The sequence below is a fragment of the Methanomassiliicoccus sp. genome (genome assembly GCA_012719175.1).
Lineage (GTDB): Archaea > Thermoplasmatota > Thermoplasmata > Methanomassiliicoccales > Methanomassiliicoccaceae > UBA6.
Genome location: JAAYAX010000003.1, coordinates 1 through 47676 on the forward strand (window position 1 = coordinate 1; position 47676 = coordinate 47676).

The window sequence follows — 47676 nt, forward strand, 5'->3', positions numbered from 1 at the left end:
AAGGAGATGAGGTAGCTGGATAGCAAGGTCCAGCTCCCACTGGCAGACGTGGGCTCGGACTGCGCCGGCAATCCTCCGGCGTAAGGGAACCCGGTGGGATCGATGACCAGCCAGTAACCGCTGCTGTCCTGGAGGTAGGCCATCCTGAACACGGACGTCTCCAGCCCATAGTAGCTAGCCAGTGACGCCCTTACCTTCTGCAGGTCCGCGTAGGTGGAGGCCACGTAGACGGTTGGAAAGGCATGCTCCTCGATCAGGTTGACCCGGGCATTGCCACCCAGGGCCCCTATGATGCTGCACAGCAGGATGGCATGGTCCTCGCAATCCCCCTCCTTGGACGACAACGTCTCCTGGGCGGTCTTCCAGTAGTCCTCCGAGCCCTCGTTCACATACTTTATGTTCTCCCTCATCCAGGTGAAGGCCTCGGCGATCTGCAGAACGCTGTAGTTGCCGGGATAGGTAGCCTTGATGGCAGCCAAGGGAGAGGACACGACCGAGTAGTCCACACGCTCGTTGATGCGGTTGTAGTACTGCTCGACGTTGAGCCGAACCTCCTGTTCGCGGGGGGTCGCCAGGCTGGTGATGGTAACAGAGTTGGAGTTACTGGGGAGGGCCCCCGCATCGTACCATTGGGTGCCGGCGATGTTGGAAACGGCCGCCTTGAGGATTATCTGATACTCGGCACTTCCCGTCGCGGGCGCACCGAAGATGAGCAAACCCAGCTCCGCCTTCTCCCCAGGTTCGATGGTCGTATTGCAGTTGCGGTAGTAGGAGCTGCTACCCCCGCTCACCCATTTGAGCCCGAACGAGTACACGAACAGCTTACCGTGGTTGTTGTTCTCCACCCACAAATCCAGCGCACCGCCATATCCGGCGTAGATGTCCTCTGTGATGTTCCAGTAGAGGTTGGTCTCCTCCACAGCCATGGGCACAGAGGTCGTCCCGCTGGGCAGGGAGTTGTTAACCGCCGATAACGTGGATGTCCATGGGACCGCCAGGTCCTGAGAGCTGTAACCCAAGGTATCCTCGTTCTTCATGACCGCTAGATAGTAGTAACCGGCGGATACCAGCAGCAGCACTGCCACGATCGCTATCGCAGCAATGACCCACGCCCGACGCATGTTTATTCATATGCCAAGAGTATAAAGAGCCTTCCGGGATGATTATCAGGCGGTCCTGGCCTGTGGAGGGGTGTGTCTGATCCAGGGAAGAGCGGACGAGCAGGTGCGGAGCGCAAATGTCCATGGAAGTATCGTCGGAAACGAGATCGCAGACAGGTCGTACCAACGGCAAACTTTCTTTTTCTTCATTATATAGAAAATGAAAATATTTTTTCTTTAATCGCTTTTTCGTCGAGCTGTCGTTCGAGCGGAAATAATCAATTTCAACGCGATAAGGACTATTCCTCATTAATTTCATCAACACTTGTACATCTATTCTATTTAATAATAGATAAAATATTTTTCTATGCATACTTGCGTCCGATGATATCGCGCTTTTCATCGGTTTTGTTGAATTAAAAGTGGGACCCCGACATGTATCTAAAGCGCCATACTTCCATTGCCGATGTACGTCGGCAGAGGTAAGAAATTATGGAAGCTGAAAAGAAGAAAACCAACACTGAATCCATGACATATTCCAGATATGGATCGCCAACCGCTGACCAATCCGGCGGTTCAGGCTCGCAGAGCAAGAGCGGATCCTCGAAGAAGAGCGCAGGAACGTATCGGTACAGCAGCATAGAGGACAGATAACTATCCGAGAGGTCTGCCTGTCATCATCGGTCAAGGGCTCAGGGATCGAGGATAAACCGTAAAGGGGTGGCGACCGTTCCTATCGCCGGGTGCCGCCCTATTTTTCATCCTTGGTCCTTGACCCATGGTGGGAGGTCGGCCGACGGAACGCGGGCATCGCACGTTCGTACAGCACGGGCATGCGTTATTTCAAGGGAGCGTGGGCAGATGAAAAGGGCTTTAATCTATTACAATAGGGGTTTGGAAAAATACGTTGCCAGATATGCCGATGATGTCTTACTTGATGTCAAGGCACGCGCAGTAGGACGGTGCTTGACCGCCAAGGGGCGTCTGGCGCACAAGGGGTGCGAGAATGTATCGGCGGGAAGGCCATTGACATTATCTTCGTGCTGAGAAGGGGGATACATGACATAACTGGGTCCGACCTTAACATCGGCTCGGTCCTGTACCTGAGCTTAGAAGCGGGGGTGAGAGTCTATGTTAAAAACCTCTTTTCACTTTTTCTCGCTCCCCCGACAGGCTTCCCTCAACTATGAGGGTCGACCCATTCCATTTTCCTTATGGTAGTTTGATGAGGATATAACCATTCTTCACATAGGTCGGGCCTCCGATCAGATAACTCATAGGAAGAGGATCAGGGGCTGGGGTCGTTAAGAAGGTAACCTTTATTGGGGGGAGCGCCTTACACCGCTAACACGGGTCTGTGGGGTAGCTTGGTCCATCCTTGGGGCTTTGGGAGCCTTAGACCCCGATTCAAATTCGGGCAGACCCACCATCATCCATATCCAGATGTCTGATTTTTTTACCGTCCTGTAACATTTTCCAATCATTCAACGGATAGAACACATGCGTTAGGTTCTCCGATACCGTCCACAACCGCCGCGCTAGCTCTTCATTTTGTGAGTGCTCATTTGACTCGACCTTTTTGGGGTAGCCTCGCATTTCGCGAGCACCGCTCGGACCAAAATATTCGCCTCCTTGGACGTTGGGTTCCGTGGCAGCGTAAAGCGTCGGCAACGCGCCCATGTCCGATTTTTGCGAGATAATGCGATCCAATAGTTTCACGAACGCATTGCTGTGCCTTGTCAAATTGGTCCTTGTCGACCCCGGGTGTGCCGCCACCGCCAGCGTGCTCTGCCCGGTTGCGATGAGCCGACGCTGGAGCTCATAGGTGAACAGCAGATTCGCTAGCTTGCTCTGCCCGTAAGCGCGATATGGCGAGTAGTCTCTTTCCGAGTTCAGATCGTCGAAATCGATATTACCCATTCGATGCGCACCACTGCTTACGGTCACAATGCGAGCGCCGGGTGTTCCGTTTAGCTTATCCAGCAATATGCCGGTCAGAGCAAAATGGCCAAGGTGATTGGTACCGAACTGTTGTTCGAAGCCCTGTTTTGTTTTCCCTTGGGGAGTAAACATTATACCAGCATTGTTGATGAGCAGGTCTAATCGATCGTATCTTTCACGAAATAAAGCTTCAAACTCTCTCACGGAATCGAGATCGCTCAGGTCCAACGGCATCACTTCGACCTTGCCAGATGGGTTGAATGCCCTGATCTCATCGGCGGCGGTATTGGCTTTCTGCATGTTGCGGCATGCTATGATAACCGTCGCACCTTTTTGCGCAAGAACCCGTGCCGTGTGCCATCCGATGCCGCTGTTTCCCCCTGTAACAATTGCCACCCGACCCGATTGATCGGGTACATCGTTCTCTGTCCAATGATGTGTCATCCGATTAACTCCATAATTTTTTATTATTATAATGAATTATTTTCTCCAGAGCATTTCAAGCCCTACGTCTATAAGTTCATCTTCCGATAGGTTCGTAGCCCCAGAGTTTATGAGTTCGATTATTCCCTTAACGATCTGGGTGGTCATCATCTCATAGAATTCGTCGGGCAGGTCCCGAATGAGCCCCTTCTTCTTGGCTTCATCAAATGCCTCCAATAACCAGGCCTCTTCTTCCTCGTTCTGCCTGTTCGCCACGTCGCTGATGTCTGGCGATTGGCAGAACTGGTCTAGGAAAAGCGCTTTCTCGGGGTTCGCCACGCACCACTTAATGTACCTCTTCATCCAGTCATTTATTCTCTTCGCTGGAGAAAGGGAACGATCATCGTTGGTGGGTATCGTTTCCTTCATCTCCTTACTGATTGAGAGATACAACTGATCGATCAAAGTATTCTTATCTGGGAAGTAATGGAATAGAGTCCCTGTAGAGACGTTTGCCTCTCTACTGATCTGGGCAGTCGGGGTGGCGTGGAAGCCCTGGGTGATGAAGCAGTGCAGAGCGGCATCTAGGATCTGCTCCCGCTTGCCTTTGACGGCGGTTTTTTCCTGATATGAACCTAATCCATGTATGTTCTTATTCATCTCACCTGCTCCCAAATGTGTCGCTTTCGCTTCAACTTTGCAATGGCCGACTAATAAATATATTAGACTGACTGGTCGATAGGCATATTCATTATTAAAAATTTTACTCCAACGAAGGTATCTTCAAACAGTTAGGCGAATAAGAAAATAGGAAGGGTTTGGCTAGACTGCAACCAATCTTCACCTTGGCCGTTATTTAATTTTTGATTAAACATCTGGATAGGTCCTAGTCGAAACCGGGCAGACTCAGCATCCTCTTCAACCAAATATTACTAAAAACCGTTCATGACTCCCTCGGAGAGAGACGATTTCCGAGGAAAAAAATTGATCTCTCGTGCTATTCGAGCCCATGTGGATGGCATTAATACTCTGCGCCATGTTGGACATCTACCACCACCTTGCCATTCACGTGTCCTTCCGATAGGTCCGTAAGGGCCTCCGGGACCTCATCGAGAGAGACGCGTCTGTCAATGATTGGCTTAATTTTTCCCTTTTCAACCAACTCAAGCAGGAACTTCAGGTCCCCCTCGTTGTCTACATTCATCGGGTTAATGCCCATCTTCTTCTTGCTGGCAATGGAGACCAGTGGTCCCAGGAGCATCGCCTGGACAATGGCATATCTTGAGCCTCCCACCAGCACGAAAATTCCATCGGGTGCCATGACACGCCGATACTCGAAGATGGACCTGCGCGAGACCGTGTCCAGGATGAGGTCGAAGCGCTCCCCACTCCTTGTGCAATCCTCCTGGGAAAAATCTATAACGTGATCGGCACCGATGGCGCGGAGCATATCGAGCTTCCTCGCGCTGTCCACTCCAGTAACTTCCGCCCCGTAGTATTTCGCAATCTGCACGGCGAATGTGCCCATACCTCCGCCCGCGCCGTTGACCAGAACCTTCTGCCCCTCTTTGAGAGGTCGCTTTCCGCGTAAGCCCTGAAGGGCGATCCTGGCCGCCTGGGGGAGGGTGGCGGCAGCTTCGAACGAGACGCTTTCCGGTTTCTTCATCAGTGCGTGTTCAGGTATGGCCACATACTCTGCGAAAGCGCCGAAGCCGCATGTGAACAGATCTCCGAAAACCGGGTCGCCTATCCTAAATTGCCGGATTTTTTTTCCGATCTCCACGACCCGCCCTGCGACATCCGATCCCAATATCATGTGACGTGGTTTCAATGGACCTCTGATCCTGGCCGAGAACGCACCGCCCAGTATCTCAACATCGGCCGCGTTGAGCGATGAAGCATGGACCTTTACCAGTACTTGGTCATCCCGGGCGACCGGCCTCTCTACCTCTTCCAGTCGGAGGAGATCCGGCGGGCCATAAGTGTCGCATACTAGGGCTTTCATGGTGGAATGGAGTCTCAGGCACCATCATCACCAACCATTGTAATAACCACATTGCCCCTCTTGTGTCCTCCATCGACATACCTATGGGCCTCTACCACACCTTGTAACGGATATGTCCTATCGATGATCGGTCGTATCTTCCCTGCTGTCACAAGTTCTTTCAGAAAGTTGAGGTCCTCATTCGATTCTTTTGTGAGGGCCCAAGTCGATAGGAAGATACCGTCCCTCCCCAGGGATCTCTTACACCTCAACTTCTGAAGCTTACGAACGGTGTCGAAGATGATATCATAGGACTCATTGTTCTTTGTGAAATCTTCTTCGGTATAATCTATCACCTCATCAGCACCGATGGACCTCACGAGATCGAGGTTCTTACCGCTGCACACCCCCACCACATGAGCACCGAAGTACTCTGCAAGCTGCACGGCATAAGTGCCCACAGAACCGGAAGCACCATAGATAAGCACCTTATCCCCCTCCTTGACGTTCCCCGACCGGAGTATCTGGAGGGCGGTCGTCCCCCCGATGGGGATGGCGGCCGCCTCTTTGAAGGATATGTTGGATGGTTTCTTGGCCACCATATTCTTTCCCCCCACCTCGGGGATGCAGACATACTCAGCATTGGCACCGAACTTCAACCCGGTGGTCGTTCCGAAGACATGGTCTCCCTCTCTGAACGATGTGATGCCCTTGCCCACATCCTCAACGATTCCCGCAAGCTCATGACCAGGGATCTTCTTCATCTTCTGGCCCATCAGAACCGTCAACGGGCCCATTACTATTCTGGGCATCCTCCTTGATATAGCGTCCCCGAAGGTCACCGTCGAGGCTTTAACTCTGATGAGCATCTCGTTATCACGGGGGGATGGTTTATCCACCTCTTTCAACTCCAGAACCTCTGGCGATCCACTTCCAGTAACCACGATGGCTTTCATGAAATCCCCCTCCTTTCAGATCCGATTGTCGAAACCATCTCAGTTCGCTGCCGTTGTGGAAGCAGGGGCATGGGGCCACTTCCACGCAACCCATACGATGAGGGACAGAAGGACAATCTCCAGTGCCGAACCGAACACATAGTAGGCATGGACCTCCCCTAGGGCCGTTCCCACGGCGAGCATGATATGGAGAGAACCCAGACCAATGTTCGCATACCTATTCGCTCTCCCCGGTAGTACCATAGACAGGAAGACCATCAAGGTCGGAACCGTCATCAGCATCAAGCTCAGTAACATCCAAGACTCATTGATCTCGAAAACCCACACCTTTCCCACTAGGATATCCCCGATCAAGCCCGGTTGATAAAATCCTATTATGTCCACGTAAATGTACATGAACATAACCGTCGCCCACATGAACGCCAACTTGACCTGCGTAGGAATCTTAAGCTCCTCAAGGGCCGGTGCGGATCCCATGGCATAGCCCCTTTTATTCTTCTTCTCAAATAATCCAGTTCGAATCGTTTGATCATGTTCCACTTTTCTCACCCGGCGATCTTCGCCAAATATAGAATAGTACAAAATATACAAGCAAATTGAGCCATACATGTATTATAGTTTAAATAATGGAGAATGCATTTTTCGAGATGGTCACATGAGAACGGTCACCTTGGAGATCGAGCCATTCGATCATATTAAAGAGGAAATGGCCGAAATTTTTACCATTGTCTGTTCCTACGAGATACTAGAGACATTGAAGACGGACTATCAGGAAGGAATTTGCATCGAGATCATGGAGTTCACCTTGAAAGAGGGCGTATCTATCCATGAACTCAGGACCGTAGGCAACATAGAGGTCCTGAGCGTTCTGAAGTCCATCGGGAACAAGCACACCTGCCTCATCAGATACACGGAGCCTGAAGAGACCAAGGGTCAGTTCCAGGAATCCGAACTAGGCCTGGTCCACACGATACCAATGATCATTTCACCTGAGAAACTTATCATCAGCATGATGGGGGACCAAGAGAACCTATCGGATTTTGTCGAAATGAGCAAGAAAATCGGTACGATTCGGAAGATGAGCTTCCGGAAGGCCATCTATCATAAGGCCGATGTCCTGAATGTTCTTACTGATAAACAGAGGGATGTGATGGTGGCAGCATTTCAAAGCGGCTATTACGAGTATCCCAAGAAGATCAGCAGCATAGCGCTGAGCCAGAAGGTCAATATCAGCAAACCCACTCTCCTGCAGCACATGAGGAAGGCCGAGGGGCGGATTCTCCATGAGATCATGGCCGGGTACCAATGACCCTTGAAAATGCTAGAACGGCCTGGGTTTTCGGTTGCCCGTCTCGACCCGTGGCGGGTGCTGCAGACCCACTACATTTTTATCTACCTTGTCTGTAACAATCCAATAGCCTAATCATTTCATACTGAATTGAATATTTTCTTAATAACGATCACTTAATGCCCTTGATAAGCTCCTGCCTATGAAGAAAGGGTGAGAACGAAAGAGACCTCATCCAATTCAATTGCTCACCCTCCGAACAGACGAGGTGAGGCATAAGACGTCGTAAGTGGATATCCCCTATATTCAAAAGACCGACGATCGAGGAGCGTGGTAAGATTGAGCGAACCTACTACACCGCATGAACTAGATATCCGGAGCAGGCCATTCTACAAGCTGCTCCTGGTGTCGGGATTAGTGGGGGTGACGGGCGCTCTCCTTACCTTTGTTTTCTTCCTGGTGCTCAAATTCGGAACGTCAGTGGTCTGGGAACTCGTGCCGCAAGCCTTCGGCCTGAACGAGGGGGTCGATTCGCCTTTGTTCATTCTTTCCACCTGCATTCTGGGTGGTCTTCTTGTCGGGCTCATCACCCATATCACCAAGGTTAAGCCACAGCTGCTGGCCGAGGAGATGGAGGAGATCACCGACAATGGAAGGATAAACCCCCGCAGTGGCCTGGTGGGGATGGTTCGCGGACTGGTCGGCCTAATGTTCGGGGGCTCCATCGGACCGGAGGGACCGCTCACAGGTGGGAGCGGCGCTCTGGGCACTTGGTTGGCGGAAAGACTGAGGCTGCCAAGGCCGGTAGTAGCCGTCTCGACCCTCTCGGGAATGAGCGGGATGTTCGGATCCTTCCTGGCATCTCCGTTCGGATTCGCCATGTTCGCGATAGAGGGGGGATTGGAGAAGGGGAAGCTCTCGTGGAAGCTTCTCTTGCCGAGCATCGTCGCGGCTTCGGTGGGATACGCAGTCTTCTTCGGTCTTACGGGCTATACGTTCGGGGGTAACTATCAGTTTCCTGGATACGATGTTTGGAACATCATAGATCTGGGGTACGCTGTCGTTCTGGGTTTGGCCGGGGGCGTACTTGGCCTGCTGTTCATATTCATCTTCAGGAACACAAGGGAACTCACCAGTAGGTGGCGGGCGCATCCCATCGGGCTCGCGGTCCTCGGTGGCCTCATATTGGGAGTGGTGGGGATGGCCTTCCCCCTCGTCCTATTCTCCGGTGATGCCGAGCTGCAGGTCCTGCTGGACGATGCGGCGGAGCTGGGTCTAATCTCTCTGCTCGTGATCGCCCTGATGAAGGTGTTGGTGACCGCGATGTGCCTCTCCCTAGGTTGGTCCGGCGGCTATATCTTTCCCTCCTTCTTCATGGGCGCGGCCCTGGGTCTGGCCATCCATCAGGCGCTGCCCTTCATCCCAGAGATAGTGTGTTTGGTATGCGTCATGGCGGGGGTATCGGTGGCCCTTATGAAGTCCCCCATCGCCCTGGCCTTGATCGTCCAGACCCTCTTCGATGTCAGATTGGCCCCGGTGATCGCCATCTCCATCCTGGCAGCCTTCCTGCTGACCTATCGGCATGATCTAGTTTCCGTTGGAAGGGGTGATAGGGCGGAAACGGACACGGCCCTGCCGTAGGCTGCAAGAAAGGGTTTTAATTGCCATCTGTATACCATTTTATCATAGTTGAATTATGACCGAACCTATCTTCCCAAGGGTCAGAGAATTCTACACTAAGTACCTTCCACATGGCGATCGGCTAGGGGAGATCTTCTATGCGGTCTGGATGGTCGTGGTATCGTTGGCCATCCTGGGAGGGACGGGGTTCGAGGAAGGCGCCATCACATATGTGATATTGATAGCCTTCATGGTCAACATCACATGGGGCCTCATCGACGGCATCACCGTCATGTATGGTGGCATCATCGAGCGAAGAAAAATGGATGGGTTGATCCATGACCTCCAGACGACGAACGATGAGAGCTCGAGGAAGGCCGGAGCTAACGCCCTAGAGAAAGGCATAACCAGCATCCTGGACCCATCGGACCGGGAGAGGGTCCTGGACTTGATCGTAGCCTCAGGCAGAGGGAGGGACCCGCAGAAGATACGATATTATGCAGAAAGGGAAGACTGGTACTATGCGCTGGGGATACTGATCATCGATCTCTTATTGGTCGTCCCCCTCATGGCCCCTTTCCTGATGATTCGGGACCCTGAGACTGCGCTCTGGGCATCCAGGTTAATTGCCACTACGATATTTGCCATCCTGGGGGCCGCCTATGCCAAAGAGCTAAATCGCAACCGCTGGATTGCTGGCCTGTTCTTGGGCACACTAGGTCTGAGCCTCTCCATCCTGGCGTTCATGGCGGGATGGTGAACGGTCCTTCCGCTCTAACCTCATTTTACCCTGGTTAAGCACCGATGTTCCTATGACCTATCATGTCGAGGGGAGCATCATGTTGCCGTCCATATCGCGGGGCATTCCCACGTACCTCAGCACTTCTTCATCCAGTAGCATGTCGATCTTGGGTATCACCAAGTAGACGGGCGAGTAACCGAAGATATTGGTCTCGACAACATCGTAGATGGCCAAGGGATAGTAGGCGTATAGCAGCGCCTCATAGGCCGTACCATCGATCTGGTTGAGGTTCCTGGTCCTCGCATCCTCTATCAACGCGTCCAGTGGTGCTAAGCACTCGGACTTCAGCTCTTTTACCTCCTGCTCGATCAGGGCCAGAGCCATCATGCGGCTTCTTCTGCTCTGAGAGGACCTCATGATGAAGAACTGCGAGACCAGGATCACCAAGGACACTATGATGGGTATGCCGCCATTGGAACTGAAGAACGCTATTATGGAGTCCAGCGTCCTGCCCGGAAGGAGGATGGCCCCGATACCGATCAAAGATATGGCCACCACAATAACACTTGATATGGCCAGCGCCCAGATATAGGAAGGCTTCCCCTTGGAATGGGCCGTCAGGATCCTGTACTTGAAGGACCTGGCGATCTTGGTGAAGCCCTGCGACTGCGGGCTCACGATGGTCACTAGGACAAAGTACGCCATTATGATCAAGATCTGGATGATCAGGCCGATGGTGAGCTCCATCGGATATACGTCCTGAAGGATCCCATAATAGATGGTGAACGCCATTCCCGTCCCGAACAGGAGGAAGAAGCTGAATGCCAGGGGCACTATCCCCACCAGGAACATGGTGGCCCCGACCTCGAGGGCGAACTTTCTTTTCTTCTTCAGCAGGTATCGAAGAGGGCCTTTGATGTCCTTCTTTGATTGTTTGCTCCTTTTCTCCACCTTCTTCTCCCCCGGATGCCTGGATATGGGTATGAAGAAGATGAAGAAGTTGAACGAGTACAGGATGAAGGTGTCGATGATCCACAGGGGCGGGATCGAGGAATAGATGAACATGATGATGATGGATAGAACGAGTAGCAACCCAGAGACGACCATGGATATGTTGTCCCATTTCCTGGGAGTTTCCAGCACCTGATGCAATTTCAGACCGTGGTCTATCTCATGCTGGATCTGGGACCTAAGTATCATCGCATCATTTAGGTCGACAGTGGTCAAGCCCTTTCATCTCCGTGGTCGGCGATGTATAACGGTTCTGGACGATCGGTTCTTTTCTGCTTCCCGTCAGCGAATTCATGGGAAAATCAATCAACAAGCCACGATCGGCCAGGTTCATGCTATCATATAGAATAAACCTCATGTTATATTAGATTGTAGCACATATCCAACCTACAGCATGCCTTCACTCGAAGAGCTTGTACAGGACCTCTATCATGGCAGGAAGGAGATAGATGTCCCCAAATCCTCAATAACTGAACCTATCACGAACTGGAAGATATCGAAGTATAATATTCCCCACAAGGGGAGCAAGGGGGCGATGCGGCTGGGAAAGCTCCACGCCCATGATATGGGAGATCATTACTCGGTACATCTGGATAAGGTGGATCCGGACACCAGTCCCTTTGGACACCTGGCCGTGGATGCCCCTTTTCTGTTCTTCATCTTCACCGGCTTTGTCACCATATGGCAGATGTTGGAGCAAAGCGTTGCCGAAGAGAGCGGCTATTCCCGTGTGAGCAGGTTGTCTTTGGGATTCAGGATATTATCTGGCCTTTTCCTGGTCATCCTGGGAATTATCCTTACGATAAACCCGAACTTCTTGGCGCTGGGGACCTTCCTCCTACTGAGCTTAGCAGCGATAGGTTTCGGAGCGTTCACCCTGATGGAGGGTCTGTTCAAGGGCCAGGACGGCGTGGATAAGGTAAAGGTCGCTCTGGGTGCGGTTCTGATCATCGTTGGGGCAGTTGGCTTGGCGTTCCATTTGATGATAGCCTTGGTATTGGTGCTGTTTCTGGCCTTCTGGAACTTATTCACGGGCATCTACATGCTGAGGCACAGGAAGGATGGGTCAAGCCCCTTCAAGGGACACATCTCCATAATAATGGGGCTAACCTCCCTGGCCCTAGGCATACTTCTTCTCTATCACCCCTGGTTCGCGATAGAAATAATTTTCTCCTTGGTAGGGGTCCTGATCGCATTCTTCGGAGTGATCAGGATCATCGGTGCGTTCACCATCGATCGATGAGATCGGTTCGAACGGTCTGACACCCTCCCAAGGAGGCCTGCCGGCACATCGACGATTGACACGTCCACGGTGTCCTATGATGTCTCGTGGGGAAACAGCGGCCCCTTTATCTCATATCCTCCAATGGCTATCAATATCCCTATCACCAGCACCATCCAACCCACTAGGATCGTCACAATGGCCAGTGTAACCCCCGGCCAGGCCAATGTCATCAGTCCCAGGGCGATAGCGAGGAAGCCGACCAGAACTCCCATTCCTTTGCCAACCTTCACTTTTTCTCCATAGAGGGAGGTGCTCCTCTCCTCCGAGGCTGTCAACACGGCCACGATCTCCATTATCCCCCATATGAAGGCCCAAGCGGCCACAAGGTAGGTCGCCATGAGCAAGGTCATGCCCGGGAGGATGAGAGCCAGGATACCGATGATGATGCTGAAGATGCCTTGAACGAGAAATAGACCCTTCAACAAGCCGGTCTCCGCACCGGTAACCCCGAACGCGATCTCGAATATGCCCGCAATTATCAGGAACATTCCGAATATCGTCACGAACAATAACAGTGATAATCCTGGATAAACGATGATCACCAAACCTAAAATCGCCAGTACCAGGCCTCCCAGTACTCTCCATATCCATTTTGTCTCTCCTGTTTCCATGAAATCCCTAAAACTATCTGTTGTGAGAATCGTAATATATAACAACTACCAACAATTGTATTGCTCTTCGAAAAAAGTGAGAAAGCTTCTAAAAGGATAGCATCACATGGTTTGCTCCTGTCGTGGTGCGGGGGCGGAGAACTCAATCAATATCATCAAGTCATGGTCGACGTCAGAGAGCGAGCGTTCGTACTCTTCATAGAGATCCATGGCCGGATCCGCCCCCAATTCTTTTTGTGGTGCCAAGGAAGGTCCAGGCCTGATGATGACATTATCATGAAGGACCTCCTCCCACCTCACTGAGGGGAGGACAGAATCGGACCTGGTCGTTCGAAATGATCAAGAAAGTGCCCTTATTAGGCCGAGGACGTTGAACGACCGTTATCAGGATGAGCCTCAAGGTCCACGAACGATCGAACAACCTATCTGTGACCAAGAGCCTGAAGAGAGTCGTAATAGGTCCAATATCAAAGATGATAGCCGCCGCGTTCCCGACCTTAGCCACTAGAGAAGATCTACTGCCTTCGCCCCTTTCTCTCCCCGAAGTACGTTCCCAATGACCTATGAAGGACGCGCTTCGGGATCTCCTCGATGCCTCCACACGGCAGCTTGCCAAGAGAGAACGGCCCGAACCTCACGCGAATCAACTGTTTCACCTGCAAGCCCAGATAGGCCATGATGTTGCGCACCTCGCGGTTCTTGCCTTCGTGGATCGTCACAGAAAGCCAGATGCTTCCTCCCTCCTCCTTGCCCCTCTCGAACACGATCTTGATCGGCTCATATCGCACACCAGAGATGGTCACCCCGTTGGCTACCGAGGCCAGCCTTTTTGGGTCGAGCTGTCCTTTCACGTGCACTCGGTATTGCCTCGGCCAGGCGTTCTGTGGCAGCTCCAGGTGCCTTGCCAGCCCTCCGTCGTTGGTCAGGAGGAGCAGCCCTTCGGTGTTGAAGTCCAATCGCCCCACGCTCACGACGCGCGGCATGCCGGCAGGCAGGTCCTCGAACACCGTCCGACGTCCCCGGGGGTCCCTCGCGGTGGTGATGGTACCTGTAGGCTTATGGTAACGCCATACGCGGGTCTCCTCGGCCTCCCTCAGGGGCTTCCCGTCGACCGTGATGACGTTCCTGCCGGTGACGTTCAGCGCTGGGGATGTCAGGACCTTGCCGTCAACGGACACTCGTCCCTCAGCGATCAGCTTTTCAGCGTCCCGGCGCGAGCACACCCCGGCACGGGCCAGCACCTTGGCTATGCGCTCGCCTTCGTAGGACCGCTCGGTCTCCATCATCTCCGCCCCGCCACGTTTGCGCTCCCTGTACCTATAGTGTAAAGACAGCTATGAAAGCGGTCGTGCTTATCTTAGCGTTTCCCTGCCTTGCCCGGTAGAGCCTTCCTGCAAGCTCATCACCGGTCCAAAGAGCCACTAGGTTCTGAAGGCCGATATGAAACCACGGACCACGTCCTTAGCCGATTCCAACAATGGATGCTTGACCACCACCGGCTCGGTCATGCCCTCCAACCTCTCGATCCGGAAGTATAATGGAGGGTGGGTATCCCAGCGCAGCCAGCTGCTGAGCTTGGAGGCCTCCTCTACCCTCAGCCTCTGGGCCCCGATCTTGCGCAGAGAGCTGGCCATCACTTTGGGTTTGCCCAATTTCATTACCGACAACAGATCCGCCCGGGCCTCGAAGAACTTGGCCACGAAGAAGATGATGAAGGTGGAGACCAGGAGGTAGAGGAGGGGAGAGAGCAGGAAGAGGGGGAACAGCACTGTCAGCCGCAGGATGAACTCACCCGAGACCAGAGCGAAGAGCAGGAGAGGGTCGCGGCCCCGCAGGTGCCCCAGTTCGTGGCCGATGACGCTGAGCAGCTCCTCCTCGTCCAACGCGCTGAGGATGCCCGCGGTGAGAAGAAGAACACCGCGCTTGAAGCTGATTCCGCTGGCGGCGGCGTTGGGTGCAGGGTTGTTGGAAATGATTATCTTAGGCAGCGGTGCCTGGAACGGCTCCGCGGCCTTCTTCACCAGCTCCAGGACGTTCACGGTCTTGACCCTGATGCCGTCCTCAGAGCACAAGATGCCGAACCTCAGGAGGGTGCTGGAGATGGTAGAGCAGTTCGGCTCCTTGCCCTGGCCGAAGGAGGATTCGTACACCGCTTCCTTGAGTCCGGTCAAGTCCACTTTCTTCTTCCTTATGAGGTCCAACGACTCCCGGCCTATTCTTAGGTCCATGATGTAGACCTCAGGGCTGGCCTCGGTGATGGTCCACTTTCCCATGACGGTGAAGAGCTTGTCCGCGAACACTATCAGGAGAAGCTGTACCAGGAGGATGAGCAGAACGGCATACAGCCCGAACAGAAGGAAGAGAACGATGTTGAAAGCGAACAGGAGAATGTTCAAAAGTAGGAGCGTGCGCGAGAGCAGCCTCCCCAGGATGCCCTTCGTCATCGATGGCTTGGCCTCGGGGATTATCTCCTCCCCTTTGACCCATATCAGAGAGATGGTCGATTCCCGGAGCTCGCTCTCGAGGGTGCGGACCACGTTCGTAAGGTCCTCGCTCAGCCATCTGACGGCCTCATCGGTCGCCCTGTCGGGGCGGGTGGTCCTGACCTGAAGCCCTCCCTCCACCCACAACACCGCTTCCAGCTCCCAACTGTCCCCAGGGCCGGGTACGGTGAAGGCTACCGCAGGACTGTTCCCGACCTTACCACGGCGTACATGCCGGAACAGCTCCGGATGGAGCAGAAGATGGTACGATCGGATCCATTCGAGCAGCTGGACCATGCGGTCGGCCGGCAGCTCGGAGGGTATGGAGAAGGTGGTCTGCATGCTCATCGCTCAGGTAAGACTGCCAGAGATGATATGGATGACGGTCGGTCTTGCTGGTCGGTTTTGGTGGAGTGCTAGGAAGGGATCACCTAGTGTAACATCTAACGGCATTCCAATAACTCCGCGCACTCCTTGATCGCGGTGGACGGTCGCGCAGGGGGTCTTGGGGGACGGGGCAAACACATGCTTGGTGACCGAGGGCTAACATTATCTGCCATCCTTGGATATATGCTCAGAGGTACAACATGGACGAGCTGGACCTGATCATCTGCAAGGCGCTTATCAGGGAGCCCAGGATCTCGTACCGCAGCTTGGGGAAGATTGTCGGAATATCCTCAGTTGCGGCGCACAAACGGGTCCAGGAGCTGCGGGATTCTGGGATCATTAACGGATCAAGCGCCGAGATCGACATTCGGGCGCTGCGCGGAGCTTCCATCATGGTCTTCGGGCGGACGGGCATCTCCTCGCCCACCCTCCTGCATCAGGTGCTTGGTTCGGACGAACATACATCGATGATCCTGATCGGAAGCGGTAACTACGTCTTCATCGGGGCTATGCTGCGGTCCATCTCAGAGCTGGAACGATATCTCGAGTTCGTCCGTAGGGAAGGGCAGATCCCCCGGGCGGTCGCAGGGCTTCACACCATCCGCCCATCGGGGGTCCGTATGACCGATATCAAGGACCCAGGTGAGATCTCCCCCCTAGAGATGCGCATCATCGCCTCCATGCGCAAGGATGCCAGGAAACAGGCCGTGGACATCGCCAGAGAGCTGGGCCTGTCCGCACGCATGATCAGTTCGAAGCTCGAGAGCATGCTGAAACAGAACAAGATCAATCTCACCACCAGGTGGCGTCCGGACTATTCCAGTGACACCGTGGCCCTTATCTGCATGAGGCTGAAGGAGGGAGAGGACAAACAGGCGGTTATCAATGATATCTATCAGAGGTTTGCCAGCAATGTGGTCTTCCTTTCCAGTTTTTCCAACCTGCCGGACCTGGTGATCTCCACCGCATGGGCCCGTTCGCCTAAGGGGATCGCGTCCTTGGCCGATGATCTATTGGCCGAGGGAACTTTCCAGGCCATCGTGCCCCATACCATCTGCGAGGGGTACTTCCTAGAGACTTGGAAGGAAAGATTGTTGGACGGGGTCCTGGAGGGACGTGCTGGAAAGCGCTAAGAAGCACGATCCATCAACGTTTTGTAAACCATTCCGTTTCCGTTCTGCATCGTAGAACAATGCCTCAGGTCACTTCGTTAACTGGTCGATTGACTCGATTATTAACCGGTTGGTGATGCTCAGTGGTATTGCGACAAGAAAGGTCGCGAACATGAGGTGTAAGAAATGGAGAATATGAGCCTTGATGAGTACAAGAGGAGGAGCCGGGAGATAGAGAGAAGGGACGCCAGGATGGGCTTGCTGGTCCATACTGCGGTCACAGTGGTGGTGAGCACCATGCTGGTCATCATCAATTTGACGCTCAGCAACGGCTTCCCCTGGTCAGCATTTCCAGTGACGGGGATGACCATCGGAGTGGTGGTCCACTATGTCTTCGGCGTTCGCCTTGCGGACAGAGTCATGGGGGAGAAGGACATGCGCATTGAAGGATGGCGCTGATGGTCCTTTTAATCCTAGCTCTCTTTTTTATCCAGAGGTCACAGGAATCCCAGGTTCCCGAGGACGTGGACGATGATGACTATATAGAACGCGCTGAGGAGGCTAGCATGCACGGCCCGGTTAGTCCTGGGGCTATAGGCCTTGCCCTTGAGCCCATGGGCGCCGAAGCGCTGGATCATTCCCGTTGATACCAACAGTACCATGGTCGCGTACAGCGCTATGCCTTCCCCCAGATCCGGGAACGCCTGAGGGGGGCGGCTCATTTGGCCAGCGAAGTGGATGGATATCAGCAGAAAGGCCATCAGGAAGCCGAAGTTGTGAACGTCCAAGAGCACTTCCGATCTCTTGGGGTAACGCCGCTTCAGAACGTGATAGGCGGGGGCGTAGACGGCCACGAAGGTGGTGCCTATCCAGGTCATCCAATGGCTGAAGCGGTAGGGGCCAACGAGGAATCCCACGGATATAATATCGAGCATGATAGCAGCCATCACTATCGCCGTTATGATCAGCAGGCAGACCGCCAGAAGAAGCCTGACGTTCACGTGGGAAGCTTGTACGGACCTCATATTATTATCTTACATCATCGGGCCTGAGGTTAAACGATGGAACGTTGGCGCTACCATCATTCAGTTACAACAAAAACATGGAAAGATGAAAGACAGGTGCTGAAAAAGATGCACCGTTTTGTAATGGTTTGTTCCAGACGATGGAGACAGGTAAGGGAGCTCTTATCCCAGTCCGGTCATCCGCCGCGGTCGGAGGGAGGGCCGGGGGATGGACCATCGTATCCGAATCGACCGCCAGCAGCGACCGTCTCCTCGACCGCGAACCGGCAGCCTTGCGGGGTGACGGGGAGCCCGAAATGTCCAGGGTTCCTTCGCCTCTTCCTCGGCCTCGCACTGTTAGGTCTCCGGTCCATCTAACTCACCCTGTTCCCGGAAAGAGTGGTGCCCGTCCCGCTGTTGGTGATGCCCGTGGTGCAGGAATAGCAGACATTGTTGGTGATTACGCCGTTCTTGACATCTGCCGTTACAGCTATTCCAGTACCACAATGGTTGACGGTGTTGCCGCTGATCACGATCCCGGTCAGGGGAGAGACGTCCCAGGTGCCGACCCATATGCCATATCCAGAGTGGGCGGAGTCGCCCGAGGTTATGGTGTTGCCGGTGATGGTGGCGCTCAGGCAGCCCGCGACATAGATCGCTCTGCCGGTCCCAGTGGGTCTGATGACGTTGTCAGTGATCTTACACCCATCGGCCTTGTGCATGTATATCCCTATGGTGCTCTTGCCCTTGCCGATGATGGTGCAGCCATCGATCGTGGTCTGCCCCCCGTTTATGGAGAATCCGTAGTCCATGGCCTCGAAGGTGCTGTCATAGTACTCGTTGCCGACCGAGGCCACCGCTCCCTTGGGCCACATGTACGCGGCGCAGGTCAGCTGCTTCACGCCGTTGGTGTACCAGCTGGTCAGGTCGTGGACGTAGCAGTTACGAACAACGTTGTAGTTGCCCGGCTCCCAGTTAATACCGACCATGGAGCAGTAGGATATGTCGCAGTTCTCCACGAGATTGTGGTCAGAGCCGACGTCCGGGAACATGTTTCCGGCGCACACACCGTTGCCGTAGGACCCGTTGGTTGTGGACTTGGCCAGGTTCCCTATGTAGGAGATGGTGCAGTTCCGGACGATGTTGTAGGACGACGCCTGGAAGTTCACACCATGGCTCTTGGGGAAGTGATGGATATACATGTTCTCGATAGTACAGTAGGTGGCTCTAATCGGCTCCACGGCACCAAAGGTACCTGTGGGCCAAGAAAGGCCCTTTCCGTCCAGCTCCATATCGCTCAGGGTGATGTGGTTGATCGCAGCCCCCGACTTGGTGGACATTTGGATCATAGTGATCCCACCGAAGTTCTGGGAGGCGTACAGCTTGGTCTTATCAACGCCGCTTCCTATGAGGTTCTTGTACACGTATATCTTGGCGGATATCGGGAAGCTACCTGCGTCCAGCTTTACGGTCTTACCCGTTGGGCAGTTGTCGATGGCCCACTGGATGGCCGCGGTCGCTGTGGCCGTCCCCGAGGAGGGGTAGACCGTAGATCCCGCAGCGTTCTTGACCACGCCGTTCTGAGATACAAGATAGTAGTATGGTACGGTCGTGGTGGAGGGGGCTGTGGCAGTGAAGGTGACGCTCACCGATGAACCGTTGTTCATGGAGTCACCGGCGAAGGTGGCTATGAACACATATGTGCCCAGGCTCGAGGGCGTGTAATCGATCACGAACTCGCCATCAGCATCCGTGACCGTGGTCATACCGGTGGTTGGGTTGACGACGGAGCCGCTAGGCAACTGTACCTGAAGGGTTAGGGTCGCTCCCGCTATGGGGCCCGATCCAGTAAGGACCCCGTCAGCATGCATTACCATGCCGGTCTTCACGCTGCTGGATGCCAGGGTCAGGGAGATGGATGTAGCGCTCTTTACGATGACAGGGGCCGCCACCTCCGACGATATGGCGGCGCGGGTTCCCTCGAAGGAGCCGTCGCCAGCAAAGTCGAACTGGAACTGGTAGGTTCCCGTATTGGCGGGGGAGAAGGTCACGATGAACGATCCCTGAGCGTCAGTGAGAACCTGAGGGCCTTGTACAGGGGAAACAGTGGAACCATCCGGCCGGACGACCACCGCTCCGATCTGGGCACCAGCTATGAGCGTGTTACCCTGGTCAGTGTTCCCAATGAGGGTTCCCGCGATCTCCATAACATCCCCGACCTTAACGGATGAGGATGTCAGCTCCAAGGCCATCGATGTGGGAGCCTTCACCACGGTCACCAGCTGTTCCTCATGGACCTCGAACTGTGTATTGCCTGAGGCTTGAGAGTACCGGTTGGTGCCCGCAAATATGGCCAGGATCGTATAATTACCAACGGTGGTGGGGATATAGTCGACGGTGAAACCACCGGTGGGGTCTGTGTTCGCGAACTTTCCTTGAGCTGGCACATCGATGGAGCCGTCAGGACACAGGACGTGCAGCCTGACGACCGTGTCTTGGTTCCATGCTATTCCAGATAGCTGGCCATTGATGTGGACATTGGAATTCAGCTGCGCTACCACATTTTCTTGGACAAGGGTGATGGATGTGGCGATCTTGTTGTAGCTTAATAAATGGCCCAGATCTGATGTGGCCATGTCGACCGAAGCGTTCGAATTCTCATCGTCCAGCTTCATGGCCGAAGGATTATTGGCTGGCAACGTGGTCAAAGCTGATGTTACCATCAATACTGCCATCGCCATCGCTCCAAAGCACAATGCGAGTTTGTTACTATATATTCTAGATAATTTCGCCATTCCATCAACTCGGAGTAATTTTCACCTTCTATTTTTCCATCAATATTTTATTCTGTTATTATTTTCCTTCCAGATTCTATTAATTTATTAGTATAAATCTAATCCAATTTTTTATTAGGGTCATTAAAATCCGAAACATGCTATATAATCAACTATCCAAAATGCCCCCAATGATTATGAAAAATGATAGTAATTATATTTTAATGTATTAATATAATATAACTTAAAGTATATTCATATCCAGATCCTAATGACGAGTTGCGCCCTGAACCGTTCCGACCAGCCCCGATCGCATTCGATCTTGATGTATGGCTCGATGGTCCCTGAGATATATCTTTTTGCTACCAGAAGCTAGTGTCGCGTGGGATCCTGCCATTCTCGTTGGTCTATGGGATCGGACGGCAATCAGGCATTTCTTCATTAGAACCTTCTTAGGACGATTGACATCGGTAGGCCACTAACCGACCTATTGAGAACGGTGCTTGGATGCCCTTAGAAACTGCGTCCAGGAGCGTCAGTTTGGTGCACATCTCTTTACCGTCCCGCTCTCAGCATCCAGGCACTTATGCCGCTGTACGATGTATCGTCCTTATGTGCGGTGGGGAGAAGATGCTCGGACCGGTCGGGCGATAACACCAACGAACGTTCGTGGTTACCCTGCTATTCCATGCCCTGCTCCTTGTTATCATTTAGCATAATATAAATATCTGTACCTTATTTAGACTCCTTGCACAACACAGGTAGGGTACGTTGAACTGTCGTTCTCTGAACACTCCAACTCTCTACCGCCTACTGTGTGAGTCCCATAGCATCATTTAATTCAGGAGGAGCAGGGGAGGAGAGAGATGGTCGATACGTTCGTGTTCGCAGCATGTGCTATTGCATATCTGGCTGCCACTATGTTCTTAGGATACCTTGGCTACCGTCATACTAGAGGGGCTGAGGATTTCATGGTTGCGGGAAGAAAGGTGAGCCCCGTCATTCTGGGATTGTCCTATGGGGCTACGTTCATCAGTACCTCCGCGATCGTCGGCTTCGGCGGTCTGGCCTCGTTATACGGGACCGGATTGATCTGGCTTACTGTTCTTAACATAGGGGTGGGGATCTTTGTCGCATTTGTGATATACGGCAAGAAGACCCGTTCCATCGGTCGTGAGCTTGGTGCGGTCACTTTCCCCGACCTCCTGGGTAAGAGGTTCAAATCTCCCTTCATGCAATATACCGCAGGCTCGCTGATGCTCGTCGCCATGCCGCTCTACACTGCGGCGATAATGATCGGCGGGGCCTGGTTCATCAACACCACATTCAACATAGACTATAACTTAGCGCTAATAGGGTTCTCCTTAATCACGGTCACCTACGTGGTCTTCGGCGGGCTACTCGCCGTCATGTACACCGACGCCTTTCAGGGGGCGCTGATGCTGATAGGTATGACCCTCCTTCTCGCCTTTACTTTGGTGAACGTTGGCGGTGTGACCGATGGATTCACAAGCCTCAGCAACCTGTCACCCCAGGTCCCTGCTTTCCTGCAGAGCGGCGGTCTCAATTCCTGGACGGCCATGCCGGAGTTGGGTTCCAGCATATGGTACACTCTGGTCACGACCATCGTTATGGGCGTGGGGATCGGGGTGCTGGCGCAGCCTCAGCTCAGTGTCCGGTTCATGACGGCAAAGGACACCAAGAGCCTGAACCGTGCGGTCATGGTGGGTGGGCCGTTCATCCTGATGATGACCGGGGTAGCCTTCACGGTCGGGGCCCTCTCCAATGTTTGGTTCTGGGAGAACAAGGGCCAGATAGCATATACAGCGGCCGGTAACAACGTTGACAATGTGATCCCGCTGTACATCAATCAGGCCACCCCGGAACTTTTCGTTGTTCTCTTCCTCATCGTGCTCCTGGCGGCGGCGATGTCCACTCTTAGTGCGATCTTTCACACCATGGGGACGACTGCGGGATATGATCTCTATAAGCACATCATGAAGAAGGATGAGCCGTCGAAGCGGGTCACGCAGATCGCCACGGCCATCATGATGGTGGTCAGCATCATCGTGGCCTTCCTGATGCCATCCAACATCATCGCCCGGGCCACCGCCATGTTCATGGGCCTGTGCGCTTGCGCGTTCCTGCCCGCTCTGACCTATGGGCTGTACAATAAGAGCCCATACGCCTTGCCGGCAAAGCTCTCCCTGAGCGCAGGGGCACTCACATGGTTCCTATGGACGGTGTTCGTGCACACCTCAGAAGCAAAGCCGCTTGGCATAAGTAATGTCCTGTTCGGGCAGGTCACGCTGCTGGGAGCTCCGTTCAACGTTATAGACCCGCTAATTGTCGGACTTCCCGTTTCCATCATCGCCCTGGTGATAGGACTAGTCATCGTCAAATATAAGGCCACGGACAAGAGAAAGGGGTCCCAAAAGATTGAGCAGTGAGGGCAGTCGGCCCTCATGCGGCACCACCTTTCCTTGGTGGGTCTAGCTGGCCTCCCGCCTGCCCGAGCGGGGGTAGCCGGATCACGGCCTTTGTTGCAGCTCCAGCTGATAGAATTCCGAAAAGCTCCAAACCTTGACCTTCTGGAAGGAAGGGAAGGCTTCGAGCACCTGCTCCTCGCTTAGCCTCTCCTCCAGGGGCGGCCCGAAGCTGGTCTCTCGCCGGGGAAAGTCCACTATGCTCAGCATCCCCCCTGCCCTCATGCACCTCCGAAGCTCGGAGTGAAGAAGGGGCAGGTCATCGACCTCATGAACCACGTTGACCATGACCGCCCTATCGATGGACGCATCGGCCAAGGGCAGTAGAGGCAGCTCCGCCAAGATGGTCACGATCCTTTCACCTAGGTCCTCCGGAACATGCTCTGCGAGCCGGTCCAGCATGGCCTGCTGGGCATCGATCGCATACACCTTGGTCACGCGGGCGGCAAGAGGGAGGGTGATGTAGCCTGTGCCGCATCCCAGGTCGGCCACGGTCTCTGAAGGCCGAGGGGACATGCGCTGCACAATATCTTCGGCAGGTTGGACCTTTCGCCGGGATTCATCGCTCAATCTTTTGCTGTGGTCCGCGGAAAAACGGTGTCCGGTCACGTCTTCACCTCCAGTATGGCCTTTTTTATCTTAAGGCTCCCGCCGTCCCGGACGGTGTGGGTCTCGCTCTCCAAGATCCTCATGGACATGGTGTGCAAGGGCGAGTCCAACACCGTGGTCTCGTATTCCCCACCCTCTCCGGCCAGGTTCATTCCCCGACGCAGAGCAACCTTACGCAAGGTTTCCAGCATCGCGGCGTCTATCTCCTTACCCAGCCAGGATGTCTCCAGGCCATCGGCTGAAACACTTACCAGGAGGGTTTTTATGCCTGAATCCAGGAGCTCGTCCATCAGCATCCCTTGGTCCTTTCTCCAAAGCGGCGAGAACACCCTGAGGTCCAGCCCCTCGCATACATGGTTGATGCGGTCCCACTGATAGTCTGAGGCGATGGCTCCCGTGACCACTCCTTCGACCTCCAGCCCCGAAAGGACCTGGCTTAAGGCCTTCAGGTCGTCCTCCTCGGTGCCGGAACTGTCCACGGTCACCAGCTTCATGCCCATGGCCTCCGCCATCAGGGGAAGGACGTCAAGATTGGGCGTATGAAATACCCAGGAGTGGGGATCTCTTGGACGTACGTTCACCAGAATGCCGACCTCATGGCCCTGCCCCTCCATGATATAGGTGGCGAGCACGGAGTCCTTGCCCCCTGAGAACAGAGTGGCCAATCTCATGCGGTCTGATAGTCTGCCCTGCCTATAAGTCTTGAGGCGGACCATAATTAATTATCAAGATGCCGTATTGCTCCCTCCATGTACTGCCCCCGCTGTGAGCGTAGTATCAAGAAGGACGACCTGGAGCGGTTGAACGAGGAGCTGAAATCGAAGTTCCAGCGGGACTCCCTGGAACGTGGGGAGTGCCCAGTGTGCGGCACCCGCCTCATCGATCTTAACAAGAGGAAGGTGACGCAGTGAGGCTTGACTCCTTACCATCCACGGAGTTCAAGAGGATCATGGAAGGGCGGCCCATCGTGTTCCTTCCCATCGGAGGGACGGAAGCTCATTCCTCTCACCTTCCTCTTTGTACCGACTCCGTTCAACCGGAGTTCGTGGCCGATGCCGTTGCGGAGAGGGTCAACGGCCTGGTGGCGCCACCCCTGCGGTACGCGTTCCACTCCTCCACCCGCAACATGCCGGGCACACTGACATTGGGGTTCGAGACCACCATCCGGGTGGTCTACGACATATTGATGTCCCTGATCTCCAATGGTGCAGATAAGCTGGTGGTCATCAGCGGCCATGCCGGGAGCTCCCACATGAACGCCCTGCGGCAGGCTTGCGTGGAAGTGGTAGAGGAAACGGGAGTAAGGCTCATGCTGCTCACCGACTACGACCTGGTCAAGCGGTTCCCCGAGGACCAACAAGGGGATGGCCATGGGGGGAAGATGGAGACGGCGAGGATGATGGACATAGCGCCCGATCTGGTGAGGCCCCAAGACAAGGTGGGCCGGTACGTCAGCCAGGGCTACATGATATTGTCCGACCCGGAGAGGTCCATGCCTGACGGCTTCGTGGGGGACGCACCGTCGGCCACAGCGGAGCTGGGTAGGAGGCTAAACTCCTTCATCGTCGATGAGCTCACCAAGGAGGTTAAGGCATCCTTCGGGGTGGAGTGATGATCGGCAAGAAGCAGCAGGCGGCCAAGCGAGCGGTGGAGTATGTCCAGGACGGCATGGTCCTGGGGCTGGGAACAGGATCGACGACCAAACTTGCCGTGGACGAGATCGGTATGCTGGTCAAGGAAGGCTACGATCTAGTGGGGATCCCCACATCCCTGGAGACAGAGAGGCAGGCTAGATCGTTGGGCATACCGTTGACGACCCTTGACCAGGTTGAGGCCATAGACCTAACCATAGATGGGGCTGACGAGGTCGACCCCCATCTGAACCTTATAAAGGGGTTGGGCGGGGCGTTGCTGAGGGAGAAGATCGTCGCCTATCACTCAAGGCGGGAGATCATAATCGTGGACGACTCCAAGATGGTGGACGTCCTAGGAATGAGAACCCCCTTGCCAGTGGAAGTCGCCAAGTTCAGCCATATAAAGACCCGGAGAACCCTGGAAAGCTTAGGGTGCAAGGCCTCCCTAAGGGGAGGAGAAATACCATTCACTACCGATAATGGGAATTTCATTTACGATTGTAAGTTCAACGCTATCGAGGACCCGTTAGGACTGGAGAGCAAGCTGAACTCCATACCTGGGGTATTGGAGAACGGCCTGTTTCTCGAGCTGGCGAACTGTGTTGTGATCGGAACAGATGATGGACCGAAGGTCCAGACAAAACGTTAGGTCTGCTGCTGAACAGCCTGCTTCAGAGCCTTAACGTTGTTCTGGATCTCTTCAATCCTTTTAATCTCTTCCTTCTCAAGGGTCTCGATTATCTTGTCGAACGGCAAGGCCAGTTTGTACGAGTGGACCGGTCTCCCTTTCCCTTCCTTCTTTATGTCCCGTTTGATGACCCACTTGCGTCGCCTAAGCTCCTGCATGGCGATGGAGACCTCTGGCTGCCTCAAAGCGGTAGATATCTCTATCTCCACCGAGGTGGTCTCCTCCTTTTTACGCAGGAATACCAGCGTCTTGGCGACGTTCTTTGGCATATCCGTACGCATGAGGAGCTTGACGAGGGTTTCATCCTTTTTTGTGAAGCCTCTCTCATTCATAATTTATCTTAAGCAATTATTAATCAATGCATATATATCATTTTCTATTTCTTTTTTTGAAAATCAACCCTTCTTTAAATCCAGAATATTACATTTCAAACAATTCATCGCATTATTATCAAATATTAAAGACAATAAATGATGACAATCCATCATAATAATCGGAAAAAAATGTACATTTCGTTAATCATGCCCTGTTCAAGACATCTTATGGGCAAGGGTCCTTTTTAACCCGATATCGGAAAAGATGGAGGTTGTCGGGCCTTCCATTGAAGGCTGCATCGTGCGTGTGAACGGCCGCTAAATGACGGGCCTTAACGGCCATCCTCGATAGCCTAAAAATAGCGCATCCAGATGGTCAATTCATACCCACCTCTGGATTGCTAATGTTTTAAATAGATAATGCGTATTAGGAGTCCTCACTTCGTATGGTGTTAATATGAAGATGCCTCACACTGTCAAAACCTATTGCCCTTGGTGTAAAACTCACACAGCTCATGAAGTAGAGAGAGTAAAGAAGAAGAAAGCCAGCGAGCTAAAGTGGGGGCAGCGTAGATTCAGGAGAGCGACCTCCGGATACGGTGGTTTTCCCAGGCCAAAACCTGAAGGAAGGGAGAAGCCGACGAAGAGGGTCTCCCTCCGCTACAGGTGCAAGACCTGCAAGAAGGCGTTGCAGAGGCCGTGCTTCAGGGCCAAAAAGTTCGAGCTGGAGGAGTGATTTTCATGGCAGAGGTTCAGACTGGTAAGTTCATTAAGGTAAGGTGCCCCGACTGCAGCAACGAGCAGATCACCTTCAAGAACCCCGCCACCAACGTGACCTGTAATGTCTGCGGTTCCACCTTGGTAAAGGCCAAGGGCGGTGCAGGAGAGTTGCGAGGAACGCTGGTTGAGGTGGTCGATTAAGAATGGTACGCTCTAGCGACTTCCCTGAAGAGAGCGAGCTGGTCGTTTGTACGGTCCAGAGCGTCAAGAACTTCGGTGCCTTCGTCTCCCTCGATGAGTACGGGAACAAGGAGGGCTTCATCCATATCAGGGACGTCGCAACCGGATGGGTCAAGTACATCCGCGATTACGTCCGCGAAGGACAGAAGATAGTGTGCAAGGTCCTGGGCGTGGACTCGTCCAAGGGACATATCGACCTCTCCCTCAAGTCCGTGAACGAGCACCAGAAGAGGGAGAAGATCCAGCAATGGAAGAACGAGAACAAGGCCGACAAGCTCATCGAGATCGTGGCCGAGCGTCTCAACATCAAGAAAGAGGAGTCGTACGAGCAATTCGGCTATGATCTGATAGACAGCTTCGGAACCTTGTTCGGCGCTTTCGAAACGGTGGCAGCACACCCTGAATCCTTGGACGAGGAGGAACTTTCGGGGCCTTGGACAAAAACGTTCATCGATGTGGCCAAGGAGAATGTTACCCCCTCTTATGTTCAGATCGACGGGTACATGGATATGACCTGTCCCCTACCAGATGGGGTCGATCGCATCAAGGACGCGCTGATCGCCGGCATAGTAAACTCAAAGGAGCAGGTCAAGATCCAATACATCGGTGCACCCAAGTACCGCGTTGTTGTGGCCGCTGCCGATTACAAGACCGCCGAAGAGGAGATGAAGCAGGTCAGCAACACCATCATCGGCTCCATGCAATCCTGCGGTGGGAAGGCGACCTTCCACCGCGAGGGAAAGTGATATTACTCACTAACGGATGTATTATTATTCGAAAGCCGTGTCTGACACCGGTCATTTCTGGAAAGGTTGAATAATGAGAACGTCGCTCAGAAAATGTCCTCGTTGCGTCGAATATACGTTATCGGATGAATGTCCCCGATGCGGCTCCAGGACAGACACCCCGATACCTCCCAGATATTCCCCTGAGGATAGATATGGAGAATATCGCCGAAGGTTGAGGAAGGAGAGTGGTCATCATGGAAAAGATCAAGTCAATATTCAGTGAACAACCGCAGTTCGACGCTCCTATACTGGTGGAAGGCCTTCCGGGCGTTGGGAATGTCGGGAAGCTCGCAGCAGAGCATCTGCTAGATCAGCTCAAAGCTACAAAGTTCGCGGACATCTATTCCTCTTATTTCCCTCCTCAGGTCGTGGTGGACGAGGAGGGGGTCGTAAAGTTGGTCAACAACGAGCTTTATTACTCTAAAGCGGACGGGAAGCACCCTGACCTCATCATCCTCGTTGGCGACTACCAAGGTCTGACACCGGAAGGGCAGTACGACCTATCGGACCACATTATCCAGCTTTGCCAGGGATGGGGGGTCAAGACCATCTTCACCTTAGGAGGCTATGGCATCGGCAAGATGGTGGAGGAACCTCGGGTCCTGGGAGCGGCCACCAGCAAGGAGGTCGTGGAGGAGATGAAGGCCAAGGGGGTCATCTTCTCCAAGGGCGAACCGGGATCGGGCATCGTGGGCGCCAGCGGACTCCTGCTCGGTCTCAGTAAGGTCTATGGCTTCCCGGCCGTGTGCCTGATGGGGGAGACCTCCGGCTATTTCGTAGACCCCAAAGGGGCAGAGGCGGTCCTGAGGATCCTAGCATCGATCCTCAACGTGGAGATCGACTTCTCCGACCTGGAGTCCAAGGCCGAGCAGATCGACCTGATCACATCCAAGCTCAAGGAGATCGAGACCCCGGCTGAGCCGAAGAGAGAGGACCTTGGTTACATCGGTTGACCTTTTCCACCGTCCTTTCAATCTTCTTATTTTTCATAATTTATCTCACGGCAGAGCAAGCGCTCCGTTCATCATGAAGAGTGAATTAATGGTTCATTTTATTAAAATAAAAAAAGGAGGTCGGAGGAAGACCGAGTTGTTAGTGCATCCCATCCCATCTTTCAGCCCTACTTCCTCAAGTAATCTATTTCGAACTGTTCCATGGCGGCAAGGGTCTTTTCTGCCTCCTCCATCTTCTTGACCTTCTCCATAACTACGTCTACCCGCACGTAGATGAAATCCCTTATAGCCGCCCGGATCGCTTCAGAGCGTGAAGGGAAATCGTCCACCTTCACAAGGAAGTCCAGTGCTCTGACGTAGCGTTCAGGGAGGCGTATTGTGACCTTCTCCAGTTCTGGCTCTTCCATGTTCCCACCATGCAACACAAGAGAGGTCGGTTAGACCTCTTTTGTCGGACAAGAAAATACTATCAGACTATATAATAATTAGCGGTGTTCATATACAATCGTGATAATGAAAAAAACTCCTTTCGACGTCTTTATTATTTTGTCTGGCTAAGCATCTGGCTAGCTTCTGCAGGGTAAGTTCTAAATATAGAATCCGTAATAGGGATGGTGCCCCCCGACTTAGCTCAGTCTGGCTAGAGCGGCTGACTGTAGTGGGTTTCCGGCATGTCCGGTAAATCAGCCGCCGATATCAGCAGGCCCCCGGTTCAAATCCGGGAGTCGGGACCATTCTAACCATCAATTCCTCACCGACACTTGCACTTTTATCATCCATCGAAATGCAGCCACCTTACTGATCCTTTTCCTAGACGATCAGCCCAACAGCGAGTTGGCCGCATCCTCGGCATCGACCAATACCTTCTCCTCGTCCATGGTGGTCAAGACGCCCTCCAACATGACCGCCCGGCCATCGCAAAGGACGGACTTAACGTTCCCTCCGCAGGCGGAGTACACTAGGTTCGATACAATCGTATCCGGCCTGGCGGGACGAAGGTTGGCGGCCTTGCCGTTCAATATCACCAGGTCGGCCTTCTTACCTACCTCTATGGACCCTATGAGTTGGTCCATCCTCACCGCCCGAGCCGCCTCTATGGTGGCCAGATCAAGCACCTTCTGGGCCGGGAGCACGGTAGGGTCCCAGCGATTAGCTTTCTGCAGGAGGGAGAGGGTCTTCATCTCACCGAAGAGGTCCAGGCTGTTGTTCGTTGTGGACCCATCGGTCCCGATGGAGACTGTCACTCCATTCTGGAACATCTCCGGGAGGGGTGCCACTCCCCCTGTCGCCAGCTTCATATTGGAACAGGGGCAGGTGGATACTTTGGTGCCCGCCGCAGCCAGGGCCCGAACCTCGTTGATGGTGAGCCATGCGGCATGCGCGGCCACGCAGTGATCGTTGAGGAATCCTATGGATGAAAGATAGTCCCCAGGCCTCTTGCCTTCCTTGCGCTTGCAGTCGGACACCTCCTTGCGCGTTTCCGACAGGTGGAAGGTGAGGAGCAGATCGTTCTCCAATGCGTAGTCGCGAGCTCCGAGGAGAGTCTCGGTGGAGCACACATATACGCCTTGGATGCCCACCGCAGGGTAGATGCGTTCACTTCCTTTGAACTGCTGGTGGAAGCGCTTGCAGTTCTCCAGGGGATCTCCTCTCTGGGTGGTGTACTGCTGGTCCAAGACGGCCCAGCCCAGGATCCCACGTATGCCTGCCTGCTCTACCGCCCCAGCGATAATATCCTCGGAGTAGTACAGGTCCAGGAAAGTTGTGGTGCCAGAGCGTATCATCTCCACGCAGCCCTGGGCAGCCCCTGCACGGATATCCCTGTCTGTTCTCTTGGCATCCACGGCGAACACCTTGTCCAGGAACTGGGGGAAGGGGAGGTCGTCAGCTATGGACTTCAGTATGGCCATGGAAACGTGGGTGTGAGTGTTTACCAACCCTGGGATGATTATATCGCCGGTCGCATCGATCTCTACATCCGCTGAGCCGCGGACGGTTCCACCGACCTGTTCTATGGTTCCGTCCCTAATCATCATGTCCCCACGTATGATGTGACGTTCTGCGTCCTGGGTGACGATATTTGCATCCCTGATGACGGTTAGCATCTGACCAACAGGCCATGATTATGGATATTAATTAACGTTATCCGTCTGGGAAGTTTGTTAAGAACGTATGGTGTTAGGGTCCTGTAATAGGTGGGGCAACATTGACCAGCATAACATTCTTGGGGACGGGTGGTGGAAGGTTCGCCACCATATACCAGATCCGGGCCACGGGGGGCATATACTTGAACGATGGTCCCCGGATCCATCTGGACCCCGGCCCTTCCGCCCTGATGGGGATGCGGAAGCTTGCGTTGGATCCCGCAAAGACAGATGCGGTCCTCATTTCACATTGCCATCCCGACCATTACGCGGACGCAGAGATGCTCATCGAGGGGATGACCAAAGGGGGCTTCAAACGTTCTGGGACTCTTGTAGGCAGCATCAGTGCGATCAAGGGGGCCGATGGATTCAGCCAGGCCGTGTCTGAGTACCACCAGTCCATAGTGGAAAGAGTGGAAACGGTGGAGGCCGGGTCCTCCTTCACCGTGAAAGGGATGAAGGTGGATGCCACGAGGACGTCCCACAACGATCCTGCTGGAGTGGGTTTCAAGTTCCATACCTCATCGGGGGTCATCTCGTACGTCGGGGACACCGAGTACGCGGACTACCTCCAGGCTGAGCATGCAGGGTGTAGGGTGCTGGTCCTGAACCTTACCCGGCCCCTCAACTCCAGGGTGCCTAAGCATCTATGCACCGAGGACGCCGCCCAGCTGGCCACGGAGATCTCGCCGGAGGTGGTCATCCTGACCCACTTCGGGATGCGGTTGGTGCATGAGGGAGTAAAGAAGCAAGCGGAGCACATCGAGAAGGCCTCGGGGGCACGCACCATAGCTGCCGAGGACCTCATGACCGTTCAGATCGGTAAGACTATTCGCTCTACCCGCTCGCGGGGGTGGGAGATCATCGGGGACGGCAAGGGGCCTGTGCACCTTGACGCATGACTTTTTTTCATCTGGATGTCCATTATTTTCTCTGTGGAAAATACATTTGCTTGACAAAGAGGCAAAAATTAGTAATACTTATACCGCGTAAATTCTATGATGATAATCTGCCAAATAGTGGGCTTTTTAGGTAGTGGAAAGACCACACTACTAGTTCAATTAGGTTCAGAGCTGGGCAAGGAAGGTAAAAAGGTCGCCATCATTGTAAACGAGATCGGGGAGATTGGGGTCGATGGAGCGGTCATCGATTCCTTCGGGTTCCAGAGCGTGGAGCTCACCGAGGGATGCATCTGCTGCACCTTGGCAGGAAGCCTTCAGAACACCTTGAAGATATTAAGCAAGGAGTATCAGCCCGACCTTATCATAATAGAGCCCACAGGAATAGCCCTACCCAACATCATCAAGAAAATGGTTCGCATCGCTATGGTGGGAGAGGATGCGATGTACACCATCGGGATCGTGGACGCTTTCAGGGCAGAGAAGCTGTTCAAGCAGGCTGAGACCTTCTGCAGGACCCAGATCGATGGGTCGGACATCGTGGCCATCAACAAGATCGACCTGGTCGACGATGGGCTCCGCGACAAGGTAAGTGAGATGGTGAGAGATATCACTCCCAAATCAAAGATCGTTTTCATCTCGGCAAAACAGGCCAAGGGGCTGGAGAGCCTGTTGGAGCTACTGAGGGAAGCACCATGAGCGAAGATACCAAGAAGATGGCCGACACCGGGGCCCATGGTATGAAGCTGACCTTTCACGCTCATCCGCCCATCCCTTCCGACGAGTTCGTCTCCCTCATGGAGGGCCTGTTGGTCTCTGTCGGAGATAAGGTCAATGAGATGGGGAAGGTCCTGATAGGACATGCCAAGACGTTCATCACCACGCCCTTCGGTACCCTGAAGGTAAACCTCATCGATACTGACCTCGGAGCAGAGACGCTGAACAGACTGTCCTCGCCCGCAGTGGAAGAAGGTGAGATGAAGTTCATGTGTGTGCTCATGGGGCTGTCAGACCATGAGGTTGAGGAGATCATGGAAGAGAGCCTTGAGGGCTTGAACGACCGCATGGAGATCGAGGTAGAGGAGCACGAGCATCAGCACGAGCATCAGCACGAGCACGAGCATCAGCAATGAGGTGATCAAATGGAGAAATACGGACTAGCCATAGATGTGGGAACGAGCGGTACAAGAATGCATGCGGTGGACCTGGACTCGAAGAAGATCATCTCCACAGCAATAACCATGCGCCATCCTGTTCCAGGTGCGAACGTCATGGATCACCTGACTTTCTGCATCGAGGTGGACAGAGGACTGGCCCACAGATTGCTGATCGACACCTCCAACAGGCTCATGAAGCTGCTGGACATCGATCTCAAAAAAGTGGAGAGGGTGGCCATCTGTGGTAACCCTATCCAGCTCTCGATATACCAGGACATGGAGGTACGTGACCTGGCCTTCGCCATGCCTAATGCGCTTAAGAGCCGAGGGGTCGAGCTACAGAAGAGGGATGCGACGGTCCTCAACGCTGCGGATATCGGGCTGGAGCTGTCTGACAATGTCGAGCTATATGTGCCCCCCGCCATCCGCCACGAGATCGGTGCGGACGCTCTGGCCATGATGTATAAGACCAACCTGTTGGACCGGAAGGAGAACGTCCTGGTCACCGACTATGGTACCAATGCCGAGATGGCCCTCAAGGTCGGTGATGAGATCTACACCGGCTCGGCCGCGGCCGGTCCGGCCATCGAGGGACAGTCCATAAAGGCTGGTATGCTGGCAGCTCCGGGAGCCATCAGCGACGTGGATGCGTTCATGGACTGGAAGTGCATCGTTCTCGACGATGCCATCCTGGCTCAGGAGGGTGACACGGTCAACCCCAACACCGGAACGGTGGTCACGGAGAGCGCCATGCACGGGAAGGCGACCGGTATCACCGGTACCGGTGTCATCGCGGCCATCGCAGAGGGTCTGAGCAACGGCCTGATAAAGATGCCTCACATCAACACCGTCGATGGCAGGCTCCACCTTCAGGATGGGGTTATACTCACCGAGCACGATATTGTCGAGGCCTCCAAGACCTTCGGTGCCATGAGGGCCGGTCACTTCACCTTGCTGGAGCACGCGGGGCTCAAGTTCGAGGAACTGGACATCATGTACATGAGCGGGGCGTCTGGTACGTACGTGGACGCCCACAAGGCGCAGAGGGTAGGACTGCTACCTCCGTCCTGCGGTCAGATCTTCCAGTACGGGAACACCTCTCTGGCCCTGGCCCTGGACCTGGTCCGGGACCCCGGACTGTTGGACAACCTGCAGTCGCTGGCCAACTCCATACGTGCCAACCACGTCATGTTCGCCACCGACAAGGTGTTCGAGACCGTGTTCATTCAGGAGCTGGCATATTGGACCGAGGGAATGCCTATGGAGATGTACAACATGATGCTGGGCCTCCAGGACATCCAGCCCCTGCCGGAGAAGATCAAGGATGCCCAGGTCACTCGTACCGTGCTCAGGGACATACCCGATCTAGGTTACAAGGGACTGAGGGTCCTCAGGGACATAGGCATCTTCATGGAGGGATCGTTCGAGGGTTGCATCGGTTGCAGCAAGTGCGTCGATGATTGCCCCGAGAACGCCATCACCATGACCCCCATGGGCGATACGTATAACATGAGGATCGCCTCCGACCTATGCAACGGAACCGCCTGCTTGCGCTGCGAGAGGGTCTGCCCCGAGAAGGTCTTCAAAGTGAAGGAGCTGCAGAAGAACATTTTAAAATAAAAATAGGAGAGGGGTCAGCCCTCCCCTATACTTTCCTTCTTTCTGATCTACCGTTCTGTTTCTGAATTAGTGGGGCATGGGACCGGCCTATGCTTTGATGGGGTCCGCTCCATCTCGACCTGCTTACATCTCATAGTTCTTTGGATTGAATAGGGGGACGTCCTTGTAGGCCTTGAGGCACATCTCCTGGAAGAGACCTTCCTCATCAGGTAGGGCTGACAGGTCGGTGATGATGCGACGAAGCATGTCCTGCTCGTGCTTGGATAATCTCAGCTTACCTGCCTTGTTCTCCTCCTCGATTAGCCTGGCCGCGGTCATGCCTGCAGCCTTGGAGCGGAGGTAGATATCGTTTCCATATTCCACTATGGCCTGACCGATCTTGTAGGCATTATCATAGGCCAGGATGAAAGCCTCCGGACTGCGGTACCGGTCCGTGGCCATGTACAGGTCACGGAGGAGCCGGTCCTGCTTCAGCTGCTTGGCCATGTTCATAAGGGCGGCCTCATATCCTATGGAGCCTAGCCAGCACTGAACGGACGATCCGCCGAACTCGGGGTGGTATTCCACGGACTCGTTGGACCACAGGTCGCACACCTGAGCTATGAGATTTCCCATGAGGTCAGCGTGGGCGCACTGGCAGTTCTTACCCTCCTGGGCCGTGGGTTTACCAGCGATGGCCTTGACGATGGGGCCCTCGTATCCGCAGTCCTTATCGGGGCCGGTAGCCCCGCACTCCCACGCCACCAGGGTCTTGGCGGAGGCGATGGCTCTGGTGACCGCGGCGAAGGTGCGGGGGATGTCCCGGTCGAGGTAACCGCCAGCCATGAACATAGAGGTGTTCGCGCCTGCGCAATTGGTGTCCCCACCGGCACGGACCTTGTTCTTCTTGGCGATGTCGACGATCTGGGGCCATATCCACGCCATGTCGATGGAGCCGAGGTAGCCGATGCCGAACAACCACCCACGGATGTCCTGGCGCAGGATAGCGTAGTCGGCGACCTCCTTGCCCCCCGTGGACTCGATGGAGAGCAGATCCGCCCCGTTCTCGGCCGCGACCTCGATCGATTCCACACACTTCTCTGGATAACTGTGCTTCTTGTCCATGTCGATGCGCAGACCCTCCTCCGCTAGTCGGGGGTCGGCAACTGTATGGCGGATGGATAGAGCGATTCCATACTCATCATGGTAGTTCTGCATCATCTCCTTCTGGCCTGCGACCACCGGCTTCTCGTACCTCTGAGGCTCGTTGACCATCTGGAAGATGTGCTCGTTCTCCAGCTGCACCGTGGGGAAGCCCAGGGTGATCGCCCTGTCCAGTATGTCCTTGGTTATGTAGTCGACGTACTCCCTCCTGAGGGACTCAGGACTCTTCTCCGCGCCCGGCCGGGGGGCAAAGTTGATCTCCGGGACCACGACACCCGCTCCCACTGTCTGCCCCAGACCATAGGAGACGGGATACCTGGCCTCACCAAACACCATCTCGTCCGGGGATCCGTACTCCATCCTCGTGTATCTCTTGATAGCCATTTTGATGCCTCCTACTCCTTAGCTGCCGTAAGTTTATCCCAGTTCTCCCGGAGACGCCTCCAGTCGTAACCCTCCATGGTCTTATTGGCCAGGGCCGGACCCTGTATGGCCTTGGCCGCGAACACCCCCATGGGATAGGACTCCACGAACGCACGGTTCACCGCCCCGCCCGCGCATATGAAGGGGATGTTGATCCCCCGCTCCCGAAGCTTTTCGGAGATCTTGGGGAACGCGGACATGGTGGTGGTCATGAGCGCGGTGCCGGTCAATATCGCCGGCTTTTCGTTCTCCACGGTGGTTATGACGTCCTGTATGGATACATCCCTCCCCATGTCCACGACAGTGTAGCCGTTGGACTTCAGGAGCACGGCAGCTATGTTCTTGCCGATGTCGTGGGGGTCTCCTTCGGCCACGTGCATAACCACCTTGCCTCGTGTCTCGCGTGCCCCCTGCATCTGGGACTCGCACAGCTTCACCCCTTTGTCCATGACCTCGGCGGCCACCATCACGTGCGGAAGGTAGTAGATGCCCCTTCCATATAGCTCACCCACTATGTCCATACCCTTGATGAGGCCTTGCTCGATCACCTCCTCTGGACTATAGTTCTTCAGGGCCGAGGCCACATTCTCCGTGATGTTCTTAGAGCGCATGAAAACGACATCCTCGACCACCTTTCGGAGGTAGGGGTCCTTAGGCACCATTCTCGCCGCCAGCTCCTCAGGTGACTCCTTGGACTCCATCTGGATATCGTATCTTCTTAGAACACGGTCAAAGTTCACACTCTTAAGATCTAACATGCTCGTACCTCCTTAAAGCCTATCGCGGGGAGATTATGATAATCCGCTCTCCGCTGTTTTCGCTCACGAGTTCTATACCGATTACCTGCCTTCGATAAGGCCGTCAGGGGTCATATCTTTTTGGTGCCCTTCCTTCGCCCCGTTCGGAAAAAAATGAAGATGATGGAATGTACCCGCATCTTGTCTACCATATGAGAACATGGAGTGGCAGATGATCGTTGGAGCTCTGTCCCCGAAGCCATGCTCTCATTGGGCCCGGGCCCGCTCTTAAATGCGGCATTGTCGATGTTAGCTCCGTAGAGCAAAAGCCTTTTTCTGGAAACGGTTATCCTGCCATCATGGTCCTGGAGGATGATGTTCTAAAGAAGATATCGCCCACGCCAGAAAGAAGGAAGGCGATACAGAGGAGCGTCAACTCCCTGCTGGCAAGGACGAAGGAAGAGGCCGACAAGGAAGGCCTCGAACTGAGGGTGACCCTGGTGGGCTCGGTGGCCAAGGACACTTTCCTTCGGGAGCCGGATATCGACATATTCATCCTCTTCCCAGAAACCATTCCTCGCGCACGGTTGGAAGCGGCTGGTCTGGCTATAGGCAAGAGGATCCTGAGCGTCCACGAGGAGCGCTATGCCGAGCACCCCTATGTGCATGGTAAGTGGGATGATCTGGAGGTGGACCTCGTTCCCTGCTACCAGATAACCGACACGGCCTTGCTAAGGTCCGCGGTGGACCGCACCCCCTTCCACACCAAATACGTTCAGTCCCATCTAGGGGAGGGACAGAAGGGAGAGGTCCGCTTGTTGAAGCAGTTCGCCAAGGGGATCGGCGTGTACGGGGCCGAGGCCAGGGTGCAGGGCTTCTCCGGCTATCTCCTGGAGCTGCTGGTGATGAGGTATGATACCTTCAGGGAGGTGCTGGAGGCCAGTGAGGGCTGGGCCAGGGGCACTGCCATATGGCTGGAGAAGAAGGGTACAAAGAAGTTCGATGAGCCGTTCATATTCTACGATCCTGTGGACAGTAAAAGGAACGTGGCCTCAGCGCTGTCCCCGAACTGCCTGGCACTGTTCATCTTCGCAGCACGAGCATACTTGAAAGAGCCGTCCGAGCGGTTCTTCTTCCCCCGAAGGCGCGAGCCGTTGGAACTGCGATCGGTGAAAGCGATGCTGGAAGAGCGGGGGAGCGGGGTGCTTCTGGTAAGCATGGAGAGGCCGTCCCTGATCGATGACAACCTCTACCCTCAGATCAGAAGGAGCCTCGACGGCCTCCGCGCTCTCCTGGCGTCTCATGACTTCAGGGTCATAGACCGCGCCTTCCATGTTGCCGAGGACCTCAGCTTCATTCTGGAGTTGGAAGAGCTTGTCCTATCAAGAGGAAGGAGGCACTCAGGCCCACCGGCGTGGATCGATAACGCCTCCTCGTTCTTGGAGCGATGGGGGAACGATGGCCTAAGCCGCCCTTTCCTAGAGGATGGCCATTGGACAGTGGTGGCTCCCCGGGACTACCCTTCGGCGGACGACCTGGTCAGGGCTAAGCTATCGACGGCCGCGTTGGGCAGCGACATAAGAAAAAAGATGTCCGCGGAAGTGCGGATGGGGGAAGAGGTGCTGATAGAGGAGAACCGACCCTTGCTATCCGCATTATTGGATAAAAGAATGAGTTGGGAGATCTGAGCGCCGTTCAGATGAACGGCTCGTTGAGCAACAATATCCAGATTCCCAGGGAGAGTAGCATGTACAGGGCAAGGTTACCGATCATGGTCTTCTTGTCAATGTCGCTCATGCTTATCTTCATGTACCTCAGCACGTAATTGAGGGTGACAGCCCCTATCAAATACACTATGAGGCCGAATATCACGCCCAAGACATTGCCGACCAGCGCGGCCACGACCCCGAACGCTCCGGCTATGATCGCGGTCAGCATCAAGGCCTTGGTTCCTACAATGTCCTTAACGAGAAAGGCTTTCTCATCGAACTCTGGAGGGACCCACTCGTATTCCGGTTCCTTCTCTTCCTTTCTCTTCTTTCGGGCCATTTCGAAGCTCCCTGATGGCAGTTCCCTAAGAACAATCGTATAATAAAACTTTTCAAGGGCGGTAATAACTGGAGACCGCTAGTGGTCAGTTCATGATGCTGATAAATGGTCCGCCCTGGAGGGTGAGAAAGGTGGGATCGAAGGTACATGATGTGGTTTGAATCGTAATGGGACGATGCACACACTAACAACCGCTTGAAGCTCATGAGAGTGAAAGTGGTGGGCTCTCGACCAAAATCACATGGGAATATGACCGGACTGTCGACCATGTAATATTTTTATAAGAAATGCTCTGAGGCAGCATATTGACCTCGGTGCTTTCGTTTTTCGGTCCCTTTTCTTGATGCTGGCCTTCAATTGTTAGATGGTACTTTCGACCAACTGGGGGGGTGCTTTTATAGTTCGAGGGAGTTTGGTTGGGATAAGGTGAGCATAATTGCCCGCAAACAGCATAGAAGAGTTGCCTGGAGTAGGACCCGCAACTGCAGAGAAGCTGCGTGATGCCGGCTATGTCGACCTGATGGCTATAGCAGTGGAATCCCCCAAGGTGCTATCTGAGGTAGCAGAGATAGGGGAGAGCACAGCGGTGAAGATCATCGCAGCAGCCAAGCAGGCCGCGGACGTCGGAGGGTTTGAGACCGGAGACCTGATATTGGAGAGAAGGAGGAACATCCACAAGCTGACCTCCTGTTCGAAGGCCTTCGATGAGCTGATGGGGGGAGGTCTGGAGACCCAGTCCATCACCGAGTTCTTCGGTGAGTTCGGAAGTGGGAAGACCCAGATGTGCTTCCAGCTGGCCGTGAACGCCGGCCGTCCGGTGGAGGATGGAGGCCTTGACGGCAACGTGTTCATAATCGATACCGAGAACACCTTCCGCCCAGAGAGGATCGTCCAGATGGCAGCTGCCCTGGACATGGATCCAGAGGAGACGTTGAAGAAGATCCATGTGGCGAGAGCGTTCAACTCCCATCACCAGATGCTACTGGTGGAGAAGGCGCAGGACCTTGCCCACGATCTCAACGTGCGGCTGATGATAGTCGACTCGCTTACAGCCCACTTCCGTGCGGAGTATGTTGGAAGGGGGGCACTGGCCGAGAGGCAGCAGAACCTTAACAAGCACATGCACGACCTCCTACGGTTCGCCGACCTGAACAACGCGGTGATCGCCGTTACCAACCAGGTATCGGCCAAGCCTGACGCGTTCTTCGGGGACCCGACCCGACCTATTGGAGGCCACATCGTCGGACATGCTGCCACCTACCGTCTGTACCTGAGGAAGAGCAAGGGAGGTAAGCGCATAGCAAGGTTAATTGACTCCCCTAACCTTCCCGAGGCCGAGGCGGTCATAAGCGTTGGCGAAGAGGGCGTCAGAGACTGAGCATGGTAGAACGGCCTTGCTCTCCCATGAAGGAGGGAGGGCATGAGCCTCATTCCCTATTTTTTTGAACTTTCAGGGGAGCATCCGACCCTGCCGTTCGCGGATGCTTTCGGCAGCTGCACCGCAGAGTGTGATGGTTTTACCGCCACCGCGTACGGGCCGGGGTACGGCATCTTCGGGCTGGAGAGCGACAGGATCGCAGGGATAGCTACCCGCCTGGCTTTGACGCACCGATTGGGCAGGCATCTGGGATCCTGTCCAGTGGAGGAGGTGCACGCCTTCGCGAAAAGTATCGATCTCCCTCCTGGCTCCGTCGCCGTTCGGGCCAAGAGGTTCCAGGGACAGCATCAAGACCTTGACCTTGGAAGGCTGGCCGCTGAGGTGGGGGGCGTGGTCGCTAAGGGCAGGAAGGTGGACCTGTCCCATCCCGATGTGGACGTTAGGATAATGATCTCGGACATGGCCCATATCTACATATGTGAAGCGGAGGTGGACCGCTCCGCGTTCGAGAAGCGCAAGGTGGCAGAACGCCCCTTTTTCTCCCCCATTTCCCTTCATCCACGCTATGCTCGGGCATTGGTCAACATGACTCTTGTTAAGAGGGGCGAGCGGCTCCTGGACCCTTTCTGTGGAACCGGTGGTGTGCTCATCGAAGCGGCCTCCATAGGAGTAAGGGCCTGCGGATCGGACATATCCCCGGAGATGGTGGAGGGCTGCATGAAGAACCTGGAGCACTTCGGCCTCCCGTATGATTGCATGGAGGTGGCGGACATCGGAGATATCGAAGGCAGGTTCGGAAAGGTGGACGCGGTGGCCACGGACCCCCCCTACGGGCGGGCGACCAGCACGCGGAGGGAACCGTTGGGAGAGCTTTACGACCGGGCATTGACCTCCATGGCATCGGTGCTGGACCAGGGGTCCCGGGCGGGAATGGTGCTGCCCCGTCCCTGCCCCCAGCAGCTTAAAGGATTGGACCTGGTCCACACCCACCAGCAGAAGGTGCATCGGTCCCTGGACCGCCATTACTGCATCTTCAGACGACGCTGACAGTGAGCACCTGCACCTTCTCCGCCCCTGTGCCCTTGGCCACGAGGGAGATGTCACGCGTGATCTCGGACAGGTCTCCTGGGAGCTGCACCTGCACGATGACCGTGGCGTTGGTCTTGTAATCCAGGCTCAGGTCCAGGACGTTGGTGGCATCCACGGCCGAGGAGTTGGACAGGAACAATGACGCTGACCAGTTCCTCGGTACATCCTCCAGGGTCAGCCTCAGATCGTTATCGATGTTACCGGTGTTGTTGATGAACACCTGGAAAACGGCCATCCCACCAGCGGCCACGGTGGTGTTGTTGCCACCCAGGGCGGTCATCTCGAATGAGTAGTCAGGCGTCACCATTATGATGGGCTGGGGAACGAAGGTCACTGTGAGAAGCAATAAGCCAGCTGTGCCCAGGGCCAAGGTGCGCTTGGGCAGCTTGCTGATATCGTTCAGGGGCGCGGGATGGTTCAGGCCCAGGAAGAAGACCAGGAGGGCGAAGAGGAACCATCCGTCATACAGCATCGCGACCAGTATCAGGGCGATGAACGTCGCATACCCCAGGTACTTGGCCTTATCTCCCAGCAGACCGCGGGCCACGTGCCCGCCGTCAAGCTGGCCTACCGGCAGCAAATTTATCGCGGTAACCAAAAAGCCCACCCACGCCGCGAAGGCGGTGGGATGCAGGGCCATGTTGTCAGCCATGGGCACCAGAAGGGAGAGGAGCTGGTACAGGGGCTGGATGACGACATACATAGCTCCCGCCTGCCCGATAGTGCCCTCCACCGCATGACCGTTCGCGGTCAGGAACAACCCTACTAGTGCCACCGGTATGGTGACAGCCAGGCCGCCCAGGGGACCGGCGATGCCTATGTCCACCAGGGCCCGGCGGCTAGGCATGGGGTCGCGCATGGAGATGAACGCCCCGAACGTTCCGAACGGGGGAATGGATGGGATGAAGTAAGGCAGGGAAGCGTCCACTTTGTGTCGCTTCGACATGAAGTAGTGCGACAGCTCGTGGATGCCCAGGATGGCCATGAGGGGGATGGCGAAGAACACCGCCCCGTTCAGGATGTTATCCACGGTGAGAAACTCAGGAGAGCCAGAGTAGTCGGACCACAGCAGCATGCCTGCCAGGGTGGTGGTCAGGAAGGTGATCACGAGCAGGGAACGGTTGATCCACAAGTTGCGCTTCTTTCCTTGGGGAAGGCGCATAACGGTGACGGCGTGCTCCCCTCCCGAATAACTGATGATGGGCACGAACCCCTTGGCCTTCATGTCCTGGCGAAGGCTTTCGAAGTTCGACTCCAGCATGGTCTCGTCGGGTCGGACCAGCATCTTCACGGACTCGTAGCTGACCTTCACATCGTAGATGGAGAAATATTTCGCCACCATCGAGCGGACCAGCTCCACATCGGCCGTGATATCATTGGCTAGCATCATTTCTCATTACACCTATTCAGAATATAACCCTTATGAACAAAGGAGCATGGAAGATAACCGAATGGGTCGTCAAATCCCAGGATAAGTTTCTATTATTCCTGGTCCGTTGAGGATAGTGATATGCTGTACGAGGAGCTTGACCAAGAGACCCGCCGATGGATGCTCATCGAGCACAAGGCCGAGGAGGAGAGCAATCCCTACAGGAGCCCCAACCTGTCACCTCTTGGCAAGGAGCGGTTTCAGGTCCTGATGGAGGAAGCGCTGTCCGCAGGCAACGATGTGACCCTGGCTCAGGCCCTGAGCCCCAAGGAGATGTGGGCGGAGTATGAGCCCTCACCCCTGGGAGGCATAAGGAGGACCGAGCCGGAAAGAGCGGCCAAGACCCTGGCCAGGATGGAGTTCAACACCTGGTACGTCCGTGGTCTATGCCGCCGTCTAACAGAGGAGGGCGAGACCATGGTCCAGATATACCGGGCGGAGGCGGCGGACGCTCCCGGAGATACTTGCGACGCCTATGAGAACATGTTCCTGGAGATCCGTTTCCTTTACAATGGACATAGGATAAAGTACTGGCCGGTACGAAACGATAGGGCCTTCTCGGTCCCCTGCGGCCCCCAGTGCCGTCACTCGGTTCGCCGCATATCCTCAAGCGCAAAGGCCATGATCGAGCTTGAGGAGAGGCAGTTCGGAGCGGCCTTCAGGCGGCCTGGCCCCTGACGAAGGGTTATTATATTGACCTTATTAATCGGGCCCCTGTGAACCGGTTCATCCAGCTGTTCCGAGTGGGCAATTGCATCATGGGGGTGGTGGGCCTCCTCCTGGCCATGTTGGTGGCGGCGGGGACGAACATTGTGGACGACCCCATGGTCATCCTGATCTCCTCCGGCGTGGTGTTCCTGTTCATCATCGGGGGCAACTCCCTCAACGATTATTTGGACCGGGATGTGGACAAGCTTGCCCATCCTGAGCGGCCTCTGCCCTCTGGAAGGATGAGACCCGAGACAGCGCGGAACATCTCCATCGCTGCGTTCATCCTCTCCCTGGCCCTCTCCGTCCTGCTTTGGGACGTGGCCTCGTTCCTCATCGTGGTGTCGGCAGTTGCCATCATGCTGGCATATGAACTCAGGACCAAGAAGATGGGGCTCGCCGGCAACCTCTCCATAGCCTGGCTGACAGGCGCGCTCTTCCTCCTGGGAGGAGCGGTTACAGGCAGGATAGAGGCTACTGTGGCCTTCGCCTTCATGGCCTTCCTGGCGACCCTGGGGAGGGAGATAGTCAAGGACGTCCAGGACATGAGCTCGGACTTCGACCGGAGGACCCTGCCCCAGACCATAGGGGCGAGGAAGGCGGGGGCGGTGGCCAGCGCGGCCTTCCTGGTGGCGGTGCTGCTGTCCTTCGAGCCGTTCATCACCGGCCGCTTCGGCCTGGCGTATCTGGTGGCGGTGCTGTTCGCGGATGCAATTTTTATATACTGCTCCATTGTTCATTTCCGAAATCCCAAGCAGGGGCAGCGTTGGGCCAAGTACGGAATGTTGATGGCACTGGTGGCGTTCTTGCTAGGAGGTTTGTTGTTATGACCGTCGATGAGTTGCTTAGGAACAAGCTCACAAAGGGCAGTCTGCATATGACCCTGATCGATCCTGCCAAGCAGGAACCCTCCCAGGCCGGAAGCATCGGTAAGGAGGCGTGCCAGCTGGGCACAGACGCCATCATGGTAGGAGGATCGACCGATGTTACCCAGCAGAATCTCGACGAGACAGTGCGGGCCATAAAGGCCAACGTCGATGTTCCGGTCATCTACTTCCCATCAGGGGCTCACGCCATATCGCCACATGCGGATGCCATCTATTTCATGAGCATGCTGAACTCCCGTAACCTGAAAATGGTAATGGGGGAGCAGGTGCAGGGAGCCCCTGTCGTCAAGATGTTGAAGCTGGAGCCCTTGTCGATGGGCTACATCATCGTGGCCCCGGGAATGAAGGTGGGGGAAGTGGGGCAGGCTGATGTGATACCGCGGGACAGCCCCAAGACCGCCGTGGCCTACGCTCTTGCGGCGCAATTCCTGGGTATGCGGTACGTATACCTGGAGGCGGGAAGCGGAGCCCCGGAACCGGTCCCTGAGGATATGATCAGGGCAGTGCGCGCAGCCATCGATGTCCCTCTCCTAGTGGGTGGGGGCATCAGGGATGCGGAGACCGCGGCCCGGGTCAAGGCTGCGGGAGCCAATATTGTGGTGACGGGCACAGTGGTGGAGGAGGGGCATTCCATGAGCCGCCTCCAGGAGATAATCGAAGCCATCCACTTGTGATGATATCATAGAAGGCCGAGAAGCATCTCGTGGATCCGGGAGTCCTCGGACAGCTCCGGGTGGAAGCTCAGCCCGATGAGGTTGTCCTGTCGCACCATAACTATCCTGCCTGCATGGGTCGATAGGACCTCGCACCTGCCCCAGATCCTATTTATTACAGGTGCGCGGATGAACACTCCGGGAAAGGGTGCGTCCAATCCTTTTACCTCCAAGGGAGCTTCGAAGCTCTCCCTCTGCCGCCCGAAGGCGTTACGGTCAACGGCAATGTCCACAAGCTCAAGAAGCTCCGTCCCGGTCTTGTGCACTTCGTCGTCGCCCTCCTTGGCCAGAAGTACACATCCTGCGCAGGTACCCATGATGGGCATGCCCTCCCTCGCCCTGTTGACAATTTGGTCATGTAGACCATGACGGCTCAATAGCTTGGAGATGGCAGTGCTCTCCCCGCCCGGTATTATGAGGCAGGAGACCTGCTCCAGCTCCTCCAGTCGCCTGACGGTGATAACGCTGCCTCTACGCCCATTGTTCGCAACAGCCCTCTCCAAGGACCGCACATGCTCAGGGAAAGCTCCCTGGACGGCGATCACGCCTGCCTTCATGAGGAGGCGTCAGCAATGACCTTGGTCAATAACATTTCGCCTTCAGGCTCAATCACGGTCATGGGTAGGTGTGAAAGGATTGCCCCCATTGTCTTCTGACGAAAAAATGGATGAATAAAGGAGTTTCAGGGCTCAGGGGATGTCTCAGCCCCGGAGGCCATTCCCACTTGGAAAGGTCACTTTCTAGACATAACCTCGGCCATCACTCGTGACAGTTGGTCTCCAAGATAGGGTTTGAGGAGCCTTGCCGAGAACCCTTGCGACTCCAGTTCCTCGGCGGGAGGCATATCTCCCTTGGGGCCGGTGGCGATGAGACGGGCCTGCGGGATCTGCTCCCAGATCCTGTTCGCCACCTGCTGTCCAGGTGTGCCCTCGCCGTTGACATAGTCCATGATGACCATGTCAAAGGGCTCGTGGATATCCACAGCCTGCTTGCATAGGATTATGGCCTCTTCCTCGTCACGGGCGATCTCCACCTTGTAGCCCAAGTACTGCAGGAGGTCCCCTATGGTCTCCAGCACGCTCTCGTCATCATCAAGTATGAGGACCTTCCCCTTTCCCTTGACCAGCGAGGTGGGCTCGTCGTTCACCCCCATAAGCTTGTTGCGTGCGGTGTTGGTGGCGGTCTCTATCTGCTTGAGCATCCCGTACATCCGCCCCTCAGGTATGACGTACTCCTTGGCCAAGGACACGCTGCCCAGTATCGCTGTGAGCGGATCGTCCAAGGCAGCTGTGGGGCTGGGCGGCTCAGGGGCCTTCTCTACTACAGCTGGCAGAATTTTGGGGATGACCGGTCGTGGCGAGAAGGTAAGAACAGTTCCCTTTCCTCCTTCGGGATCGACAACGGATGATGCTCTGACATCGAACTCCACACCCTCCGCGACGGAGGTACGGAAATCCGCCCGGCCGAGGTCCAGGTCAGGAAGCACATCGTTCGCAGGACGGCCCTCCAGTTCCATTGTGCCCAACAAGTTGCGAAGGGCAGGATTGCTTCTTAGGATCTTCCCATCTGAAGATATGACCGCCACTCCGGTGCGCATGCCATCGATGATGGCCTTCAGGCGGGACACCTCCTTGGATGACGCGACGCGCTCCGCCTCTATCACCGCCGCCTTGGTGCTGAGCTCCTCGTGTAGACGGGACAGTTCCTCGTTGGCCTTGAGGGCTGCCTGTTGACGGCTCTCTAGCTCGGCGGTACGATCGTTCAGCTCCATTACCTTGGTTGTCAGGGTCCCCTTCAAGGCCTCTATCGTGGACAGGGCTTCTACAAGGGACTGGTCCTTAGCTCCGAGGTCGGCCCTGACCGCCGATAGATCTTGCGCGGTCTGGTCCAGGGACGTACTGGTGCTGAAGTATTGTTCCTTCACCTGGGCCAGCTCGTTCTTTGTGGAGTCCAGCTCCTCGGTCGTTGACTGGTACTTCTCATTCAGCTGAGCAAGCTCGTTCTTTGTGGAATCCAGCTCCTCGGTGGTTGTTAGATTCTGTTCCTTGAGCTGCGTTAGCTCGTTCTTTGTAGTGTCCAGTTCTCCAGTGGCTGCAATGTGCTGTTCCTTGAGCTGCGTTAGCTCGTTCTTTGTAGTGTCCAGTTCT

The 47676-nt window shown here is 55.0% G+C and carries 50 protein-coding genes and 2 tRNA genes; 28 read left to right on the top strand and 24 right to left on the bottom strand.

Going from position 1 to position 47676, the window contains the following annotated elements; translation table 11 throughout:
* The coding region (locus GXX95_00160) for a transglutaminase domain-containing protein (GenBank protein NLT36560.1) at positions 1 to 1121 on the bottom strand (1121 nt) is incomplete at its 3' end.
* A 471-nt stretch (positions 1122 to 1592) separates the two neighbouring features.
* On the opposite strand from GXX95_00160, the gene GXX95_00165 reads away from it, so the two are divergent.
* Positions 1593 to 1754 carry a hypothetical protein gene (locus GXX95_00165; protein NLT36561.1) on the top strand — a complete coding sequence of 54 codons (162 nt, stop codon included), beginning with the start codon at positions 1593 to 1595 and terminating at the stop codon, positions 1752 to 1754.
* Positions 1755 to 2451: 697 nt separating this feature from the next.
* A tRNA-Pro gene (locus GXX95_00170) sits at positions 2452 to 2529 on the top strand.
* Here the strand turns inward: GXX95_00170 and GXX95_00175 are convergent.
* From GXX95_00175 to GXX95_00195, 5 genes are all read right to left on the bottom strand, one after another.
* Positions 2508 to 3485, bottom strand: a complete 978-nt coding sequence (locus GXX95_00175) for an SDR family NAD(P)-dependent oxidoreductase (GenBank protein NLT36562.1) — start codon at positions 3483 to 3485, stop codon at positions 2508 to 2510. The two genes, GXX95_00170 and GXX95_00175, sit on opposite strands and share 22 nt — an antisense overlap.
* Positions 3486 to 3521: 36 nt before the next feature.
* Positions 3522 to 4124, bottom strand: coding sequence for a TetR/AcrR family transcriptional regulator (locus tag GXX95_00180; GenBank protein NLT36563.1), 603 nt, complete (start codon positions 4122 to 4124; stop codon positions 3522 to 3524).
* Positions 4125 to 4485: 361 nt separating this feature from the next.
* The gene (locus GXX95_00185) at positions 4486 to 5469 is read right to left on the bottom strand and encodes an NAD(P)-dependent alcohol dehydrogenase (GenBank protein ID NLT36564.1); all 984 of its coding nucleotides are present in this window, start codon (positions 5467 to 5469) and stop codon (positions 4486 to 4488) included.
* Between the two features lie 14 nt (positions 5470 to 5483).
* Positions 5484 to 6404, bottom strand: coding sequence for an NAD(P)-dependent alcohol dehydrogenase (locus tag GXX95_00190; protein NLT36565.1), 921 nt, complete (start codon positions 6402 to 6404; stop codon positions 5484 to 5486).
* A 39-nt stretch (positions 6405 to 6443) separates the two neighbouring features.
* On the bottom strand, positions 6444 to 6881 hold the full coding sequence (locus GXX95_00195) for a hypothetical protein (protein NLT36566.1): 438 nt from the start codon (positions 6879 to 6881) through the stop codon (positions 6444 to 6446).
* A gap of 178 nt (positions 6882 to 7059) precedes the next feature.
* Between GXX95_00195 and GXX95_00200 the strand changes: the two genes are divergently transcribed.
* From GXX95_00200 to GXX95_00210, 3 genes are all read left to right on the top strand, one after another.
* The gene (locus GXX95_00200) at positions 7060 to 7713 is read left to right on the top strand and encodes a helix-turn-helix domain-containing protein (protein NLT36567.1); all 654 of its coding nucleotides are present in this window, start codon (positions 7060 to 7062) and stop codon (positions 7711 to 7713) included.
* 318 nt (positions 7714 to 8031) lie between these two features.
* The gene (locus GXX95_00205; protein ID NLT36568.1) at positions 8032 to 9333 is read left to right on the top strand and encodes a chloride channel protein; all 1302 of its coding nucleotides are present in this window, start codon (positions 8032 to 8034) and stop codon (positions 9331 to 9333) included.
* A 55-nt stretch (positions 9334 to 9388) separates the two neighbouring features.
* Positions 9389 to 10072, top strand: coding sequence for a hypothetical protein (locus tag GXX95_00210; GenBank protein ID NLT36569.1), 684 nt, complete (start codon positions 9389 to 9391; stop codon positions 10070 to 10072).
* Positions 10073 to 10132: 60 nt separating this feature from the next.
* Here GXX95_00210 and GXX95_00215 read toward each other — a convergent pair whose 3' ends face one another.
* Positions 10133 to 11281, bottom strand: coding sequence for a hypothetical protein (locus GXX95_00215; protein ID NLT36570.1), 1149 nt, complete (start codon positions 11279 to 11281; stop codon positions 10133 to 10135).
* A 178-nt stretch (positions 11282 to 11459) separates the two neighbouring features.
* Here GXX95_00215 and GXX95_00220 point away from each other — a divergent pair, with 178 nt between their 5' ends.
* Positions 11460 to 12308, top strand: a complete 849-nt coding sequence (locus GXX95_00220) for a hypothetical protein (GenBank protein NLT36571.1) — start codon at positions 11460 to 11462, stop codon at positions 12306 to 12308.
* A gap of 74 nt (positions 12309 to 12382) precedes the next feature.
* On the opposite strand, the gene GXX95_00225 is transcribed toward GXX95_00220, so the two are convergent.
* The 3 genes from GXX95_00225 to GXX95_00235 form a co-directional block, all read right to left on the bottom strand.
* Positions 12383 to 12961 carry a hypothetical protein gene (locus tag GXX95_00225; GenBank protein ID NLT36572.1) on the bottom strand — a complete coding sequence of 193 codons (579 nt, stop codon included), beginning with the start codon at positions 12959 to 12961 and terminating at the stop codon, positions 12383 to 12385.
* 515 nt (positions 12962 to 13476) lie between these two features.
* Complete coding sequence (locus GXX95_00230) at positions 13477 to 14247, bottom strand: rRNA pseudouridine synthase (GenBank protein NLT36573.1); 771 nt, start codon at positions 14245 to 14247, stop codon at positions 13477 to 13479.
* A 135-nt stretch (positions 14248 to 14382) separates the two neighbouring features.
* Positions 14383 to 15786 (bottom strand): M48 family metalloprotease, encoded by a 1404-nt coding sequence (locus GXX95_00235; GenBank protein NLT36574.1) that lies wholly within the window; start codon positions 15784 to 15786, stop codon positions 14383 to 14385.
* A 245-nt stretch (positions 15787 to 16031) separates the two neighbouring features.
* Between GXX95_00235 and GXX95_00240 the strand changes: the two genes are divergently transcribed.
* Both GXX95_00240 and GXX95_00245 read left to right on the top strand, forming a co-directional pair.
* On the top strand, positions 16032 to 16964 hold the full coding sequence (locus tag GXX95_00240) for an AsnC family transcriptional regulator (protein NLT36575.1): 933 nt from the start codon (positions 16032 to 16034) through the stop codon (positions 16962 to 16964).
* Positions 16965 to 17129: 165 nt separating this feature from the next.
* Complete coding sequence (locus GXX95_00245; GenBank protein ID NLT36576.1) at positions 17130 to 17402, top strand: 2TM domain-containing protein; 273 nt, start codon at positions 17130 to 17132, stop codon at positions 17400 to 17402.
* A 38-nt stretch (positions 17403 to 17440) separates the two neighbouring features.
* Here GXX95_00245 and GXX95_00250 read toward each other — a convergent pair whose 3' ends face one another.
* From GXX95_00250 to GXX95_00260, 3 genes are all read right to left on the bottom strand, one after another.
* Positions 17441 to 17968, bottom strand: coding sequence for a hypothetical protein (locus tag GXX95_00250; GenBank protein ID NLT36577.1), 528 nt, complete (start codon positions 17966 to 17968; stop codon positions 17441 to 17443).
* 176 nt (positions 17969 to 18144) lie between these two features.
* Positions 18145 to 18321: a hypothetical protein gene (locus GXX95_00255; GenBank protein ID NLT36578.1), complete on the bottom strand. Its 177-nt coding sequence runs from the start codon at positions 18319 to 18321 to the stop codon at positions 18145 to 18147.
* Positions 18322 to 20682, bottom strand: coding sequence for a hypothetical protein (locus tag GXX95_00260; protein NLT36579.1), 2361 nt, complete (start codon positions 20680 to 20682; stop codon positions 18322 to 18324).
* Between the two features lie 905 nt (positions 20683 to 21587).
* Here GXX95_00260 and GXX95_00265 point away from each other — a divergent pair.
* A complete protein-coding gene (locus GXX95_00265) occupies positions 21588 to 23171 on the top strand; it encodes a sodium:solute symporter family protein (GenBank protein NLT36580.1) in 1584 nt (527 codons plus the stop codon).
* An 81-nt stretch (positions 23172 to 23252) separates the two neighbouring features.
* Here GXX95_00265 and GXX95_00270 read toward each other — a convergent pair whose 3' ends face one another.
* Positions 23253 to 23816, bottom strand: a complete 564-nt coding sequence (locus tag GXX95_00270) for a methyltransferase domain-containing protein (protein NLT36581.1) — start codon at positions 23814 to 23816, stop codon at positions 23253 to 23255.
* Positions 23813 to 24487: a diphthine--ammonia ligase gene (locus GXX95_00275; protein ID NLT36582.1), complete on the bottom strand. Its 675-nt coding sequence runs from the start codon at positions 24485 to 24487 to the stop codon at positions 23813 to 23815. Before GXX95_00275 ends, GXX95_00270 begins: the two co-directional genes overlap by 4 nt.
* A 78-nt stretch (positions 24488 to 24565) precedes the next feature.
* On the opposite strand from GXX95_00275, the gene GXX95_00280 reads away from it, so the two are divergent.
* From GXX95_00280 to rpiA, 3 genes are read left to right on the top strand one after another with little or no spacing between them, the layout of a single operon-like run.
* Positions 24566 to 24727, top strand: a complete 162-nt coding sequence (locus tag GXX95_00280; GenBank protein NLT36583.1) for a hypothetical protein — start codon at positions 24566 to 24568, stop codon at positions 24725 to 24727.
* The gene (locus GXX95_00285) at positions 24724 to 25428 is read left to right on the top strand and encodes a creatininase family protein (GenBank protein ID NLT36584.1); all 705 of its coding nucleotides are present in this window, start codon (positions 24724 to 24726) and stop codon (positions 25426 to 25428) included. The genes GXX95_00280 and GXX95_00285 overlap by 4 nt, the downstream gene beginning before the upstream one ends.
* Positions 25429 to 25430: 2 nt before the next feature.
* Positions 25431 to 26099 (top strand): ribose-5-phosphate isomerase RpiA, encoded by a 669-nt coding sequence (rpiA, locus tag GXX95_00290; GenBank protein ID NLT36585.1) that lies wholly within the window; start codon positions 25431 to 25433, stop codon positions 26097 to 26099.
* Here rpiA and GXX95_00295 read toward each other — a convergent pair.
* The gene (locus GXX95_00295; protein NLT36586.1) at positions 26096 to 26470 is read right to left on the bottom strand and encodes an ArsR family transcriptional regulator; all 375 of its coding nucleotides are present in this window, start codon (positions 26468 to 26470) and stop codon (positions 26096 to 26098) included. The genes rpiA and GXX95_00295 overlap by 4 nt on opposite strands.
* 439 nt (positions 26471 to 26909) lie before the next feature.
* Here GXX95_00295 and GXX95_00300 point away from each other — a divergent pair, with 439 nt between their 5' ends.
* The 5 genes from GXX95_00300 (at position 26910) to GXX95_00320 (ending at position 29153) form a co-directional block, all read left to right on the top strand.
* On the top strand, positions 26910 to 27188 hold the full coding sequence (locus GXX95_00300; GenBank protein ID NLT36587.1) for a 50S ribosomal protein L44e: 279 nt from the start codon (positions 26910 to 26912) through the stop codon (positions 27186 to 27188).
* Positions 27189 to 27193: 5 nt separating this feature from the next.
* On the top strand, positions 27194 to 27373 hold the full coding sequence (locus tag GXX95_00305) for a 30S ribosomal protein S27e (protein NLT36588.1): 180 nt from the start codon (positions 27194 to 27196) through the stop codon (positions 27371 to 27373).
* Between the two features lie 2 nt (positions 27374 to 27375).
* Entirely contained in the window at positions 27376 to 28158 is a 783-nt protein-coding gene (locus GXX95_00310) for a translation initiation factor IF-2 subunit alpha (GenBank protein NLT36589.1), read from the top strand.
* Positions 28159 to 28231: 73 nt separating this feature from the next.
* Complete coding sequence (locus GXX95_00315; GenBank protein NLT36590.1) at positions 28232 to 28423, top strand: RNA-protein complex protein Nop10; 192 nt, start codon at positions 28232 to 28234, stop codon at positions 28421 to 28423.
* Positions 28395 to 29153: a proteasome assembly chaperone family protein gene (locus tag GXX95_00320; protein ID NLT36591.1), complete on the top strand. Its 759-nt coding sequence runs from the start codon at positions 28395 to 28397 to the stop codon at positions 29151 to 29153. The genes GXX95_00315 and GXX95_00320 overlap by 29 nt, the downstream gene beginning before the upstream one ends.
* A gap of 167 nt (positions 29154 to 29320) precedes the next feature.
* Here GXX95_00320 and GXX95_00325 read toward each other — a convergent pair whose 3' ends face one another.
* A complete protein-coding gene (locus GXX95_00325; GenBank protein ID NLT36592.1) occupies positions 29321 to 29545 on the bottom strand; it encodes a ribbon-helix-helix protein, CopG family in 225 nt (74 codons plus the stop codon).
* A 228-nt stretch (positions 29546 to 29773) separates the two neighbouring features.
* On the opposite strand from GXX95_00325, the gene GXX95_00330 reads away from it, so the two are divergent.
* Positions 29774 to 29887 (top strand) — tRNA-Tyr (locus GXX95_00330).
* 84 nt (positions 29888 to 29971) lie between these two features.
* Here GXX95_00330 and GXX95_00335 read toward each other — a convergent pair.
* A complete protein-coding gene (locus GXX95_00335) occupies positions 29972 to 31258 on the bottom strand; it encodes an amidohydrolase family protein (protein NLT36593.1) in 1287 nt (428 codons plus the stop codon).
* Between the two features lie 101 nt (positions 31259 to 31359).
* Between GXX95_00335 and GXX95_00340 the strand changes: the two genes are divergently transcribed.
* The 4 genes from GXX95_00340 (at position 31360) to GXX95_00355 (ending at position 34973) form a co-directional block, all read left to right on the top strand.
* Positions 31360 to 32199, top strand: a complete 840-nt coding sequence (locus tag GXX95_00340) for an MBL fold metallo-hydrolase (protein ID NLT36594.1) — start codon at positions 31360 to 31362, stop codon at positions 32197 to 32199.
* A 99-nt stretch (positions 32200 to 32298) separates the two neighbouring features.
* On the top strand, positions 32299 to 32895 hold the full coding sequence (locus tag GXX95_00345) for a GTP-binding protein (GenBank protein ID NLT36595.1): 597 nt from the start codon (positions 32299 to 32301) through the stop codon (positions 32893 to 32895).
* Positions 32892 to 33329, top strand: a complete 438-nt coding sequence (locus tag GXX95_00350; protein ID NLT36596.1) for a hypothetical protein — start codon at positions 32892 to 32894, stop codon at positions 33327 to 33329. The genes GXX95_00345 and GXX95_00350 overlap by 4 nt, the downstream gene beginning before the upstream one ends.
* Positions 33330 to 33338: 9 nt before the next feature.
* Complete coding sequence (locus GXX95_00355) at positions 33339 to 34973, top strand: methylamine methyltransferase corrinoid protein reductive activase (GenBank protein NLT36597.1); 1635 nt, start codon at positions 33339 to 33341, stop codon at positions 34971 to 34973.
* A 123-nt stretch (positions 34974 to 35096) separates the two neighbouring features.
* On the opposite strand, the gene GXX95_00360 is transcribed toward GXX95_00355, so the two are convergent.
* Both GXX95_00360 and GXX95_00365 read right to left on the bottom strand, forming a co-directional pair.
* Entirely contained in the window at positions 35097 to 36500 is a 1404-nt protein-coding gene (locus tag GXX95_00360) for a methanol--corrinoid methyltransferase (GenBank protein NLT36598.1), read from the bottom strand.
* Positions 36501 to 36511: 11 nt separating this feature from the next.
* Positions 36512 to 37297 carry a methanol--corrinoid methyltransferase gene (locus GXX95_00365; GenBank protein NLT36599.1) on the bottom strand — a complete coding sequence of 262 codons (786 nt, stop codon included), beginning with the start codon at positions 37295 to 37297 and terminating at the stop codon, positions 36512 to 36514.
* 338 nt (positions 37298 to 37635) lie between these two features.
* Here GXX95_00365 and cca point away from each other — a divergent pair, with 338 nt between their 5' ends.
* Entirely contained in the window at positions 37636 to 38964 is a 1329-nt protein-coding gene (gene cca, locus GXX95_00370) for a CCA tRNA nucleotidyltransferase (GenBank protein ID NLT36600.1), read from the top strand.
* A gap of 7 nt (positions 38965 to 38971) precedes the next feature.
* Here the strand turns inward: cca and GXX95_00375 are convergent, their stop codons facing one another.
* On the bottom strand, positions 38972 to 39325 hold the full coding sequence (locus tag GXX95_00375) for a hypothetical protein (protein ID NLT36601.1): 354 nt from the start codon (positions 39323 to 39325) through the stop codon (positions 38972 to 38974).
* Between the two features lie 436 nt (positions 39326 to 39761).
* On the opposite strand from GXX95_00375, the gene radA reads away from it, so the two are divergent.
* Together radA and GXX95_00385 are read left to right on the top strand one after the other, a co-directional pair.
* Positions 39762 to 40703, top strand: coding sequence for a DNA repair and recombination protein RadA (gene radA, locus GXX95_00380; protein ID NLT36602.1), 942 nt, complete (start codon positions 39762 to 39764; stop codon positions 40701 to 40703).
* 42 nt (positions 40704 to 40745) lie between these two features.
* Positions 40746 to 41750: a DNA modification methylase gene (locus tag GXX95_00385; GenBank protein NLT36603.1), complete on the top strand. Its 1005-nt coding sequence runs from the start codon at positions 40746 to 40748 to the stop codon at positions 41748 to 41750.
* Here the strand turns inward: GXX95_00385 and GXX95_00390 are convergent.
* Positions 41737 to 43182, bottom strand: coding sequence for a site-2 protease family protein (locus tag GXX95_00390; protein ID NLT36604.1), 1446 nt, complete (start codon positions 43180 to 43182; stop codon positions 41737 to 41739). The genes GXX95_00385 and GXX95_00390 overlap by 14 nt on opposite strands.
* A 120-nt stretch (positions 43183 to 43302) precedes the next feature.
* Between GXX95_00390 and GXX95_00395 the strand changes: the two genes are divergently transcribed.
* The 3 genes from GXX95_00395 to GXX95_00405 are packed head-to-tail and all read left to right on the top strand — an operon-like array spanning position 43303 to position 45490.
* Positions 43303 to 43899 (top strand): hypothetical protein, encoded by a 597-nt coding sequence (locus GXX95_00395; protein ID NLT36605.1) that lies wholly within the window; start codon positions 43303 to 43305, stop codon positions 43897 to 43899.
* A gap of 38 nt (positions 43900 to 43937) precedes the next feature.
* Positions 43938 to 44759, top strand: coding sequence for a UbiA family prenyltransferase (locus GXX95_00400; protein ID NLT36606.1), 822 nt, complete (start codon positions 43938 to 43940; stop codon positions 44757 to 44759).
* Positions 44756 to 45490 carry a geranylgeranylglyceryl/heptaprenylglyceryl phosphate synthase gene (locus GXX95_00405; GenBank protein NLT36607.1) on the top strand — a complete coding sequence of 245 codons (735 nt, stop codon included), beginning with the start codon at positions 44756 to 44758 and terminating at the stop codon, positions 45488 to 45490. The genes GXX95_00400 and GXX95_00405 overlap by 4 nt, the downstream gene beginning before the upstream one ends.
* A gap of 5 nt (positions 45491 to 45495) precedes the next feature.
* Here GXX95_00405 and pdxT read toward each other — a convergent pair whose 3' ends face one another.
* Both pdxT and GXX95_00415 read right to left on the bottom strand, forming a co-directional pair.
* The gene (gene pdxT, locus GXX95_00410; GenBank protein ID NLT36608.1) at positions 45496 to 46086 is read right to left on the bottom strand and encodes a pyridoxal 5'-phosphate synthase glutaminase subunit PdxT; all 591 of its coding nucleotides are present in this window, start codon (positions 46084 to 46086) and stop codon (positions 45496 to 45498) included.
* Positions 46087 to 46262: 176 nt separating this feature from the next.
* Positions 46263 to 47676, bottom strand: a 1414-nt coding sequence (locus tag GXX95_00415) for a response regulator (protein NLT36609.1), incomplete at its 5' end; no start/stop codon positions are given.

What these genes read in the sequence shown, in the direction of transcription:
- GXX95_00165 (NLT36561.1), top strand. Translation starts at nt 1,593, where the DNA reads ATGGAAGCTGAAAAGAAGAAAACCAACACTGAATCCATGACATATTCC.
- GXX95_00175 (NLT36562.1), bottom strand. Translation starts at nt 3,485, where the DNA reads ATGACACATCATTGGACAGAGAACGATGTACCCGATCAATCGGGTCGG.
- GXX95_00180 (NLT36563.1), bottom strand. Translation starts at nt 4,124, where the DNA reads ATGAATAAGAACATACATGGATTAGGTTCATATCAGGAAAAAACCGCC.
- GXX95_00185 (NLT36564.1), bottom strand. Translation starts at nt 5,469, where the DNA reads ATGAAAGCCCTAGTATGCGACACTTATGGCCCGCCGGATCTCCTCCGA.
- GXX95_00190 (NLT36565.1), bottom strand. Translation starts at nt 6,404, where the DNA reads ATGAAAGCCATCGTGGTTACTGGAAGTGGATCGCCAGAGGTTCTGGAG.
- GXX95_00195 (NLT36566.1), bottom strand. Translation starts at nt 6,881, where the DNA reads ATGGGATCCGCACCGGCCCTTGAGGAGCTTAAGATTCCTACGCAGGTC.
- GXX95_00200 (NLT36567.1), top strand. Translation starts at nt 7,060, where the DNA reads ATGAGAACGGTCACCTTGGAGATCGAGCCATTCGATCATATTAAAGAG.
- GXX95_00210 (NLT36569.1), top strand. Translation starts at nt 9,389, where the DNA reads ATGACCGAACCTATCTTCCCAAGGGTCAGAGAATTCTACACTAAGTAC.
- GXX95_00220 (NLT36571.1), top strand. Translation starts at nt 11,460, where the DNA reads ATGCCTTCACTCGAAGAGCTTGTACAGGACCTCTATCATGGCAGGAAG.
- GXX95_00225 (NLT36572.1), bottom strand. Translation starts at nt 12,961, where the DNA reads ATGGAAACAGGAGAGACAAAATGGATATGGAGAGTACTGGGAGGCCTG.
- GXX95_00230 (NLT36573.1), bottom strand. Translation starts at nt 14,247, where the DNA reads ATGATGGAGACCGAGCGGTCCTACGAAGGCGAGCGCATAGCCAAGGTG.
- GXX95_00235 (NLT36574.1), bottom strand. Translation starts at nt 15,786, where the DNA reads ATGCAGACCACCTTCTCCATACCCTCCGAGCTGCCGGCCGACCGCATG.
- GXX95_00240 (NLT36575.1), top strand. Translation starts at nt 16,032, where the DNA reads ATGGACGAGCTGGACCTGATCATCTGCAAGGCGCTTATCAGGGAGCCC.
- GXX95_00245 (NLT36576.1), top strand. Translation starts at nt 17,130, where the DNA reads ATGGAGAATATGAGCCTTGATGAGTACAAGAGGAGGAGCCGGGAGATA.
- GXX95_00250 (NLT36577.1), bottom strand. Translation starts at nt 17,968, where the DNA reads ATGAGGTCCGTACAAGCTTCCCACGTGAACGTCAGGCTTCTTCTGGCG.
- GXX95_00255 (NLT36578.1), bottom strand. Translation starts at nt 18,321, where the DNA reads ATGGACCGGAGACCTAACAGTGCGAGGCCGAGGAAGAGGCGAAGGAAC.
- GXX95_00260 (NLT36579.1), bottom strand. Translation starts at nt 20,682, where the DNA reads ATGGCAGTATTGATGGTAACATCAGCTTTGACCACGTTGCCAGCCAAT.
- GXX95_00265 (NLT36580.1), top strand. Translation starts at nt 21,588, where the DNA reads ATGGTCGATACGTTCGTGTTCGCAGCATGTGCTATTGCATATCTGGCT.
- GXX95_00275 (NLT36582.1), bottom strand. Translation starts at nt 24,487, where the DNA reads ATGAGATTGGCCACTCTGTTCTCAGGGGGCAAGGACTCCGTGCTCGCC.
- GXX95_00280 (NLT36583.1), top strand. Translation starts at nt 24,566, where the DNA reads ATGTACTGCCCCCGCTGTGAGCGTAGTATCAAGAAGGACGACCTGGAG.
- GXX95_00295 (NLT36586.1), bottom strand. Translation starts at nt 26,470, where the DNA reads ATGAATGAGAGAGGCTTCACAAAAAAGGATGAAACCCTCGTCAAGCTC.
- GXX95_00300 (NLT36587.1), top strand. Translation starts at nt 26,910, where the DNA reads ATGAAGATGCCTCACACTGTCAAAACCTATTGCCCTTGGTGTAAAACT.
- GXX95_00305 (NLT36588.1), top strand. Translation starts at nt 27,194, where the DNA reads ATGGCAGAGGTTCAGACTGGTAAGTTCATTAAGGTAAGGTGCCCCGAC.
- GXX95_00310 (NLT36589.1), top strand. Translation starts at nt 27,376, where the DNA reads ATGGTACGCTCTAGCGACTTCCCTGAAGAGAGCGAGCTGGTCGTTTGT.
- GXX95_00315 (NLT36590.1), top strand. Translation starts at nt 28,232, where the DNA reads ATGAGAACGTCGCTCAGAAAATGTCCTCGTTGCGTCGAATATACGTTA.
- GXX95_00320 (NLT36591.1), top strand. Translation starts at nt 28,395, where the DNA reads ATGGAAAAGATCAAGTCAATATTCAGTGAACAACCGCAGTTCGACGCT.
- GXX95_00335 (NLT36593.1), bottom strand. Translation starts at nt 31,258, where the DNA reads ATGCTAACCGTCATCAGGGATGCAAATATCGTCACCCAGGACGCAGAA.
- GXX95_00345 (NLT36595.1), top strand. Translation starts at nt 32,299, where the DNA reads ATGATAATCTGCCAAATAGTGGGCTTTTTAGGTAGTGGAAAGACCACA.
- GXX95_00350 (NLT36596.1), top strand. Translation starts at nt 32,892, where the DNA reads ATGAGCGAAGATACCAAGAAGATGGCCGACACCGGGGCCCATGGTATG.
- GXX95_00355 (NLT36597.1), top strand. Translation starts at nt 33,339, where the DNA reads ATGGAGAAATACGGACTAGCCATAGATGTGGGAACGAGCGGTACAAGA.
- GXX95_00360 (NLT36598.1), bottom strand. Translation starts at nt 36,500, where the DNA reads ATGGCTATCAAGAGATACACGAGGATGGAGTACGGATCCCCGGACGAG.
- GXX95_00365 (NLT36599.1), bottom strand. Translation starts at nt 37,297, where the DNA reads ATGTTAGATCTTAAGAGTGTGAACTTTGACCGTGTTCTAAGAAGATAC.
- cca (NLT36600.1), top strand. Translation starts at nt 37,636, where the DNA reads ATGGTCCTGGAGGATGATGTTCTAAAGAAGATATCGCCCACGCCAGAA.
- GXX95_00375 (NLT36601.1), bottom strand. Translation starts at nt 39,325, where the DNA reads ATGGCCCGAAAGAAGAGAAAGGAAGAGAAGGAACCGGAATACGAGTGG.
- GXX95_00385 (NLT36603.1), top strand. Translation starts at nt 40,746, where the DNA reads ATGAGCCTCATTCCCTATTTTTTTGAACTTTCAGGGGAGCATCCGACC.
- GXX95_00390 (NLT36604.1), bottom strand. Translation starts at nt 43,182, where the DNA reads ATGATGCTAGCCAATGATATCACGGCCGATGTGGAGCTGGTCCGCTCG.
- GXX95_00395 (NLT36605.1), top strand. Translation starts at nt 43,303, where the DNA reads ATGCTGTACGAGGAGCTTGACCAAGAGACCCGCCGATGGATGCTCATC.
- GXX95_00405 (NLT36607.1), top strand. Translation starts at nt 44,756, where the DNA reads ATGACCGTCGATGAGTTGCTTAGGAACAAGCTCACAAAGGGCAGTCTG.
- pdxT (NLT36608.1), bottom strand. Translation starts at nt 46,086, where the DNA reads ATGAAGGCAGGCGTGATCGCCGTCCAGGGAGCTTTCCCTGAGCATGTG.